We start from the raw sequence: 57,671 nt of genomic DNA, 5'->3' as shown, positions 1-57,671 counted from the left end.
CCCGCCCCGCCTAAGGAACCCATATGGACCGCGTGCGAAACCTTCTCGAGCAGATTCAGGGCCGTGTCGAAGAGCTGAATAAAGCCGAGCGCAAAGTGGCCGAGGCGATCCTGCGCAACCCCCAGCAGGCGACCCGTTTCAGCATCGCCACCCTGGCCCAGGCGGCCCAGGTCAGCGAGCCGACCGTCAACCGTTTCTGCCGCTCCTTTGGCGTCAATGGCTACCCCGAGCTGAAGATGCAGCTGGCCCAGAGCCTGGCCAGCGGCGCGGCCTATGTCAGCCGCGCGGTGGAGGCCGACGACGGACCGGAGGCCTACACCCAGAAAATTTTCGGCAGTGCCATCGCCTCCTTGGACAGCGCCTGCAAACTGCTGGATCCGCAACTGATCAGCCGCGCGGTGGACCTGCTGATTCAGGCCCGCCAGATCCATTTCTTCGGCCTGGGCGCCTCGGCCTCGGTGGCCCTGGACGCCCAGCATAAATTCTTTCGCTTCAACCTGGCGGTCTCCGCCCACGCCGACGTGCTGATGCAGCGCATGCTGGCGTCGGTGGCGCACACCGGCGAGCTGTTCGTGATCATTTCCTACACCGGCCGCACCCGCGAGCTGGTGGATGTGGCGCGCATCGCTCGGGACAACGGCGCCTCCGTACTGGGGCTGACCGCGGCGGGCTCGCCGCTGGCCAAACTCTGCACCCTGAGCCTGGACATTCCGCTGCCCGAGGACACCGACATCTACATGCCGATGACCTCGCGCATCATCCAGCTCACCGTGCTCGACGTACTGGCCACCGGGGTGACCCTGCGCCGCGGGGTGGACTTCCAGCCGCACCTGCGCAAGATCAAGGAAAGCCTGGTGGACAGCCGTTACCCGATGGACGAGCCGGACTGACGCCAGGACATCCCGTCCCTGGCCGCGGACAAGGCTACTTCCACCAGTACTCGACCTGCACACCGAAGTTGGAGCCATGCCGGCTGGTTTCGAACGCCCCGGTGTCGGACAGCGCCGAACCGGCGTCCAGCAGGTTGGCCGCATCCTGCGCCGCCTGGTTCCAGTTGGCATAGGTGTAGTACAGCCGCACTTCCGGGCGGGTCCAGAAGCCCGGACCGGCCGGCGACCAGGTCGGCGCCACGGTGAACTTGGACAAACGGCGGGTACCGCCGGAGGCCTGCACCTGGTCATAGCCCAGTTCGGTGACCAGCTTGATCTGGTCGGTGAAGGCGTAGGTCGGACGCACGCCCAGGGACAGCCAGTTCTGGTCGGAGGCATTATCACGCACGTCTTTCTGGTACACCGCCTCGACCTGGCCGCCGAACTGGGGAGTCACCTGCCAATCGAAGAACTCCACCAGGCGGTAGCTCTTGGCGCTGTCGTCCAGGCCGACGTCGCCGGTGTAACCCAGGCCCGTGCCCGGTCCCTGGCCATACTGCACGGCGAGCTTGTTGGTGCCGCCGAGGAACTCGTCCTGCACATGCTGCAACGTCACCGCCCAACCGCTGTTGGCATCCTCGACGCTGCTGGGCTTGTCGATAAAACTCAGGCCCAGCTCCAGCTCGCCGCCCGGGTTGGTCTTGAAGCCGCCGATGTTGAAGTCGTGGCGGTTGATATATTCCTTCTGGAACACGCTGTCCTTGCGCGAGAAGGCGTAGCTGTACTTGAGGTCACCGATCAGCACATCCTCGAAGCCGGCGCCGGTGGCGCTCTGGTTCCAGTAGTAGAAGTCGGAGATATGGATGTCGTTCCGTTTGTAGAAACGCCGACCGGCCCAGAAGGAGCCGCCGTTGAGCGCCGGCATATTGCTCCACTCACCGTACATCTGGGCCATGCGCGCATTGCCGAAATCGCCGGTGAACTTGGGCGTATGGTCGTATTCGTTAAACAACGCGACCATGCCCTCGACGCTCAGGACCGAGCCGTCGTCCAGGGTCGCCAGGTCCTGACGCAGGTCCAACTCGCCGTACTGCTCGCACTCGTTGCCCAGGCGGTACTTCGATTGCGCGCCCGGCAATTTGAAACAGGCCTGGGAGCCACCGTCGACGGAGCCGCCAACGCCGCTGCGCACGTAGCCGCTGAACTCCAGCGCATGCACCGGCAGCGCCAGGCTGCCGAGGGTCAGGGCCAAACCGAGTTTGTTCTTCATATCCACTCCTGTTGTTTTTTTATTGTTGTAACGGGATCGCGCCTGCTGCCGAACTGAGCGTCCTTGCCGGGGTGCGCGACGCGCTAACGGCAGTCATCGCGCCCCCCTCCCCTGGATACCGCGCCTGCTCCCCAGGGGCCTCACCGCGCCGCGCCAATGGCGCGACGCCCTTGCTTATCGCCCCTTGAGCTGGGTCACTTTGGCACCGCGCTCCTGGCTCGCCGGCGCCGCCAGGCGCCCCAGGCGCTCGCCGCTGTGCGCATCGAACAGCAGCACCCGGCTCGGCTCGAACTGCAGCGCCAGGCTCTCGCCCACCCGTGGTGCGGCATCCGGCGCCAGACGGCAACAGACCTTGGTCTGGTTCAGCTCGACGAACACCAGGGTGTCCGGACCGGTCGGCTCGGTGACCTGCACCTCGGCACGGATGCTCGGCAGCGCCTCGCCCTGGGCCAGCAGGATCTGTTCGGGGCGAATGCCGAGGATCACCTCGCGACCTTCGAGCTGGCCGTCGGCCAGACCCAGCGGGATCTCGCAGCGCGCCTGGCCGCTGTCCAAGACCGCCAGCAGCTGCCCCTCACGGCGCTGCAGGCGCAGCGGAATGAAGTTCATCGGCGGCGAACCGATAAAGCTGGCGACGAACAGGTTGGCCGGGTCGTTGTAGATTTCTTGCGGGGTGCCGAACTGCTGAATTACCCCGTCCTTCATCACCGCGACCTTGTCGCCCAGGGTCATGGCCTCGATCTGGTCGTGGGTGACATAGACCGTGGTGGTCTTCAGGCGCTGGTGCATCAGCTTGATTTCGGTGCGCATCTCGACCCGCAGCTTGGCGTCGAGGTTGGACAGCGGCTCGTCGAACAGGTAGATCTTCGGCCGCCGCGCCAGGGCCCGGCCCATGGCCACCCGCTGCTGCTGGCCGCCGGACAGCTGCCCGGGCTTGCGCCCCAGCAGGTGCTCGATCTGCAGCAGCTTGGCCACCCGCGCCACTTCTTCCTCGATGGCGGCCGGCGCCATCTTGCGCATCTTCAGGCCGAAGGCGATGTTGTCGCGCACCGTCATGGTCGGGTACAGCGCATAGGACTGGAACACCATGGCGATGTCGCGATCCTTGGGGCTCATGCCGCTGATGTCGGCATCGTCCACCAGGATCGCCCCACCGCTGATGTCTTCCAGACCGGCGATGCAGTTCATCAGGGTCGACTTGCCGCAACCGGACGGCCCGACCAGGATCAGGAACTCACCCGAATCGATCTTGATCTCGATGTTCTTCAGGGTGTCGGCCAGGCCGCTGCCATAGGACTTATTGACGTTACGCAGTTCGAGGGTTGCCATTTCATTTCTCCAAAATCGGTGAAGCATCGCGGCGGCCGATCGGGCGCGGCGCACTGGCGCCACCCCGTCTCAGCGGGCGCCGCCGCTCAACCCTTGACGGCGCCGGCGGTGAGGCCGCGCAGGAAGTACTTGCCGGCCAGCACATAGACCACCAGCGTGGGCAGCCCGGCGATCATCGCCGCGGCCATGTCGACGTTGTATTCCTTGGCGCCGGTGCTGGTGTTCACCAGGTTGTTCAACGCCACGGTGACCGGCTGGGTGTCGCCGCTGGCGAACACCACGCCGAACAGGAAGTCGTTCCAGATCTGGGTGAACTGCCAGATCAGGCAGACCATGACGATGGGGATCGACATGGGCAGCAGGATCCGTCCGAAGATGGTGAAAAAGCCGGCACCGTCCAGGCGCGCCGCGCGCACCAGGGCATCGGGAATGCTCACGTAGTAGTTGCGAAAGAACAGCGTGGTGAACGCCAGCCCGTAGACCACGTGCACCAGCACCAGGCCGCCGGTGGTGTTGGCCAGTCCCAACTGCCCGAGGGTGAAGGACGCCGGCAGCAGCACCACCTGGAACGGCAGGAAGCAGCCGAACAGCAGCAGGCCGAAGAACAGCTGCGAGCCGCGAAAGCGCCACATGGCCAGCACGTAGCCGTTGAGTGCGCCGAGCAGGGTCGAGATCAGCACGGCCGGCACGGTGATCTTCACCGAGTTCCAGAAGTAGCCGCCGATGCCGTCCCAGGCCTTGAGCCAACCGATGGCGCTGAACAGCTCGGGCCAGGACAGCAGATTGCCGGTGCGAATGTCCTCCGGGGTCTTGAAGCTGGTCAGCAGCATCACCACCAGCGGCACCAGGTAGACCGCACAGGCCAGCAGCAGGGTGGCGTAGATGGCCAACCGCGAGAAGGTCAGCACAGGTTTGCGCGCCGGGCTATGCATGCCGTTTGCTCCTCAGTTCGGAATACAGGTAAGGCACCAGGATCGCCAGCACCGCGCCCAGCATCAGGATCGCGCTGGCGGCGCCCAGGCCCATCTGGCCGCGGGTGAAGGTGTGGGCGTACATAAACATCGCCGGCAGGTCCGAGGCGTAGCCCGGGCCGCCGGCCGTCATCGAGGCGACCAGGTCGAAACTCTTGATGGCGATATGCGCAAGAATCATCAGCGCGCTGAAGAACACCGGCCCCAGGCTCGGCAGGACGATGCGCAGATAGATGTTCGGCAGGCTGGCGCCATCGACCTGGGCGGCGCGGATGATCGACTGGTCGACCCCGCGCAGCCCGGCCAGGAACAGCGCCATGACAAAACCGGAGGACTGCCAGACCGCGGCGATCACCAGGCAGTAGACGACCCGATCGGGGTCCACCAGCCAGTCGAAACGCAAGCCCTCCCAGCCCCAGTCGCGCAGCAGCTTGTCCAGGCCCAGGCCCGGGTTGAGCAGCCATTTCCAGGCGGTGCCGGTGACGATCATCGACAGGGCCATGGGGTAGAGGAAAATCGTGCGGATAAAGCCTTCGCGGCGGATCCGCTGGTCCAGCAGCACCGCCAGCAACACTCCGAGTACCAGGCTGATGCCGATAAACAGCCCGCCGAACACCAGCAGGTTCTTGCTCGCCACCCACCAGCGGTCGTTCTCCATCAGCCGTGCGTATTGCTGCAGGCCGACCCAGTTGTAGCTGGGCATAAAACGCGAACCGGTGAACGACAGGACAAAGGTCCAGAGGATGTAGCCGTAAAAGCCGACCAGCACGATCAGCATGCTCGGCGCCAGCACCAGCTTCGGCAGCCAGCGCTGTAAGGCGTCCAGCGGCGAAGCCTTGGCGAAAACGGCGGTTGAGCTCATGGGACACTCCATTGAAGCGACGATAAAGACCGTTACCGCGTCGCGGCACTCCGACCCCAACAGGGGTCGACGAGCCCAGACACAAAAAAATGGGCGCGAACGCTTCCCAGGCGCGGGCCAGCGGGCCCGCACCGGGCGTTAACAGCGTTGAATCGGGCGGATCAGGGCCGCCGGAGCAGCCCCGGGCGCTGGGCTATTGCACCGCCTGGATGGCGGCGGCCAGTTGCTGCGCGGCCTTCTTCGGATCGGCATCCGGATCGTTGAAGAAGTTGGTCACCACGTCGAACACCGCCCCCTGCACGTAGCTGGACGCGGCCATGCCGTGGGCCAGGCTCGGCTGCAGGCCGTTACCCTTGGCGGCTTCCTTGAAGTCGCGCATCGACTGCTGGGCGCAGCTGTCGAACTGGCTCATGTCCTGGTCCTGGCGGACCGGGATGGAGCCCTTGTTCTGGTTGAAGAACTGCTGGAACTCCGGCTCCAGCACGGTGCGCGCCAGGTCTTCCTGAGCCTTGCGGTTCTCCGCGTCGGCCAGCTTGAACATGGCCAGCGAGTCGATGTTGTAGGCGAAGCTGCCCTGGGTCCCGGGGAACGGCAGGCACTGGTAATCCTGGCCCGCCACCTTGTTGGCGGCGCTCCACTCGCTTTTCGCCCAGTCACCCATGATCTGCATGCCAGCCTTGCCATTGATCAACAAGGCGGTGGCGCTGTTCCAGTCACGCCCAGCGGCGTCGGCATCGATATAGCCATGGAGTTTTTTCAGGGTGGCGAAGACTTCGACCATCTTGTCGCCGGTCAGGGTCGCCTTGTCCTGCTCGACAAAGGCCTTGTGGTAGCCGTCCGCGCCGAGAATGGCGAAGACCAGGTCCTCGAACACGGTGCCGTCCTGCCATGGCTGACCGCCATGGGCCAGGGGAATGAAACCGGCGGCCTTGAGCTTGTCGGCGGCGGCGAAGAATTCCTCGAGGGTGGTCGGCGGCGTGGCGCCGGCCTTCTTGAACACCTCGGGGTTGATCCACAACCAGTTGACCCGGTGCACGTTGATCGGCACCGCCACATAGGAGCCGTCGTACTTCATGATGTCGGCGACCTGCTTGGGCAACAACTTGTCCCACTCGGCGGCCTTGGCCACGTCATCGAGGTCGGCCAGCAGGCCCAGCTCGCCCCACTCCTGGATATCCGGGCCCTTGATCTGCGCAGCGGCAGGCGGATTTCCGGATACCGCGCGGGTTTTCAGCACGGTCATGGCGGCTTCGCCACCGCCGCCGGCCACGGCAAAGTCCTTCCAGGTATGACCCTTGGCTTCGACCAGTTTCTGCAGGGTGTCGGCGGCGCGCTTTTCACCGCCCGAGGTCCACCAGTGCAACACTTCGACCTGACCGGCCAGGGCGCTGAGGGGCAGTAACGAAGCAATGGAGATAGCAGCGGTGAGGCGAGAAATCGCTTTCATGAAGAGGTCCTTGTTTCTTGTTGTTATGCGGGAGCAAGTCTGGTGCCTGCCCTGCACAGGAGTCTAACCAAGGCCAACAGGCCGGCGGGTAACGAAGGGACGCGCAAAGGTCACGGGGTGGTTACATAAGGTCATGCATTGATTGCAACCGCGCAAAAGTGCGCTCGGTGACGCTCGTAGGCTGGGTAGCGCGGTTGTCCGGCGAAACCCAGCGGTCATTAGCGCTTCAGCGAAACTCGCATCCCGGGATTGCGCCGAGGCTTATCCGGGCTACGAAACTGTTCGATGGATATCGCTGCGCTCGACCTAGGCGGTCCCACCTAGGCGGCCCCACCTAGGCGGCCCCACCCATCCTACGCAAAACGCGGCAGCACCAGGGTCACGCGCAGGCCGCCTTCGCGCAGGTTGCGCAGGCTCACTTCGCCACCATGGCTGTGGGCGATATTGCGCGCGATGCCCAGCCCCAGGCCGTAGCCCTGCTGCTGCCCGGCGAGGCGAAAATGCGGCTGGAACACCTGTTCCAGACGTTGCTCGGGCACGCCGGGCCCCTCGTCGTCGACATGCAGGACAAAGGCTTCGGCATCGTCCTCGATCAGCAGGTGGGCGTTCTGGCCATACTTGAGCGCATTGTCGATCAGGTTGCCGATGCAGCGCTTGAGCGCCAGGGGCTTGCCCGGGTAAGCCTGCAGCGCCTCGCCCAGCTGCGTGATGCGGCCATTGCCGGCTGGCGCCAGATAGGGCTCGACCACGCACAACAGCAGCTGGTTAAGATCGACCGGCTCGATATTCTCGTGGATATCGGTGTCCTTGACACACTGCAGTGCACCCTTGACCAGCAATTCCAGCTCATCCAGGTCACGGCCGAACTTGCCCTGCACCGCCTCGTCCTCCAGCAGTTCGACGCGCAGGCGCAAGCGGGTGATGGGCGTACGCAGGTCGTGGGAGATGGCGCTGAACAACTGACTGCGTTCGTTCAGGTAACGGCCGATGCGTTCGCGCATGGCATTGAAGGCGCGACTGACCTCCACCACTTCGCTGCCGCCGGCTTCCGCCAGCGGCTCGACCTCGGCGCCCAGGGACATCTCCCGCGCCGCCACCGCCAGGCGCTTGAGCGGACGGCTCTGCCAGTGCACCAGCAAACCGATAAACAGCAGCAGAAAACTGCTGGTCAGCAGGATAAACCACAGCTGCTGCAGCGGCAGGCCCTGGGGTTCCAGGCTGACATAGGGCTCGGGCATCAGCGAGGCGATATACAGCCACTCGTCCGGGGCGATCTGGATCTGCGTCACCAGCACCGGCGGGTCCACCGGCTCCAGGCTCAGGGCATAGTGGGCCCAGGAGCGCGGCAACTCCTCCAGCTTGAGCTCGCCGTTGAAGATCCGCAGGTCGTCCGGGCCGACGAACTGCACCGACAGGTCCAATTGGCGGCCCAGGCGCTCGCGCAACACCTGGTCGACCTCGGCCAGCACCGCGCTTTTGCGCGGGGTGGCCGGCAGCACCTGCATCACCAGGGGCTTATCGTTGAGCGAAACGAAAAACCGCGTGCCGCCCATGTTGCGCAGCTGATCCAGCACCAGCGGCCGGTACCCCAGGGGCAACGAGCGAAAATAACTGACGCTGGCCGCCATGGAATGGGCCAGGCTGCGGGCACTGGTCAACAGTCCTTCCATCTGGCTGGCGCGCAGTTGCGACAACCAGATCAGGCTCGACAAGGCCTGCGCCAGCAGCACCACCAGCAGGGTCAGCAGCAGCATGCGCCCCAGCAGCGAACGCGGCAGCAACCGCCTCAACGGGCCTCACCGGCGTGGGCGCTGACAGTGGCCGCCAGCAGGTAGCCGCTGCCGCGGACGGTGCGGATCAGCCGCGGCGCCTTGCCGGTGTCACGCAGGCGCTGCCGCAGGCGGCTGACCGCCATGTCGACGATGCGCTCCAGGGGCATCAGCTCGCGGCCACGGGTGGCATTGCCGATGGTGTCCCGGTCGAGGATCTGCTGGGGATGGTCGAGGAACAGCTTGAGCAGGGCAAAATCGGCCCCCGACAGCAGCACTTCCTCGCCATCGAGGTTGAACAGCCGATGGCTGACCATGTCCAGCCGCCACTCGTCGAAGGCCAGGACCTCGCCTCGGCCGCGCTCCTGGCCGAACTGCGCCCGGCGCAGCAGGGCCTTGATGCGCGCTTGCAGCTCGCGGGGACTGAAGGGCTTGCCCAGGTAGTCGTCGGCGCCCAGCTCCAGGCCGATCACCCGGTCGGCCTCGTCGGAACTGGCGGTCAGCATGATGATCGGTACCTGGGCCAGGCGCGGGTGCTGGCGTACCCAGCGGCACAGGCTGAAGCCGTCCTCGTCGGGCAGCATCACGTCGAGGATCGCCAGGTCGGCGGGCTCGTCGCTCAGCGCCTGACGAAACCCGGCGCCGTCGGCCACGGTGCGCACCTGGAAACCGGCGCGACTGAGGTAGGCCTGCAGCAGCTCGCGGATCTCCTGGTCGTCGTCCACCAATAGAATCGATTTGCCCGTTTGGCTCACAACCGCCGTCCTTAATTGCCTGTCAGGGGTGATAGGCGGCCCGGTCTGGCCGGCCCGTACTGGACAGGGAGCTTACCGCGTCGCGCGGCGATGCGCCCAGGACCGGCGCACAGCCCGCGCTCATGCCAGCTGTTGCTGCAGTGCCACGCCCGCCCCCTCCAGCCCCGGGTACGGCGCCGTCACCAGCCACACTGGCACGCGGTGCAGGTAATCGCTCATGCAGCCCTTGTCGGCGAAACAGCGGGCAAAACCGCTGACTCGAAAGAACTCGGCGAAGCGCGGCACCACGCCGCCGACGATGTAGACGCCACCCCGCGCGCCCAGGGTCAGCACATTGTTGCCGGCCACCCGGCCGAGCCAGCAGCAGAACTGATCGAGCACCGCCACCGCGTCCGCTTCTCCGGCCAGCGCCGCGGCGGTGACCTGGGCCGGCGAATCCCAGCGCGCCGGCCGGCCGTCCAGGGCGCAGCTGGCCCGGTACAGCAGCAGCAGGCCGCTGCCACTGAGCACATCCTCGGCACGCACATGACCGAGCTGCATCAGCAGGTATTTCCACAGGGATTCTTCGCGCAGGGTGCCGATCGGCAAGTCGACATGCCCGCCCTCCCCAGGCAGCGCCGTCCAGCGACCTCCGCCGAGGTCGAGCAGGGTGCCCACCCCCAAGCCGGTGCCCGGCCCGACCACCACCACCGGGCGCAGGGGCTCGGCCTCGCCCGGACAGACCAGCAGGCGCTCGTGCTCCTGCAGGCGGGTCATGCCCAGGGCCATGGCGGAAAAATCGTTGACCAGCAGCAGGGTCTCGACCTGCAGCGCCCGGCAGAAGGCCTGGCGGCTCAGGCGCCAATGGTTGTTGGTAAAACGAAACTCGTCGCCGCTGACCGGGCCGGCGCACGCCAGGCACACGGCCGTCACCGCCCCCAGGGGCAGCCCGAGGGCGCCCAGGTAGGCCAGCACCGCCTGCTCCGGATCGGCGTACTCGGCCACGCTGAGGACCTGGACCGCCTCTAGGCCGTTGTCGCGCCACAGGGCGAAGCGGGCATTGGTGCCGCCGATGTCGCCGACCAGCGCCAACTTCATTTCAGGGCCTCCAGGCTCTGGGTAAAGGCGCTGGCACCCTGATCGGCCGAGCTGAAGGCCAGGCGCATAAAGGAAAACAGCTCGCGGCCACAGCCTTCACCGCTGTCGATCAGCGACTCGGCAGGCGTGCGGGCGGCCCATTCGGCCTCGTCCACCAGCACCTGCAACTCGCCGTTGACGCCGTCCACGCGGATGATGTCGCCGTCGCGCACCCGGGCCAGCGGACCGCCGTCGAAGGCCTCGGGGCAGACGTGGATGGCCGCGGGAATCTTGCCCGATGCCCCGGACATGCGCCCGTCGGTGACCAGCGCGACCTTGAAACCACGGTCCTGCAGCACCCCGAGAAAGGGCGTCATCTTGTGCAACTCCGGCATGCCGTTGCAGCGCGGGCCCTGAAAACGCATCACCGCCACCATGTCGCATTCCAGTTCACCGGCTTTGAAGGCCTCGGCCAACGCCTGCTGGTCCTGAAAGACCCGGGCAGGCGCTTCGACCACCTGGTGCTCGGGGGCCACCGCGGACACCTTCATCACCCCACGGCCAAGGTTGCCGGTCATCACCCGCAGGCCGCCTTCGGCGGAAAATGGCCGCGCCAGGGGCCGCAGGACTTTTTCATCGAGGCTGCTGGTCGGTCCGTCGCGCCAGACCAGACGACCCTCGGCGAGGAAAGGCTCCTGGGTATAGCGGCGCAGGCCCGGGCCGGCCACGGTATTGACGTTGTCGTGCAACAGCCCGCCATCGAGCAGTTCGCGGATCAAAAAGGCCATGCCGCCGGCAGCCTGGAAGTGGTTGATGTCGTCCTTGCCGTTGGGGTAGACGTGGGCCAGGGTCGGCACCACGGCGGAAAGGTCGGCCATGTCCTGCCAGGTCAGCTGGATCCCGGCCGCGCGGGCGATCGCCGGCATATGCAGGGTGTGGTTGGTCGAGCCGCCAGTGGCATGCAGGGCGACGATGGAATTGACCAGGCAACGTTCGTCGACGATCTCGCCCAGCGGCGTGAACTGCCCGCCGGCGCGGGTCAGGCGCGTCACCTGCTGCGCCGCCTCGTGGGTCAGGGCGTCGCGCAGCGGCGTGTAGGGGTTGACGAAGGAGGCGCCCGGCAGGTGCAGGCCCATCACTTCCATCAGCAATTGATTGGTGTTGGCGGTGCCGTAGAAGGTGCAGGTGCCGGGGCTGTGGTAGGCCCCCATCTCGGCTTCCAGCAATTCCTCGCGGCTGGCCTTGCCCTCGGCGTAGCGCTGACGCACGTCGGCCTTGGCCTTGTTCGACAGCCCGGACGGCATCGGCCCACCGGGCACGAACAGGGTCGGCAGGTGACCGAAACGCAAGGCGCCCATCAGCAGCCCAGGGACGATCTTGTCGCAGATGCCCAGGCACAAGGTCGCATCGAACATGTTATGCGACAGCGCCACCGCGGTGGACAGGGCGATCACCTCGCGGCTGGCGATGCCCAGCTCCATGCCCGGCTCGCCCTGGGTCACCCCGTCGCACATGGCCGGCACGCCACCGGCGAACTGGCCGACCGAACCGATTTCGCGCAGGGCCCGTTTGATCTGCTCGGGGTAGTGCTCATAGGGCTGGTGGGCCGAAAGCATGTCGTTATAGGACGAGACGATCGCCACGTTGGCGGCCTGCATCAGGCGCAGGGTCTGCTTGTCGTCGCTGCCACAACCAGCCACGCCATGGGCAAAATTGGCGCACTGCAACTTGCCGCGTTGCGGCCCGTCGCTGGCGGCACCGCGGATCAGCGCCAAGTAGCGTTCGCGGGTCGCACGGCTGCGGGCGATCAGGCGGTCAGTGACCTCAAGTACGCGGGGATGCATGTCAGGAACTCCAGGCGAACGAATGGATTAGTTTGTAGCTTTAACAAAATTCTGCCACTTAAAACGCTTGATTTCTAGAACAACGAGAATAATCTTGTAATTCAAACAACAAAAATGAGAACTCACCATGACACTGCGCATCGCCATCAACGGTTTCGGCCGCATCGGTCGCAACGTGCTCCGCGCGCTTTACAGTCAAGCCTACCGCCAGCGCCTACAGGTGGTGGCGATCAACGACCTGGGCGACTGCGCCATCAATGCCCACCTCTTCAAGTACGACAGTGTGCACGGCATTTTTGACGGCAGCGTCGAGCACGATCAGGAACACCTGCTGATCAACGGCGACCGGATCGCCGTCAGCGCCATTCGCAACCCCGCCGAGCTGCCCTGGAAGGCCCAGCGGGTGGACGTGGTCTTCGAGTGCACCGGGCTGTTCACCGAGCGCGAGCGCGCCGCCGCGCACCTCGAGGCCGGCGCCGGCCGGGTGATCATTTCCGCGCCGGCCAAAGGCGCCGACCTGACCGTGGTCTACGGCGTCAATCATGACCTGCTGCGCCAGTCCCATCGCATTATCTCCAATGCCTCCTGCACCACCAACTGCCTGGCACCGGTGGCCCAGGTGCTGCACCGCGAGCTGGGCATCGAACACGGCCTGATGACCACCATCCATGCCTACACCAATGACCAGAACCTCTCCGATGTCTATCACAGCGATCCTTACCGCGCGCGCTCGGCCACCCAGTCGATGATTCCGACCAAGACCGGCGCCGCCGAGGCGGTCGGCCTGGTGCTGCCGGAGCTGGCCGGCAAACTCACCGGCATGGCCGTGCGCGTACCGGTGATCAATGTCTCGCTGATCGACCTGACCCTGCAGCTGCGCCGCGAAACCAGCGCCGAGCAGGTCAACGCCCTGCTGCACGGCGCCAGCCAGCATTCCAGCGTGCTGGGCTACAACAGCCTGCCGCTGGTGTCGTGCGACTTCAACCACAACCCGCTGTCGTCGATCTTCGACGCCAACCACACCAAGACCAGCGGCAAGCTGCTCAAGGTCATGGCCTGGTACGACAACGAGTGGGGTTTCTCCAACCGCATGCTCGATACTTGCATGGCGCTGTGCGACGCGCCCTGACAGCGACCAGGCGCCCGGCCGTGCGTAGGAGGGACCCACGGCCGCGAAAAACCAAGATCGTCCGCCACACCGCCTCCCCCCGGCCTCGTTATCACTCGTCACCTCGGAGAACCGCCCCATGAAGCCGCTGTCGTTCACCACCGCGCAGCTGCCGGCGCAAAAACGCATCGCGCTGGTGGCCCACGACCACTGTAAGGAATTCCTGCTGGACTGGAGCGAATGCCAACGCGAACGGCTGGCGAGACACCAGTTGCTCGCCACCGGCACCACCGGCCTGCTGCTGAGCCGGCGCCTGGATCTGCCGGTGGAATGCATGCTCAGCGGCCCGTTAGGCGGCGACCAGCAACTCGGCGCGCGCATCGCCGAGCGCCGCGTGGACCTGCTGGTGTTCTTCTGGGACCCGTTCGAACAACAGCCCCACGACCCGGACATCAAGGCCTTGCTGCGGGTCGCGGCGGTCTGGAATATCCCGGTGGCCTGCAACGAAAGTAGCGCCGACTACCTGCTCAGCAGCCCGCTGCTGGACGTCGCCCATGCCTGCCGGATTCCCGACTATCAGCAGTACCTGGAGGCGCGCAGTTAGGCGTCGCTGGCCATGGCGCGCGCAGCGCCTTGCGCAGAAGGAGCCGTCCACCCCACCCGCTGAAGCGCCGGCACCCAGGCGGAAGGTCGCTTATTGGTCATTCCCGCGAAGGCGGCAATCCTGTCTGGCACGATTCAGCGGCGTGCACCGCAGGCGCGTACGGGCGGGAACCTGGTCGACGCACCTGGATACTCGCTTGCGCGGGTATGACGAGGTCGGGGTGAAGAATTCAACGGGCTGACCAGGGCCGTGGCGGGACACAAAAACGGCGGCACCTCCGCATCGTAAGGGCGGGCCATGCCCGCGAAGGCCCTGACTCAGCACGCCCGCGGGTGTATCCCCTAGCGCTCCTCCGCCTGGGCCAGCCGTTCCTCGGCCATGGCCCGCTCCAGCTCGGCCGCCTCGTCGAATGCCTCGTCCGCCGCCGCTACCCCGGTTGCGCCCACCGCTGCGGGCTCGACGGGGTCGCTCAGGTCCGGCGGCTCTGCGGCCTGTCCGGGGGGCTGTTCGGGTGACTCGCCTGCAGGTAACGCCGGCACCCCGATCGCTCCGCCCAGCGTCTCGAAGGCCTCCTCGGGCAGGTCCTGGAAATCGATCTTCAGGCCCTGCTCCATATCGTCGAGTTCGGCCAGCAGGCTGCGGAAACTGGTTTCCTCCCTCGGTTCGCTCGCGTCCCCCTCACCCTCGCCTGCAGCGGCATCGGCCCGGGCCTGCAGACCGGCAGGCACCGGCAGGTCTTCATCGAAGGCCAGCATGGGTTCAGGCTCCAGCTCGCGCAAGGCGGCCAGGGGTGGCAGCTCGTCCAAGCTCTTGAGGTTGAAATGATCGAGAAACTGCCGGGTAGTGGCGAACATCGCCGGCTTGCCAGGTACGTCGCGGTAGCCCACCACCCTGACCCACTCCCGCTCGAGCAAGGTCTTGACGATATGGCTGTTGACCGCCACACCGCGGATCTCCTCGATCTCGCCGCGGGTGATCGGTTGCCGGTAGGCGATCAGCGCCAGGGTCTCCAGCATCGCCCGCGAGTAACGCTGCGGCCGCTCCTCCCACAGCCGCCCGACCCAGGGCGCGTATTTTTCCCGCACCTGCAGGCGGTATCCGGAGGCTACCTCCTTCAGTTCGAAGGCCCGCCCCTCGCAAGACTTGCCGAGCAACACCAAGGCTTTTTTGAACACCGGCAGATCCGGCCGCTCGGTTTCGTCGAACAACTCGACCAGGCGCTCCAGCGAGTGGGGTTTGCCCGAGGCGAGCAGAAAGGCTTCCAGCAGCGAGGCCAGCTCGCGGGGATCGGTCAGGTTCATCGCGCGCTACTCGGCTCGTGCACGTACATGGATAGGGCCAAAGACCTCGTTCTGCACCAACTCGACCAGGGATTCCTTGATCAGCTCGAGCACGGCCATAAAAGTGACCACCACTCCGAGGCGCCCCTCCTGCGCGGTAAACAGGGCGACAAAGGGTACAAAGGCGCCGCCCTTGAGCCGCTCCAGCACTTCGCTCATGCGCTCGCGGGTCGACAGCGCCTCGCGGGTCACCTGGTGGCTTTCGAACATGTCGGCGCGGCGCAGGACCTCGGCCATGGATACCAGCAGCTCTTCCAGGCTGACCGTCGGCAACAGTTGCCGGGCCCGCGCCTGAGGGGCGTCCAGCTGCGGCACCCGGGAATCACGGCCGACCCGTGGCAAGCCGTCGATACCTTCGGCCGCCGCCTTGTAGCGCTCGTATTCCTGCAGGCGACGGATCAGCTCGGCACGTGGGTCGTCCTCTTCGTCCTCGACCTCCGCCGAGCGCGGGAGCAGCATGCGCGACTTGATCTCCGCCAGCATCGCCGCCATCACCAGGTACTCGGCGGCGAGCTCCAGGCGCACGCTGTGCATCAGTTCCACGTATCCCATGTACTGGCGAGTGATCTCGGCCACCGGGATATCGAGGATATCGATGTTCTGCTTGCGGATCAGGTACAGCAGCAGGTCCAGCGGCCCTTCGAAGGCCTCGAGAAAGACTTCCAGGGCATCCGGCGGGATATACAGGTCCAGTGGCAGTTCGGTCACCGCCTGGCCATAGACCAGGGCGAAGGGCAATTCCTGCTGGGCACTGGCCTGCGGATCGGGCGGGGCGGACGACATGGATGGAATCGGTCTCTCGGTCGATGCGGCAGAACCGCGAAAGTAGCAGGCCGCTGAACACGCGGCCCGCTCGAGTTGGCGCAATGGCCAAAGGCCGACCGCGCAAAAAAGCCAGTTTACACCCACTGCTACCCCGTCAGCGGTAACTCAGGCCCATGGCCTGGCGCACCTCGACCAGGGTCTCGCGGGCCTGGTCCCGGGCCCGTTCGGCGCCTTCGGCGAGAATGCCACGCACCAGGTCTGGGCTGCTCTGGTACTCCTCGGCGCGCTGCTGCAGGGGAATCAGTTCGGCCTGAATCGCCGCCGCCAACGGCGCCTTGCACTCCAGGCAGCCGATACTGGCGCTGCGGCAACCCTGCTGCACCCACTGGCCAGTGGCTTCGCCGGAGTAAACCCCGTGCAGCGCCCAGACCGGGCAACGCTGCGGCTCGCCGGGATCACTGCGGTGCACCCGCGCCGGGTCGGTAGGCATGCGGCGGATCTTCTCCTCCACCTCGGCCGGCGCGTCGCGCAGGAAAATCGCGTTGTCATTGGACTTGGCCATTTTCTGGCCATCCAGGCCAGTCAGCCGCGGGGCCGCGCCAAGCAGCGCCTGCGGCTCGGGCAGCAGCACCCGACCGCCGCCATCCAGGTAGCCGAACAACCGCTCGCGGTCGCCCAGGGTCAGGTTCTGCACCTCCTTGAGCAGCGCCCGGGCGGTCTCCAGGGCCTCGACATCACCCTGCTCCTGGAACGCCTTGCGCAAGCCGTTATAGAGTTTGGCGGTTTTCTTGCCCAGTTTGAGGATGGCCGCCTCGGCCTTGACGGCAAAACCCGGCTCACGCCCGTACAAATGGTTGAAGCGTCGCGCCACGTCCCGGGCGAACTCGATGTGCGGCAACTGGTCCGCGCCCACCGGCACCAGCCCCGCGCGGTACAGCAGGATGTCAGCCGCCTGCAGCAAGGGATAACCGAGAAAACCATAGGTGCCCAGGTCCTTGGTGTGCAACTGCTCCTGCTGTTCCTTGTAGGACGGCACCCGTTCCAACCAACTGAGCGGGCAGATCATTGACAGCAACAGCTGCAATTCCGCGTGTTCCGGCACCTGGGACTGGATAAACAGGGTGGCCGAGCTGGGGCTGACCCCGGCGGCCAGCCAGTCCACTGCCATGGCCATGACCTGCTGGGAAATCTGCCCGACGTCGTCGTAGTCGGTGGTCAGTGCGTGCCAATCGACGATGCAGAAAAAACAGTCGTATTCGTGCTGCAGCCGCACCCAGTTTTTCAATACCCCCTGGTAGTGCCCCAGGTGCAGGTAACCGCTGGGCCGCATGCCGGACAACACCCGGCGCTGGGAATCGACCAGGCTCATAAGCCCGCCCTCAGGGGTTCCATGCCTATGGCCGAAGGCGAAATGCCAAGTGCCGGCATGCCTCAAGCACCCTCGGCAAAGGGCGACGGATCGCCACAGCCGACCCGAATCACCTCGGGCTCGCCGTCGGACAGGTTGACCACGGTGGAGGCCGCCAGGCCGCCGAAGCCGCCGTCGATGATCAGGTCCACATGATGCTCCAGCAACTGGCGCATCTCGTAGGGATCGCTCAATGGAAGGACCTCGCCGGGCATGATCAGGCTGACGCTCATCAGTGGCTCGCCCAGCTGTTCGAGCAGCGCCTGGGTGATCGGGTGGCGCGGGACGCGCAGGCCAATGGTACGGCGCTTGGCGTGCAGCAACATGCGCGGCACTTCGCGGGTGGCACTGAGGATAAAGGTGTAAGGCCCCGGCGTATGCGCTTTGAGCAGACGAAAGGCGCCGGTGTCGACCTTGGCGAACAGGCCGAGCTGCGACAGGTCGCTGCAGATCAGGGTGAAATTGTGCTTGTCGTCCAACTGGCGCAGACGGCGAATGCGCTCGATGGCGTTCTTGTCACCGATATGGCAGCCCACCGCGTAGGACGAATCCGTGGGAAACACCACGACACCGCCCGCCCGGATGATCTCGACCGCCTGCTTGATCAGGCGCGCCTGAGGATTGTCCGGATGGACCTGGAAAAATTGACTCACGGGAACTCCCTGTTCAAAGGGCTGCGGGCTGCTGGTCATGATCGAAACGCGCCCATAGCGGCGGCAGGTCAAGGGGTAAGGGACGGTACAGGCCCAGCTCCGACCAGTCGCTGGGCGCATGAAAATCGCTGCCAACGCTGGCCAGCATACCGAACTCGCGCACCAGGGTGGCCAGGCTGCCCACCTGTTCGGCCGGTTGCAGGCCGTTGACCACCTCAAGCGCATGACCGCCGGCCTGGATAAAGGCGGCGATCAGCTTGCGCCGCTTGCTGCGGGTAAAGTCATATTGCATCGGATGGGCCAGGCTGATCCAGGCACCCGCCTCGGTCAAGGTCTCCAGGGTCTGCTCCAGGCTCGGCCAATGCTGCTTGACGTCACCCAGCTTGCCCGAACCCAGCCATTTGCGGAACGCCTCGGCGCGGTCCTTGACATAGCCCTGCTGGACCAGGAAATCGGCGAAATGCGGTCGGGCTGGCGCGTTACCACGGTCGCCCAGGGCCTGCTGGATGGCGCGCGCGCCCTCCAGCGCCCCGGGCATGCCCTTGGCGGCCAGACGCCGATCGATTTCCTCGGCGCGCAACCAGCGCCCGCCATGCAGCTCGGCGATGGCGCGCTGCAGCGCAGGCGCCTGGCTGGCGAAGGCATAGCCCAGCACATGGATGGTTGCGCCACCCCACAGGCAGGACAGCTCGATGCCGTTGATCAACTGCAGCCCCAGCTCGCGGGCCGCGGCGTGAGCCTCCTCAAGGCCTTCCAGGGTGTCATGGTCGGTCAGGGCCAGCAGACGCACGCCGCGCTCGTGGGCACGCGCCACCACCAGGGCGGGGGCGAGCGCACCATCGGAGGCGGTGCTGTGGCAATGTAGATCGACGGTCATCGGGCGTTTCCTTGGTTCCCGGCACGGGTGCTAGCGCGTCCCGGGCCTGGCGTTAACACAGCGTAGCGGCTGCTCGGCAGGGCAGCATCTGGTGGCTGGCGCAAACTCTGAGTCGATCAGCGTTTCGTGCCGGGTCTGGTTTGTTATTATGCCGGGACATCCTGCTGCTGGCTGCCACCGTGAAACAATTCATCGACTTCATACCGCTGCTGCTGTTCTTTATCGTGTTCAAGCTCGACCCCCGGGCCGTGGAGCTGTTTGGTCAGACCTATCAGTTCGGCGGCATCTTCAGCGCCACCGCGGTGCTGATCGCCAGCTCGGTGCTCGTTTACGGCGGCTTGCTTATTCAACAGCGCAAGCTGGAGAAGAGCCAGTGGCTGACCCTGGTCGCCTGCCTCGTCTTCGGCAGCCTGACCCTGGCCTTCCACAGCGAAACCTTCCTGAAATGGAAAGCGCCGGTGGTGAACTGGCTGTTCGCCCTGGCCTTTATCGGCAGCCATTTTATCGGCGACAAGCCCCTGATCCAGCGCATGATGGGCCACGCCATCACGTTGCCCGACGCCATCTGGGTGCGCCTGAACCTGGCCTGGATCGTATTTTTCATCTTCAGCGGCGCCGCCAATCTGTTTGTCGCCTTCACCTTCCAAAGCATCTGGGTCGACTTCAAGGTCTTCGGCAGCCTGGGCATGACCTTGCTCTTTATGGTCGGCCAGGGCCTGTACCTGGCCAGACACCTGCACGACACCGACGCAGCTTCTCCCCCCAGCGAGAACAAGGACTGACATGCTCTACGCGATCATTGCCACCGATGCAGCCGACTCCCTGCCCCAGCGCCTGGCGGCTCGACCGCAACACCTGGCCCGTCTCCAGCAGCTGCAGGATGCCGGCCGCCTGGTATTGGCCGGGCCGCACCCGGCGGTGGACAGCCTGGACCCCGGCGCGGCCGGTTTTAGCGGCAGCCTGATCGTCGCCGAGTTCGACGCCCTCGCCAGCGCCCAAGCCTGGGCCGACAGCGACCCCTATGTTGCCGCGGGCGTCTACGCCCAGGTGTTGGTCAAACCTTTCAAGCAGGTCTTCCCCTAACCCCGGTCGATCGCCGACCGCTGGCAGTCCAGAGGAGTTCCGATGCACTCAGGTCCGCTGCGTCATCTGCTGTTGCTGTGCTGCCTGGCCTCGCCGCTGCGCGCCGAGCCGGCCCTTGAATCCGAGCCGGGCAGTGCCGCACCGCCCACCAGCGACGCCTTGGTCCAACAACTGGCCGAAAGCGAACGGCAACGGGCCGAACTGGCGTTGCAGCTGCAGGCGGCGCTGGCGCAGAGCGGACGCGACACCCCTCAGCTGGTCCGCCTGCGCCAGGACAACCAGCGCCTCAAGCTGCAACTGCGCGAAGCCCAAGCGGGGCAACCGCCGCGCCTGCTTACCGAACAACAGCTGTGGTTCGCCCTCGGCGCGGCAGTCACCCTGACTGCGACCCTGCTCGGCGCCTTGCTGCGCGGCCGACGCAAATCGCGCCGCGAATGGAGTAATTGAGTCCCCTATGAACGACCTTCTGCTGATCGACGACGACCGCGAGCTGTGCGAACTGTTGGCCAGCTGGCTCAGTCAGGAGGGCTTCGTCGTCAGCGCCTGCCATGACGGTGGCAGCGCCCGCCAGGCGTTGCTGAACCAGGCGCCGGCGGCGGTGGTACTGGACGTGATGCTGCCCGACGGCAGCGGCCTTGAATTGCTCAAGCAACTGCGCAGTGACCACCCCGACCTGCCGGTGCTGATGTTGTCCGCCCGCGGCGAGCCGCTGGACCGTATCCTCGGCCTGGAGCTGGGCGCGGACGATTACCTGGCCAAACCCTGCGACCCGCGGGAACTGACCGCACGCTTGCGCGCCGTTCTGCGCCGCAGCGCGGCACCTACACCTTCAAGCCAGGTGGCGCTGGGCGACCTGAGTTTCAGCCAGGCCCGTGGTGTGGTCAGCATCGGCGATCAGGAGGTGCTGTTGACCCTGTCCGAGAGCCGCTTGCTCGAGGCCTTGCTGCAGCAGCCTGGCGAACCGGTGGATAAACAGGCGCTGGCGCAACTGGCCCTGGGCCGCAAGTTGACCCTCTACGATCGCAGCCTGGACATGCATGTCAGCAACCTGCGCAAGAAGATTGGCCCGCACCCGGACGGCCGTCCGCGCATCCTGGCGCTGCGCAGCCGGGGCTATTACTACAGCGTCTGATCCGCACAGCTTTACCCAGGCTTTACCCTTGCCTGACCGCCCTTGACCTAGGCCTCCCTAGACTGGGTACATCCGGCAATCAACCGGACCCCAGCCAAGGAGCCTCACCATGCGCAAGATCCTGATCGCCCTGTTGTTCACCGCTACCCTGCCCGCCATCGCCCTGGCGATGCCCGCCGACGGCCATCGCCCGGACGGCCAGCACCAGGGCCGTCACCTGTTCAAGGAACTGGACCTGAGCCAGGAGCAGCGCCAGCAGGTCGGCAAGTTGATGGGCGGGCAAATGCACACGCGCCAGGAAATTACCCAGCGTTACCTGGACAAGCTGCCCGCCGCCGAACAACAGGCGCTGCAAGCCGACCTGAAGGCCGCCGAGACCAAGACCCAGGGCGAGATTCGTGCGCTGCTCAAACCCGAACAACAGAAGGCGTTCGACGAGCAGCTGCAGAAAATGGCCGAACGCCGGGCCGAACGGGCCGAGTTCAAGGCCTGGAAAGCCCAGCAAGCCAATCAAAGTCAGTAAGCTCACCCCTGGCCCCCAGGCCTTCGTTTCGCCCCGCCGGCGCTACGCCGGCGGGTCCGCTCGTTCAAGGAGCCGTCGTGCGATCATTATTCTGGCGCATCTTCGCCAGTTTCTGGCTGGCCATCGCGCTGGTAGCCGGGCTCTTCCTGCTACTGGGGCGGGCACTGAACCAGGACGCCTGGATCATTAATCATCACCCGGCGCTGGACCAGTTGGCCCAGCGCTGGACGCAAATCTACGAAACCCAGGGCGCGCCCGCTGCGCAACAAGCCCTGGAGCAGCTCAGGCAAGCCTCCCATATCAATGTGCAGGTGCTCGACGACGATGGCCAGGCACTGGTACCCGGGACCTTTCCGCCGCGCGCGGCTGCCTTCGAGGCGCGCCAGAGCCCACGACGCCTGCCCTGGCGACGCCTGGCCGAGGAGTACAGCAGCCCGGTCAGCGGCCAGAGCTACCTGCTGATCTACCGCATCCCCCACGCGGAGCTGGACGCCTGGCACCGCGACAGCCGGCTCTGGCCACTAAGCGCGCTGGGCATCGCCCTGGTGGTACTGACCGTACTCAGCCTGCTGCTGACCCTGTCGATCACCCGCCCATTGGCGCGACTGCGCGGCGCCGTCCATGACCTTGGACAAACCAGCTATCAACAGAACAGCCTGGCGCGGCTGGCCAACCGACGCGACGAATTCGGCGTGTTGGCCAAGGACTTCAACCGCATGGGCGCGCGCCTGCAGGGCCTGATCGGTAGCCAGCGCCAGCTGCTGCGGGACGTCTCCCACGAGCTGCGCTCACCGCTGACCCGCCTGCGCATTGCCCTGGCCCTGGCCGAGCGCGCCAATGCCGAGGAGCGCGAACGGCTATGGCCACGCCTGGTGCGCGAGTGCGACCGCCTGGAGGCCCTGATCAGCGAGATTCTGGCCCTCGCCCGCCTGGATGCCGACCCGGGTCCCGCGCGTACCCTGGAACTGGCTACCCTGCTGGCACAACTGCGGGACACGGCCCTGCTGAGCGCGTCGCAACAGCGTATCCAGATCGACTGCCCGGCCGGGCTGACGTTGCAGGGCTGGCCCGAGATGCTCGAACGCGCCGTGGACAACCTGCTGCGCAATGCCGTGCGCTTCAACGGCGGCGAGCGGCCGATCGAGCTGTCCGCGCAACGCCAGGGCGACCAGGTGGTGTTGAGCGTGCGCGACCATGGTCCCGGGGTCGAGCCGGAGCATCTGGCGCGCCTGGGCGAACCTTTTTTTCGCGCACCTGGGCAGGACAGCGAAGGCCATGGCCTGGGCCTGGCGATTGCCCGCCGCGCGGTCGAACGCCATGGCGGCCGGCTGGACCTGGACAATCACCCGCAAGGTGGTTTTACCGCCCGCCTCAGCTTGCCGTTGATTCCGTCGCCGCCGAGCTGAACTAGCTCAGCGTCGGAGCGGACCAGGCGCTGACGAAATCCGCCGGATCCAGTGCGGGCGCGACCCGCAATTCGCGCTCCGGCGTCCCCAGGTAGAGAAAGGCGATGACCTGCTCGCCGTCCGCCAGGCCCAGGCCAGCTGCGACCCGGGGACTGTAGCTCAACTCGCCGGTGCGCCAGACCGCACCTATGCCCTGGGCATAGGCCGCCAGCAGGATGGCATGGGCGGCGCACGCCGCGGCCAGGACCTGCTCCTGCTGCGGTACCTTGGGGTGCGCCTGGGGGCGGGCGATCACCACCACCAGCAAGGGCGCCCGCAGGGGCATGCCGCGGGCCTTGCTCAAGGCCTCGGCAGGCGCCGCCGGGTTGTCCGCCAATACGGCTTCAACCAGCAGTTCACCCAGGCGTTCACGGGCCTCGCCTTCTACGGTGAGAAAACGCCAAGGGCGCAACTGGCCGTGGTCCGGCGCACGCAACGCGGCGCGAAACAACAGCTCGCGCTGCCCGTGATCCGGTGCGGGCTCGCACAGGCGCGGGGCCGATACGCGATTGAGCAGGGCGTCGAGAGCTTCCATTGACCACCTCCAGGAAAAGAAGCAGGCATTCTAGCCGATCCCGCCGGCGAGCCGCCGAACACAACGCAACCGGAGCACTGACCGCCCCGGAAAAATCGCTCCGTGTCTGTCGGGGCTGCGGGTAGAATGCGCGCTCCGTTCCTGCCGAGCCGGCTTAATGGCCCTGTCGACGCTGCGTATCATCGGATTTATCCTCGGCATCTTTCTGATCACGCTGGCGCTGAGCATGGTCATTCCCATGCTGACCCTGCTGGCGTTCGACCGTACCGACGACCTCCTGGCCTTCCTCTGGTCGAGCCTGATCACCCTGGCTGCCGGCGTGGTCCTGATGCTGCCTGGACGCCCTGAGCACGCGCAGTTGCGCCCCCGCGACATGTACCTGCTGACCACCGCCAGCTGGGTGGTGGTGTGCTGCTTCGCCGCGTTGCCCATGGTGCTGATCCAGCACATCAGCTACACCGATTCGTTTTTCGAGACCATGTCCGGCATCACTACCACGGGCGCGACCATCCTGACCGGGCTGGACTCAGCCTCCCCCGGGTTGCTGATCTGGCGCTCCATGCTGCATTGGCTGGGCGGCATCGGCTTTATCGGCATGGCGGTGGCGATTCTGCCGCTGCTGCGGGTCGGCGGCATGCGCCTGTTCCAGACCGAGTCCTCGGATTGGGGCCAGAAGGTGATGCCGCGTTCGCACATGGCGGCCAAGTACATATTGCTGGTCTATGTCGGCCTGAGTGCCCTGGGTACCCTGTGTTTCTGGCTGGCCGGCATGACCCCTTTCGAGGCGGTCAACCACTCGATGTCGATGATCTCCACCGGCGGCTTTTCCACCTCCGATGCGTCCCTGGCGCACTGGCCGCAGCCGGCGGTGCACTGGGTGGCGGTGCTGTTTATGATGCTCGGCGCGCTGCCCTTCACCCTTTACGTGGCCATGCTGCGCGGGCACCGCCGCGCGCTGATCAAGGATCACCAGGTCCGCGGCTTTGTCGGTTTCCTGCTGGCGACCTGGCTGGTGTTCGCCACCTGGCTGTGGCAAAACTCCGAACATGCCTGGCTAGATGCCCTGCGCATCGTCGCGGTCAATGTCACCTCGGTTGTCACCACCACCGGCGTCGCCCTGGGCGATTACACCCAATGGGGCAGTTTTGCCATCCTGCTGTTTTTCTACCTGACCTTTGTCGGGGGCTGTTCCGGCTCCACCGCTGGCGGCCTGAAGATCTTTCGTTTCCAGGTCGCCTATGTACTGCTCAAGGCCAACCTGCAACAGCTGGTACACCCGCGTGCGGTGATCAAGCAACAGTACAACGGCCATAACCTGGACGAGGATATCGTCCGCTCGCTGGTGACCTTTTCGTTTTTTTTCACCGTCACCATCGGCTTTATTGCCCTGGGACTGGCCCTGCTCGGCCTGGATTGGGTCACCGCGCTGACCGGTGCCGCCACCGCGGTCTGTAACGTGGGCCCTGGCCTGGGTCCGATCATTGGCCCAGCCGGTAATTTTTCCAGCTTGCCGGATGCGGCAAAATGGTTGCTGACCCTCGGTATGCTGCTGGGCCGTCTGGAAATCCTCACGGTACTGGTGTTGTTCACCAAGGCCTTCTGGAAACACTGAATGACGCGCCCTCGGCCGCTCCACGGCGCCCGGCCCCCGTACTGCGGCCACTAAAGACCACTAGACTGACGACTACCTCCCAGAGCCCACATTCATGGCGTCGCCGACTCTACGCATCATCGGTTTTATCAACGGCATCTTCCTGATCACCCTGGCCATCGCCATGGTGGTGCCGATGCTGACGCAACTGCTGTTCGCGCGCACCGAGGGCATTCAGGCCTTTCTCTGGTCGAGCCTGATCACCTTATTGACCGGTCTGGCACTGGTCATTCCGGGCCTGCCGGGCAGCAGCCAGCTGCGGCCACGGGACATGTACCTGCTGACCGTGTCCAGCTGGGTGCTGGTGGCCATCTTCGCCGCGCTGCCCTTTCTGTTCAGCCAGGACATGGACTACACCGATGCGTTCTTCGAAAGCATGTCGGGCATCACCGCCACCGGAGCGACCGTACTCAGCGGCCTGGATGGCATGTCACCGGGCATCCTGATCTGGCGCTCACTGCTGCACTGGCTGGGGGGCATCGGTTTTATCGCCATGGCGGTGGCCATCCTGCCGATGCTGCGTATCGGCGGCATGCGCCTGTTCCAGACCGAGTCATCGGACCGCTCGGACAAGGTCATGCCGCGTTCGCACATGGTCGCCAAGTACATGGTGGTGGCGTACCTGGGTCTCAGCCTGTTGGGTTTCCTGGGGTTCTGGGCGGCGGGCATGGGCCTGTTCGACGCGATCAACCACGCCATGTCAGCCATCTCCACCGGCGGCTTCTCCACCTCGGACCGCTCCCTGGGCAACTGGACACAACCGGCGGTGCATTGGGTGGCGGTGGTGGTGATGATCCTCGGCAGCCTACCGTTCGTCCTCTATGTGTCGATGCTGCGGGGGAACTACCGCGCCCTGTGGCACGACCAGCAGGTACGGGGTTTTTTTGGCCTGCTGTTGAGCAGCTGGCTGGTGCTGGGCACCTGGTACTGGCTGACCACCGAGTTGCACTGGCTGGAAGCGGTCCGCCATGTGGCGGTCAACACCACCTCGATCATGACCACCACCGGCTTGGCCCTTGGCGACTACAGCCTCTGGGGCGGCTTTGCCGCCATGTTGTTTTTCTACCTGGGGTTTATCGGCGGATGCTCGGGCTCGACCGCCGGCGGACTGAAGATCTTCCGTTTCCAGGTGGCCTATATCCTGCTCAAGGCCAACCTGCAGCAGCTGGTGCATCCCCGCGCGGTGATCAAGCAGCAATACAACCGCCACCGCCTGGACGAGGACATCGTACGGTCGATCCTGACCTTTTCGTTCTTTTTCACCATCACCATCGCGGTGCTCGCCCTGGGCTTGACCCTGTGCGGCCTGGACTGGATCACCGCCCTGAGCGGCGCCGCCAGCACGGTGTCGGGTGTGGGCCCGGGCATGGGACCGATCATCGGCCCGGCCGGCACCTTCGCCAGCCTGCCCGACAGCGCCAAATGGTTGCTGTCACTCGGCATGCTGCTCGGGCGCCTGGAAATCATTACCGTGCTGGTGCTGTGCATGCCGGCGTTCTGGCGACACTGAGATGGGCGCACACCCGACCAGCTGGCAGGGGATGAGAGCCCAGGTGGGCTGGCGCTAAACCACGCGCCGAGGCCACCCTCCATCCTCCTGCGCCCCTGGCTTATCCCCCCGTCGACCGCCAATGAAGCCGTAGGATGGGTTGAGCGCAGCGATACCCATGCCGAACTACCCCACAGCACGTTAGCCCGTAGGATGGGTCGAGCGCAGCGATACCCATGCCGAACTACCCCACAGCACGTCAGCCCGTAGGATGGGTCGAGCGCAGCGATACCCATGCCGAACTACCCCACAGCACGTTAACCCGTAGGATACGGTCGAGCGCAGCGATACCCATGCTGACGACCCAACGGCACGTTAACCCGTAGGATACGGTCGAGCGCAGCGATACCCATGCTGCAACCGCCACTGCCCGCCCCCATCGCCGGTCAGGGCGAGGTAAGTCCCTGCAGATGCCGCAGGCGGTACTCACCCGGGGTGGCGGCGAACCAGCGGCGGAAGGCCCGAAAGAAGTTGCTCGGGTCAGCGAAGCCCAGCAGGTAGGCGGCCTCCAGCAGGGTCAGGTTGGGCTGCGCCAGGTACTGCTGGGCCAGTTCGCGACGCGTGTCGTCAAGCAACTGCTGGAAACTGGTGCCCTCCTCCTGCAGGCGGCGCTGCAAGGTGCGCTGGGACAGGTGCAGCGCCTGGGCCACCGCATCACGCTTGGGCTCGCCTTGTGGCAACAGCCGGCACAGCACCTGGCGGGCCTGGTGCGTCACCCGGCTCTCGGAAAAACGCGCCAGGTACTCGCCGGCGAAGCGATCATGCAACTGCGCCAATGCCGCATTGGCGGTGGGCAGTGGCGCGTCCATGTCGGCCCGCTCGAACAGCAGGCTGTAGTGCGGCGCATTGAACTGGATGGGCGCCTGGAAGACCTCCTGGTAAGGCAGCAGGTCGGCGGGCGGCGGCCCCTGGAAACAGACTCGCACAGGGCGTATGGTTTTACCGGTCATCCAGCGGCAAAACGCCAAGGCGTAAGCCAGTGACGCCTCGGCACTCTGCCGGGCCGGCGCCAGACGGTCACCGTGGATCGCCAGCGTCAGCGCATAACCTTCGGGCAGCGGGCGGAAACTCAGGTCGGCGCCTTCGCCGATGATCCGCTGGTAACGCACCAGGCGGGCAAAGCCTTCGGTCAGCGTGCGGCTGGACATCAGCGCATAACCCACCACGTGGAACGACGCGGGACGCACGACCTTGGCCATGTTCAACCCGATGGCCGGGTTACCGGACAGCTCCACCGCGCGTTCCCACAAGCGGGTCATGCGATCCTGGGGGAATCGGGCATCCGGGTCCTGCAAGGCCTGGTAATCCAACGCCAGTTCGACGAACAGGCTGCGGCAATCGACGCCGCCCATTTCCAGGCCCTGGACGATACCCAGGGCCCAGCTCGAGGAGGTGGTACGTTCGCTCATGGCGCCTTCTTGTTTGAGTGGGATCGGCCAGCGGGCCCGGGAGGGGCTGGCGGACAAGGATACTAAAGTGGCGCCCAATGTCACTGGCCCAGCAGGACAGTCGCCCTACACTGTGATGACCCACAGACAGGAGGGGGAAGCATGAAACCGCACGGTGTCGAGCGTTATACCCGGTTTGCCGATTTTTACCCGTTTTACCTGGAGCAGCACAGCAACATGGTCTGCCGCCGTCTGCACTATGCCGGCAGCCTGCTGATCCTGGGCCTTATCGGCTATGTCCTGTTTAGCCAGCGTTGGGCCTTGCTGCTGTTTATCCCGCTGCTGGGCTACGGCTTCGCCTGGGTCGGCCATTTCATCTTTGAAAAGAACCGACCAGCCACGTTCCAGTACCCGCTCTACAGCCTGCTGGGCGATTGGGTGATGCTCAAGGACGCCTTGACCGGCCGCATTCGCTTCTGAAGTCGGTAATCGCGACGACAACGGTTGAGTCATCGCGGATATAGCGCCTTTCGGCGGTCGTAGTTGGCTGCCCGGCAACCGCTTGGTTATGATCCCGCACCGGATGCCTGCATGGCTCAGCTATTGCAGTGGATCTGGACGCCCAGTCGAGGCGTCAAAAAACCCTGCAGGGATTGTAAGCATTTGATGAAGTCAGCCTCTTCCGACCGCCTTCAAGGTCTGCCCACCCCGCCGCTGCGCGAGTATTACTCGCGGGTGCTGGCCTACATTGCCACGGCCGCCAGCATCGCCGCCGGCACTTATGTGCAGTACTTCAGCTACGACATTCTCTGGATCGTGCCCTACGCCCTGCTCTACCCGCACCTGGCCCACCAGCTGAGCCGGGGTTTCAAACGCGATCACCCCCACCAGACCAACCTGGCCCTGCTGTTCATCGACTCGATGCATGCCGGTGGCGCGGCGGTGCTGCTCGGGTTCTGCGTGGTTCCCAGCCTGATGTTCCTGCTGATCCTCAGTTTCAGCGCATTGATCATCGGCGGGTTACGCCACCTGGGCCTGTCGCTGCTGGTGGCGGTCAGCAGCATGGTGCTGACCAGCGTCATCATTCGACCGGAATTGAAGGCTGCCACGCCGACGCTGGTGGCGCTGGTCAGTGTCCTGTTCACCACGCTGTACATCTGCATCACCGCCTACTTCGTTCACCAGCAGGGCCTGCGCCTCGGCTTGGCCAGGGTGGAGGTCAAACGCGAGCAGGAAAAGGCCGCCCGCCTGGCGCGCAACCTGGCGAAGTACCTGTCTCCCCAGGTCTGGGAGTCGATCTTCAGCGGCAAGAAGAGTGTGCGCCTGGAGACCCAGCGCAAAAAACTCACGGTGTTCTTTTCTGATATCAAGGGCTTTACCGAGCTGGCTGAGGAGCTGGAAGCCGAAGCCCTCACCGATCTGCTCAATACTTACCTGAACGAGATGTCGAAAATCACCCTCAAGTATGGCGGCACGATCGACAAATTCATCGGCGACTGCGTGATGGTGTTCTTCGGCGACCCGGCCAGTCACGGCGCCAAACGCGATGCCGTGGCCGCCGTGTCGATGGCCATTACCATGCGCAAGCACATGAAAGTGCTGCGTCAGCAGTGGCGCGCCCAGGGCATTACCAAGCCGCTGGAAATCCGCATGGGGCTGAACACCGGCTATTGCACCGTAGGCAACTTCGGCGCTGACACACGCATGGACTACACCATCATCGGCCGGGACGTTAATCTCGCCAGCCGTCTGGAGAGCGCCGCCGAATCCGGTGAGATCCTGATCTCCCACGAGACCTACTCCCTGGTCAAGGACGTGATCATGTGCCGCGACAAGGGTCAGATCACCGTCAAGGGCTTCTCCCGCCCGGTGCAGATCTATCAGGTGGTGGATTTCCGCCGCGACCTGGGCGCGTCCTCCAGTTACTTCGAACATGAATTGCCGGGCTTTTCCATGTACCTGGATACCAACGGCATCCAGAATTTCGACAAGGAAAAGGTCATCCAGGCGCTTAACCAGGCCGCCGAGAAGCTGCGCGACAAGGTCATTCTCTAACCGGAGCGTCCAGCGGCGCCGCTGCGTTGGCGCCGCGGGCGCCGTCGAGCAGGGTCTGGCGAGCCAGGAACTGCAAGGCGCTGGCCCGCCATCCCTGCTGCAGGGCCGATGCGGCGCACGCTGCGCGGTCCAGATGCAGTGCCGCGCGGCACGCCCGACCCAGATCCTCGTCCAGGATCCCGGTCACGCCCTGCTCCAGCAGATCCAGCGGCCCGCTCACCGCAAAGGCGGCCACAGGCGTGCCGCAGGCCAGGGCTTCGAGCATGACCAGGCCCAGGGTATCGGTCCGTGACGGAAAGACCAGCACGCTAGCCGCTCGATAGGCCGCGGCCAGCGCCTGCCCGTGCAAAGACCCGAAGAAGCGCGCTTCGGGGTAGCGCGCCTGCAGCGTCTCGCGCGCCGGGCCGTCCCCAACCAACCATTTTTCACCGGGCAGATCGAGGCGCAAAAACGCTTCCAGGTTTTTTTCCGGGGCCAGCCGTCCGACGCAGAGAAACACCGGCCTGGCCTGTGCAGCAGGCTCCCAGCCGGGCTGGAACAACCCGGTGTCGACCCCTTTGGACCAGACCACCAGATTGCGCAGACCCTCCGCGCCCAGCGCGTCGATCATCCGCGGGGTGCTCACCAAGACGGCGCGACTGGGCCGGTGGAAGGCCCGCAGATAGGCGTAGCCCCAGGCCAAGGGGAAGCCGCGCCAGCGACTGTTCAGGTATTCGGGAAAGCGCGTGTGCACCGCGCTGCTGAAGGCCAGGTCGCGCTTGAGCAACCAGCGCCGGGCGGCCCAGCCAAGCGGCCCCTCGGTCGCCAGGTGCACGCAGTCGGGGGCGAAGTCGCCAATCATCCGGCCCACCTGCCATAGGTCCCAGGCCAGGGGGATCTGCGGATAAGTGGGACAGGGGCAGGTGCGAAAGTCCTGGGGCGACAGCAGACGCACCTTGTGCCCAAGCGCCTGCAACTCCACCATCAGTGCCTGCAGGCAGGTCACCACACCGTTGACCTGGGGCAGCCAGGCGTCGCTGACCAGCAGTATCCTCACAACACCGGCTCCACTGCGGCCTCGCGCTGGGCGGCCTGCGCGGCCTGTCGCTGCTGATCGTCGGCCAGTCGATACAATTCGATGCTGCCGTCGAGATGCTCGATCAGCGCCGTGCAGGATTCGACCCAATCGCCGCAGTTCATATACTCCACCTCCCCCATGGCGCGGATCTCGGCGTGGTGGATATGGCCGCAGATCACCCCGTTGAAACCCCGTTTCTGACATTCGTGAGCGATCGCCTGCTCAAAGTCGCTGATGAAGTTCACCGCGCTTTTGACCTTGTGCTTGAGGTACGCCGACAGCGACCAGTAGCCGTAGCCCCAGCGGCTGCGCCAGTGGTTGAGCCAGCGATTGAGGGTCAGGGTGAACTCGTAGGCCGAATCGCCCAGAAAGGCCAACCAGCGGTGGTAGCGGGTGATCACATCGAACTGGTCACCATGGATCACCAACAGCCGACGGCCATCGGCTGTCGTATGCTCGGCCTCGTCGACCAGGCGGATATTGCCCAGCACCAGGCTGGAATAGCGCCGCAGAAACTCGTCGTGATTGCCGGTGACGTAGATCACCTCAGTACCCCGCTTGCTTAGCGTCAGCAGTCGGCGCAGCACATTGGTATGGGCCTGCGGCCAATAGATGCCGCTGCGCAGCTTCCAGCCATCGATGATATCGCCCACCAGATACAGTTGATCGGCCTGGTAGCGCTTGAGAAACCGCGCCAGGTGTTCGGCCTGACAGTCCCGGGTGCCCAGGTGGACATCCGATATCCACAGGGTGCGCACCCGTTGTTTGCGGCTGGGCATGGCGAGCTGAGCGCTACTCATCGAGGGAGGCCTCCGGCGGGTTTGGCCCGAGCTTGCACCGGCCCCATGACCGCGCCGTGACAGTCCCGCAGCAGGCCTGTGACAGGCAGGCGCAGCAATCGCCGTGGACTGCCCGGTATTTTTGCCCGGCGGCGCAATCGGCGGGCATTCCACGGGTAGACTGGGGACCTGCACCGAGGAACCCCTGATGCATTCGATACTTTCCCTGCGCCGCTACCGTCATGACCGCATCGCCCACCGCCACGACCACGCCCAGTTGGTGTTTGGCCTGCGCGGCCAGTTGGACTTCGAAGTCGCCGGTTTCGGTAGCCAGGTGACCTGCCAGACCCTGGCCGTGGTGCCTTGCGATACCCAGCATGCGTGCGGCAGCACCGGCGGCAGTGAATGCCTGGTACTGGATGTACCCTCGGCCGAATGGCTGCAACAACGCCTGGGCGACCATGCCTCGGCCAGCCAGCGCCTGCTGGAACGCCCCAGCGCGTTCAGCCTGAACCCACGCCAGGGGCAACTGGTCAATTGGCTCGCCGCCAGCCAGCTGCAGGACGGGGTGATTGCCCAACAAGGAGCCGCGCTGTTGCTCGCCAGCCTGGTGGGTGAGCGCGAGGCGCCGCCTTGCGGCTTGCCGCTGGCGGCGCTGGACGCCTATGTCGACCAGCATGTTGGCCACCCGTTGCAGGTCGCCGACCTGGCGCGCCTGAGCGGGCTTTCGGTGGCGCGCTTTCATATCCGTTTTCTCGAGGAAACCGGACAGACGCCCATGGACTATGTTCGCCAGCGCCGCCTGCAGCGGGCCCGGCAATTACTCTGCGCAAGCCGCCTGCCGCTCGGCGAGGTGGCCGCCCAGGTCGGCTACGCGTCGCAAAGCGCGTTTAGCGCCGCCCTGCTGCGCGCCTTCGGCCAGACCCCCAGTGCGCTGCGCCGCGAGTCCCGCGACAAAACCCATTAGCCGTGCGACAGACTCGGGACAGCGGGCACCCTAGACTCTGTTTCGTCCTTCGAGGGGTGGAAAAGCATGCAGACCATAAATTGGCAGGATTTCGAGCGGGTGGAGTTGCGCGTTGGCACCCTCCTCAGCGCGGCGCTCAATCCACGCGCGAAAAAACCGGCGCTGGTGCTGGAGATCGATCTCGGCCCCTTGGGTATCAAGACCTCCAGCGCACAGCTGACCGCCCTGTACAGCGCCGCCGAGCTGCCGGGTCGGCAGGTGCTCTGCGTCTGCAATTTTGCACCGAAATCCATCGCGGGTGTGCGCTCGGAGGTGCTGGTCACCGGCGTCTACGACGAGCAGGGTCAGGTGGTCCTGGCCGGCTTCGACCACCCGCTGCCCAATGGCAGCCGCCTGGCTTGAGCAGGCGGTTCCTTTCAATCTTCCCTTGAGCGTTCTATGACCCCTCGCTCCGCCCTGACCGCCCTGCACTGCGGCGCCCTGTTGTTTGGCCTCACCGGTGTACTGGGCAAACTGGCGACCACCACCCCCAACGTGATCGTGTTCGGCCGCGCCGCCTTTGCCGTAATGGCTCTGGCGGTGTTCGCCCGGCTGGTGACCCGCTCGCCCTGGCAGCCCCTTCAGGGTCGCGACTGGCTACGCCTGAGCGTTGGCGGCGTGCTGCTGGCCGGTCACTGGGTGAGCTTTTTCATCGCCGTGAAGGTGGCCGGCGTGGCCATTGCCACCCTGGGATTCACCAGTTTTCCCGCCCTTACGGTGCTGCTCGAGGGCCTTCTGTACCGTGAGCGGATTCGTCGCCAGGAATGGTTGATGGTGGTCCTGGTCACGATCGGCCTGGTGCTGGTCACCCCGCACTTCGACCTGAGCAGCGGCGCCACCAGCGGCTTGCTCTGGGGTGTGCTATCGGGGCTGTTGTTCGCCCTGCTGTCGCTGGTCAATCGCGCCGGTTCCGGCAAACTCGGCGCGGTCCAGGCCGCGCTGTGCCAGAACCTGGTGGTTGCCGTTTGCCTGCTGCCCTTCGCCGCCCCGCTGCTGGGCCAGGTGAGCGCCATGGACTGGCTGTGGCTGGCGCTGCTGGGAATTTTCTGTACCGGCGTGGCGCACAGCCTGTTCGTCGCCAGCCTGGACGTGCTCAAGGCGCGCACCGCCGCCGTGGTCTTCGCCCTGGAGCCGGTCTATGGCATCGGTTTCGCCTGGTTGATCTTTGCCGAAACGCCGACACTGCGCATGGCCGCGGGCGGCGCCTTGATCCTTTTCGCCATCGTCCTCAGCGCCCGCATGGGCGAGGCAAGCCACCCGCCGCTGCCGCTGGCCGACGTCGACCCGGCCAGGCCCTGAGCGGGATTGCCTAAACAGCAGGCGCCCATTACCGTGTCTGCCAGTTCGCACTCGCCATCAGGGCGCTGCGACGGCTGCCGTTACAGCGCCCACAAGGCCCACTATCTATCGATCCGCGCCACCGCGCAGGTCGTTTCAGGAGCTTCCATGATCAGCATTTCCAGCGCCTTCGATTCCGGCGCCATCGAGGTGGTCAGCCTCGCGGATCACCGCGACATTCAACTTAGGATCAAGGCCGATAACGCCAGTGAATTCGCCCAGTGGTTCCATTTCCGCCTGCAAGGTGCCGAAGGCCTGCCGGTCACCCTGCGCTTTCTGAACGCCGGCAACAGCGCTTATCCCGAGGGCTGGACCGACTATCAGGTGGTGGCCAGCTACGACCGCCAGCACTGGTTCCGCATCCCGAGTGAGTACGATGGACAAGTGCTCAGTACCCAGCTGACGCCCGCCGGCAACAGCCTCTACTTCGCCTATTTCGAACCGTACTCGGACGAGCGTCATCTGGACCTGATCGGTTTTGCCAGTGTCTCCGACAAGGTCAAGCTTGAGCCCCTGGGCCAGACTCTGGATGGGCGCGACATGACCTTGTTGCGCATCACCGACAGCGACAGCAAGACGTCACTGGCGCAGAAAAAGAACATCTGGCTGACCGCCCGGCAACACCCGGGCGAGACCATGGCCGAATGGTTTATGGAGGGCTTTCTCGAACGCCTGCTGGACGGCGACGATCCGGTCAGCCGTGTGCTGCTCGAACGTTGCCAGTTCTATGTGGTGCCGAATATGAACCCGGACGGCGCCGCACGGGGCAATCTGCGCACCAACAGCGTCGGTGCCAACCTCAATCGCGAATGGCAGGCCCCCAGCCTGGAACGCTCGCCCGAGGTGTTCCTGGTGCGTCAACGCATGCTGGAAACCGGTATTGACCTGTTTCTCGACGTGCACGGTGACGAAGCACTGCCCTACAATTTCGTCGCCGGCTGCGAGGGCAACCCGTCCTACAGCCCCCGTCTTGAAACCCTCGAAAACGCCTTCAAGGCTGCCTGGATCGCGGCCTCACCGGACTTCCAGGACCGCTTCGGCTACGGCCGTGACGAGCCAGGCCAGGCGAACCTGACGTTGGCGACCAACTGGGTCGGCGAGCACTTCGACTGCCTGGCCTACACCATCGAGATGCCGTTCAAGGACAACGCCGACTTGCCCGACCCCGTGTACGGCTGGAACGGCGAACGCTCGAAAAAACTCGGCGAAAGCGTCATGCAGCCGATCCTCGCGGTACTCCACCAGCTGCGCTGATGCGATGACCAGGGCCGGCACCCGGCGCCGGCCTCAGTCGCGGGCTTCGTTATGGCCCAGGTCCCGCTGCGGATCGATCAGGTCGCGAACCCGCTGCTTGAGCACCTTGGCCTCGGGGAAACCGCCATCGGCCTTACGCTCCCACAGTTGCACCCCGTCGCACTCGATGCGAAACACGCCGCCGCTGGCCGGCGCCAGGCAGACGCGCGCCAGGTCGTCGGTAAAGGTGCTGAGCAGTTCCTGAGCGAGCCAGGCGGCCCGTAGCAGCCACTGGCATTGGGTGCAGTAGGTGATAACGATCTCGGGTTTATGAGCACTCATGATCCGCTCTCGGTGACTGGACGAGTCGCCAGTCTAACCCTGCGCGTGATCGCCAGCGCCAGGCTGGGCTCGACCAGCGGCGGCGCAGCATGCTGGTGCAGCGCCACTTCAGGCAATCCGCGCCAGCAACTCCCGGGCCTCCTGCTTCTGCTGGTCGTCGCCTTCGTTAAGCACCTGATTGAGAATATTGCAGGCACTCTCGATATCACTTTGCGAGATATACGCCAGCGCCAGATTGAGCTTGCTCAAATGCTCGCGGTCGGCCGCCAGATGATCGAGGTCGCTGTCCAGGCTCGAACCGGGCGCCAGGGATTCGGCTGCCAGCGCACTGAACGCATCGCTGAACTCTTCAGCCAGCAGCTCCTGTGGCGGAGGCTCCGCGGCGGCGGACGGAAAATGCGCCAGGGAATCCTGTTCGCTCAGCTCGAAGACTTCCGGCAATACGCTGAGATTGGACAGGAAGGTCGGATCGTCCATCATCGGCGTCGGCACATCGGCGGGTTTCTTCCGGCCGACATGACCCTGCTGAAAGGGACTGATCTTGTCCCAGTCGGCATCCAGCGACAGGTCATCCAGATTCAGCTGGAAGTCATCCAGCAGCTCGTTACTGGCCGGCGCTGCCGCGGCAACGGCCTGAGTGGCTGGCAGCGCCGGCGCCAAAGGCGCCGCCATGGCCAGACGCGGGTAACGCGACTGCAGGTCCTGCAATTGGACCTCGCTGAAACCGGCTTCGCGCAAGATCGCCTGCTGCTCCAAATAACCCGCAGGATCGCCCAATTCCGCCAGCACCTCCAGCAATCGAAAGCGCAGATCTGTCCGCTCGGGCTCCTTGTCCAGGGCGGCGCGCAATGCACCAACCGCCTCGCTGAAACGCCCGTAGGCGATATAGATATTGGCTCCGTCCAGCGCATCGGTGCTGACCGCTGGCGGACGAGGGGCCAAGGATGGCGGGGCGCGCGGGACCCGGACCGGCGCCAGCGGTTCCACGGGTAGCACCGGTAGGGGTACCGGGGCCGTCACCCCAGCAGGCGTCGCCAGCGCCTGACGATCACGTCGCAGCCGGTTCAGCACCACCAGCAGCGCGATGGCCAGGGCCAGGATAAGCAACCCGGCCACCAGTACCAACCCCATCAGCCAGGGCGCCACCCTTGCCTGGGAAGGAAGCGGAGCTTGCCGACTGCCAGTCTCGGGCTGTGCGTTCGCGGGGGGCAGCGCCGGCGCGGCAGGCTGCTGGCGCTCGGTCAATTGCGCCTGAAGAGCGGCCAGTTGCTGGTCTTTGTTCAGCATCTGCGCCTGCAGCGCCTGCAACTGGGCCTGCAGATCGGCCAAGGTCTGCTGCAATTGCTCACGCTGCGCAATACCCTCGGCCAGCGCCTGCTCGGTTTCGGCTTGGGCCGCCGCCATCTCGGCCGAACCGGCGCCTGCCGGCGACGGGACCGGCTGCGCCGCAGTCGCCGGCGCAGCAGCAACAGTTGTTTCAATTGTTTCAGTGCGCGGTTCCCGTGGAGTCGGCGATTGAACGCTGTCCGGCAACAGCAGGTCAGCGTCCAGTTGCAGGCGGTCGATATTGCCGCCGGCAAAGGCCTGCGGGTTGAGCGCATGGATGCCGCGCATCAGCTCGGCCACACCAGCCTGACTACGGTCCGCCTGCAAGCGTTGAGCGATGGACCAGAGGCTGTCACCTCGCACCACCCGGTAACGCTGGCCCTGCAACGCAGGGGGCGGGGCTACCGGCAACGCCGCAGCGGCACGGCGCGGCGCCACTTCAGCCATTGGCGCAGCCGGTGCGCCAAGGCGGTCGGCCAATTGGTCGGGGCGAGTGGTCAAGGGTGGATCCAGCAGCACCGTGTATTCGCGCAATAACCGCCCAACGGGACGCTCAAGCTCCACCAAGAAGTTGAGATAGGGTTCACGGACGGGCTTGCCGGAGACCACCCGGATATAACTTTCGCGGCCGCGCATCACGGGAGTAAAACGCAGGTCGTTGAGGAAGAAAAATCGCTCGACCCCGGAGCGCTGGAAAGCCTCGGCAGGCGCCAGGCGGACCAGCACCTCGTCCGAGCTCAGCTCACCCACCTCGAGCAGTTCGATTCGCGCTTCCAGCGGCTGATTGAGCGCCGAGTGCAGGGTGATTTCACCCAGGCCCAAAGCAGTCGCAAGGCTGGAATAACAAGCGGTACTCGCCAGCCAGCAGAGCACCAGGCTACGCACAAACGCCATGTGGACCTCCCCGGTATGCCCGGCTCACACGCCACTGCTTGGCACGGCCCTCCTACCCCACGCAGGCGTTTAAGGACGGCGTTGCAACAGCTTACAGGTCAGGTCGAGCTCCGTGCGAACCTGCCCCCCAAAATCCAGTATGGTTGGTATTGGCCAGAATGCCCTGCCCCGCCAGAACCCATACCTGGAGCATACGCAAAAATCTGCCAACTCGATCAAGATTTTACCTTTCAATGTATAGGCGTTCTTTTGCTGCGAAGTCGACTCGCCGGGATCAGGGCCAGTAAAAACAGAAATCCCACCAACCAGAAACTCTGCCGGAACGCCAGGGCCTCAGCCACCACATCGGCGCCCCCGGCCTGGTATCGCCACTCGATAAAGCCGGTCAACAGGTTGACCCCGAACGCGCCACCCAGTTGCCGTACAAAGGTAATGGCGCCGGCCCCCAGTGCCAGTTCTTCCGCGGGCAGCTGCTCCAGAGAGGAAGTACTCAGGGCCGGCAATAGCAGCCCCAGGCCCATGCGCCCGACGCAGGCCCAGCCGCAAAGCAATACAAATGAAGTCCCGGCACCGGTCATCCCCAGCGCGACGCATGACAACGCGAACAGCAGCAGCCCGGCCACCAGCAAACCCGCCGTGGCCCAGCGGTCGCTCAGCCAGCCCCCGGCGAAGGAGGCGATGCCCATCAGCACCCCGGTCGGCAGCAGCAACAGGCCGGCCTGGCCGGCGCTGTACCCGGCCACAGTCTGCAGAAACAGCGGGATCTGGTAGATCGAGCCATACAGGCCCAGGCCAAGCGCCAGGGCCACCCAGCTGCTGTGGCGAAACGCCGAATGGCGCCACAGCTGCAGCGGCACCAGGCAATCACCGGCCAGGCGGCTGCGCGCGATAAACCCGAGCGTGCCGAGCACAGCCAACACCGCGCACCCCCAAGCACTGGACGCCTGCCAACCCAGGCGCTGGGCCTCGGCCAGGGCACCCAGGGAGGCGAACAAGGCCAGACACAGCAACCCGAAGGCCAGCAGGTCGAAACGTGGCGGGTTTTCCTCTCGGCTGTCGGGCATCAGCCACTGTGCGCCGACCAGCACCAGCAGGCACAACGGCAGCGGCAACCAGAACACCGCGACCCAGCCGAAATGATCGACCAGGTACCCCCCGATGCTAGGGCCCAGCGTCGGCGCCACCATGACCCCGAGCCCATACAACCCCAACGCCATGCCGCGGCCGCCGCCGCTGGTGTAGACGCGAAACAGCAGCACCATGGCCAGGGGTTGCACCAGACCGGCACAGAGGCCTTGAACGATACGGATAAGGATCAGCTGCCAGGCGTGATCGGCCAGCAAGGCCAGTGCCGACACCAGCACGAACACCCCCAGCCCCGTCTGCAGGGTGCGTTTGGGACCCCAGCGTGCCTGAACCGGAGCAGCCAGCAGCAGTCCGGCGGTCATGGCCGCGAGAAAACCGGTGGACAGCCACTGCACCAGCGGACGACCGATGGAAAATGCCTGCATGATGGCCGGCAAGGCGACATTGATACTGGTGGACGCCAGGACCATGGCCATGCTGCCCAGCATCAGCAACGCCAGCAGCCAGCGCGGGTAGCCTGCCCCGAAACGCCGTTGCAGCGCTTCGAGGCTGTGGGCCATCAGGGTTTTTCCAGATTGGCCAGGATCCGCGCGTGCACCCGCTGGCAGCAGCGCAACTCCTCTTCGTCCAGGCCGGCGAACAGCTCCAGGCGCAGCTGAGTGGAAATGGCCTCGATCTGCTCGATCAGCGGCCGGGCTTCGGCACTCAGGGAGATCTTCTTGGCGCGCCGGTCTTCCGCCACCGCCTGACGGCGGACCAACCCCTGGGCCTCCAGGCTGTCCAGCAAACGGGCCAGGGTCGGCCCTTCAACCCCCACGCTCTGGGCCAGCTCACGCTGGGTCGGCAGCTCTTGGAAACGCGCCAGGTGCAGCAAGACCAGCCAACGGGCCTGGGACAGGCCGAGACCGGCCAGGCGCCGATCGAGCTCGGCACGCCAGCCGCGCGACAGCTGGGCCAGCTGCATTGCAAAACGATGTTGCTCGGAATACGACATGGAAACTGACTCGAAAAACTAATTATTAGTCAGCTAATCATAGCCTTGTAGCGCGGATCAAGGGCTGCGTCATATCCGCTCACCATTTGGCGTATTGATCCTCAACGAAGCCCCAGAGGTTGTCGATCACCACCGCCGGGCGTCCCGCCGGACGCAGGGTGCCGCTGAACCGACCGAATATCTGTTTGAAGTTGCTGGCGATGACACCCAGGTTCAGGCGCTCCTGGTGCATACCCTGGGCCTCGAAGCTCAGTTCCACCCGGCCGTCATGGGAGCCGATCCGCCAGGGCAACAGCGGATGGTCACGGTCGAACTGGAATCGCACCGTGTCGACCTTGTGCAGCACGCCCTCCAGCCAGAAGCAGTTTTCGGTGAAACTGGTCTCATTGACCCCGCAGGACAGATTGAGCCCAACCCGCTCCCCCCCGGCCAGGCCTGACAGGCAGGCCCAGTTCCAGGTGGTTTCCCGGCGCATATAGCCGGCCGACCAGTCATGGTGGGCAAAGGCGTCCAACGCCGCCAGGTCGAACTCACCCAGCGCGCTGCGCACAGTGCCGGTACAACGCACGCCGGCGACCTTCTGCGCGTAGACCCAACCGTTCACCGCCGTGGGCGTGCAAATGCACATGGGCTCGAACGCCGGCTGGCGCTCGGTGAAACAAGCCTCGATCGAAGTACCATCGTCCAACGACACCAACAGGCGCTTTTCGCCGCTGGCGGCCTGGTTCTCCAGGCGCAGCAGGTTGCCGCCACTGCGCAGTTCGCACACGCCGTCGTTGGGCTGCTGGGAAAAACGCGTTCCCCACCCCAGCGGCAACTTGAACCGACGCTCGATCATCCGCCCTGTAGGCGGATGGAACAGGTACACGAAACCGATGCCGACCAGGCTCAGGTCAGCCAGCGCACAGCCGCCGATCAGCTGGTCGCTGATCAGGCCGAAGTACTGGAACTGATGGAAGGTCCGGCGTTTACTCCAGGCGCCCAGGGGTCGCCCCATGGGCGAGCGAAAGTCGAAATCACGGTAATTGACCAGGCCCGGGGCCTCGGGAAACAGGCCATAGTGCGGCTGGCCGTCGGCCTTGATCAACTTGTGCATGGACGCGGCTCGTCATTCGGGGTTGGCCGATGCTAGCACCCGCTCCGCCCGGCCACAGTCACTCAAGGCGCCATCGCGAGGGACCGAAAACGCCAGCGCAGCGGCCGCACCCTCAGCTGACCACCTGGTTACGACCAAAGGCCTTGGCCTCGTAGAGGGCACGGTCCGCGTGTTCGTACAGTTGGCTGAGCACGCCCTGCTCGTCAGGCGCGATGCAGGCGACGCCAATGGAGAGGGTTACCCTTGGCGCCGTGTCCGAGCCCTCATGGAGGATGTTCAAGGCTTCCAGGCCCGTGCGCAGGATCTCGGCGCGCTGGCGCGCCTCCTCCGGGCCGATGTCGTACAGCAACACCGCGAACTCTTCGCCCCCCAGCCGCACGGACATATCCAGCGGCCGACGCGCGGCCTCCTCTAGCAATTGGGCGACCCGTTGCAGCACGTTATCGCCGGCCTGGTGACCGTAACGGTCGTTGTAGGCCTTGAAATGATCGATATCGCAAATCAACAGTGCCAGGCGGCGCTGCTCGCGCATGCCCTGACGCCAGAGCCGCTCGAAATGGTGATTGAAACTGCGGCGATTGTGCAGCCCGGTCAGGCTGTCATGGTCGGCCAGCACCCGCATCAGGCGGCTGATCAGAAAATGCTCGCGGGACTTGAACTCCAGCAGGTAGCAACCCAGTGCGCCCATCAGGTTACCGAACGACAGAAACAGCACGTTGTTGATCAGCCGCGCCGTCGGCAACCTGGCCAACAGCTCGACAGCCACATACACCACCAGCACCGCCAAGGCACACATCAAGGCTTGGTTCAGGCGCAGGCCGACCAGAAAATAGGCGGCCATGCTCACCAGCAGCAAGCCTTCATAGGGATAGGCCGGATCGACCCGGTGGGCGATCCCGACCACCAGCGCCGAGCCGACCCCCAGGGCCAGGATGCACACCATACTCAGGGGCAGCAGCAGATGCGTGAGGTCGCGCCGCAGGATCAGCCAGGCACAGGAGAGCAGCAGGGCGAGTACCAGTACGCGCACAGCGAGCATCCCGCCGAGCGACGCGCCGCTGACCAGGCTGATATCCAACGCCGCGAAAACCATCCAGATCAGCATGCCCACGCTCAAGGCGATGCGCTTGAGCTCGAAGCTGTCCTCCAGGCTGTAGGCCCGGTACTCCAGCTCCAGCACCCGGGAAAACCGCAGCAGGCGAAACCCCACTGCCAGCTGATCGGCATACGGATTAGGACGCACATCGTCCAGCCACACCTGATGATCGCGCACCCTGACCTCATCCATGGAAGACCCGAGCCCACCTTAGCCGCTTGACCGACGCGTCACAAGTTTGTCGCTTATTGACGCCATTTACCTGACGCAAGCAGGCTTTACGCCTCGAGCTCCGCCTGCAGTGCCGCCCGCACGCAATAGAGCACACCCTCAGCGACACGCCCGGTGAAACGCGGCGCAAGGCTGGCGACAGAGGGCAGCTCAGCTTCACCGTCCAAGAATGCGTCCTGCACCTCTTCCAGGACCGCCTCGGGCAGGTCCAGCGCCTGCTCCAGGGACAATTGCTGGGCGCCAATGGCCTCGGCCAACAGGGTATAGACGTTCTTTTCACTGCACTTGAGCTGCCCGGCGATCTGCGCGGGAGTCATCCCGGCGCGGGCCAGGCTGATCAGCTCGTGACGGATATCCGCCACCGCAACAGGTGCCGCGGCAGCGCCCCCCAGCACCTCGAGAAAGGCTTGGCCATAACGTTCCAACTTACGCGCGCCCACGCCACTGACACGGCCCATCGCGGCCAACGAATCCGGCTGGCTACGCAGCATTTCCAACAGCGTGGAGTCCGGAAAAATCACATAAGGCGGCACCCCATGTTCCTCCGCCAACTTGCGCCGCAACGCCCGCAGCGCCTCCCAGCGCTCGCGCTCTTCGTGGCGAACCAGTTGGCTGGCGGCGCTGGTCGAGGATTTGCCCGCCTGCTGGGGTTTGAGGTCACGACGCAGTTGCAAGGCCACCTCGCCACGCAGCAGCGGCCGGCAACTCGCCGACAGACGCAGCCCGCCGTAGCCCTCCAGGTCGACATCCACCAGCCCGCGCGCCACCAGCTGCCGAAACAACGAACGCCATTCGCCTTCGCCAAGCGGCTTGCCCAGGCCGAACACGGACAGGTGTTGATGGCCGAGACCACGGACTTTTTCGTTGTCGCGGCCCAGCAGGATATCCACCAGATGACCCACGCCGTAGCGCTGACCGCTGCGGTGAATCGCCGACAGCGCCTGCCGGGCCGGCTCGGTCGCATCCCAGGTCTGCACCCCATCGACACAGTTGTCGCAGTGCCCGCACGGTTGCGCCAGGGTCTCGTCAAAATAGGCCAGCAGCGCCTGGCGCCGGCAGCGAATCTGTTCGCACAACGCCAACATCGCATCGAGCTTGTGTTGCTCGACGCGCTTGTGCCGCTCATCGCCGTCGGAGTTCTGCAACATCTGTTTGAGCAGCAGCACGTCCTGCAACCCGTACGCCATCCAGGCATCGGCGGGTAACCCGTCACGCCCGGCGCGGCCGGTCTCCTGGTAATAGGCCTCGAGGGACTTAGGCAGGTCCAGGTGCGCGACAAAACGTACGTTCGGCTTGTCGATGCCCATGCCGAAGGCGATGGTGGCCACCATGATCAAGCCTTCCTCGTTGAGAAAGCGCTTCTGATGATAGGCGCGCAGCTCATGGGGCAGGCCGGCATGGTACGGCAGCGCCGGATGCCCTTCACTGGCGAGGAAGGCCGCTACCTCTTCGACCTTTTTGCGCGACAGGCAGTAGACGATACCGGCATCGCCCTTGCGCTCGCTGAGGAAGCTCAGCAGTTGCTTGCGCGGCTGTTCCTTGGGCACGATGCGGTAAAAGATGTTCGGCCGATCGAAGCTGGAGAGAAAACGTTCGGCGTCCTGCAGGTGCAGCCGAGTGACGATTTCTTCACGGGTGCGCATGTCCGCCGTGGCCGTCAGCGCAATGCGCGGCACCTGGGGAAACAGCTCGGCGAGCTGGCCCAGCTGCAGGTACTCGGGGCGGAAATCATGCCCCCATTGCGAGACGCAGTGCGCCTCGTCGATGGCGAACAGCGCAATCTGCAGCCCCTGCAGGAAATTCAGCATGCGCGGCTGCACCAGGCGCTCGGGCGCCAGATACAGCATCTTGATTTCGCCGCGACGGATGCGCTCGGCAATCTCACGCTGCGCCTCGGCGCTCAGCGTGGAATTCAACGCCACGGCCGCCACCCCCAGCTCCTCGAGCGTAGCGACCTGATCGTCCATCAGGGCGATCAGCGGCGACACCACCACTGCCAAGCCCTCGCGCAGCAGGGCGGGCACCTGGAAACACAGCGACTTGCCCCCCCCGGTGGGCATCAGCACCAACGCGTCGCCACCCTGGGCCACGCGCTCGATGATCGCTTCCTGGCGACCCCGAAAACTGTCGTAGCCGAAGATATCCTTAAGGATGCGCAGCGCCGGTTCGAGCATAAACACTCCAAGCTGTTGCCAAATTAAGAGCCGTGCACCCGCAGATGCGAGCGGCTCCCCACCGGCCCTGCTGTCAAGCCTGGCCGATCAGTAACGTTCCAGTATACCCGACCACCCTGCCGGACCGCTCTACGCCTGTCCGGCGAGCGGCACCCGAGGCCCTGTAAGTCACCGCCGACAGCCTCGACAGCTGGACACCGCGACGTTCCGGATGTGACCAGGCGGGGCCTGGCCGTTGATCCAGGCGGTAAAAAAAAACCCCGGACAATCGGGTCCTGAGCGGCTATCCAGGCTAAAATCCCTCCTCGTTTAGTCCCTCAAGGTAGTGCCACGATGTCTTTCGCCGAGCAATTGTCCCGCCTGCAAGCCTTCCTCGACGCCGACGAACTGCACGACGAGGCCCTGGACTCCGTGGCTGCCCATGGGTATCTGACCGCCCTGTCGATCTGCCCCGAGCAGGTACCTGACCGCGAGTGGATCGATGCCTTGTTCGCCGAACCCCCGCACTATCGCAGCGACGCCGAGCGCGATGAGATCGAGGCAACGCTGATTCACCTCAAGGCTCATATCACCCGCCAGCTGGCCGCCGACGAGGACCTGGAGCTGCCGTGCGACCTCGACCTGGGCGAGGTACCGGACGAATCGGACATTCGCGGCTGGTGCATCGGCTTTATGGAAGGGGTGTTTTTGCGCGAAGCGGTGTGGTTCGAAGAGGCCGAAGACGAGGTCAGCGAACTGCTGCTGCCGATCATGGTGGGCTCGGGCCTGTTCGACGAGCAACCGGAGTTCGTCGAGATCGCGGCAGACCCGGACCTGATGGCCGACATGGTCGAGCAAATTCCCGAATTGCTCACCGCACTGTTTCTGCTGTGCAATGCCCCGGATGAAAAGCCGGCCCTGCTCAAACCCCGCCATCACTAAGCCCAACCCAGCGGACGGCACACCGCGCCACAGACCTCTCAGCAGCCACCCGGCCGTGCGTTACGGCTTACTGAGCCTGGGCTGGCTGAGCGTCGGGCTAGGGGTGGTCGGCATTTTTCTGCCGGTGTTGCCGACCACCCCCTTTCTGCTGCTGGCGGCCGCCTGCTTCGCCCGCAGCTCACCGCGATTCTACCAATGGCTGGTCGGCCATCCCCGCCTGGGCCCCTGGATCCGCGATTACCTCGACGGCCAAGGTATTCCGTTGCGAGGTAAAGTCTGGGCCATGGGCCTGATGTGGACCAGTATTGCGCTGTCCTGCTACCTGGTCGCCCAACCCTGGGCCCGCGGTTTTATGCTGACCAGCGCGGTGCTGGTCAGCGGCTATATCCTCAAACAAAAAACCCTGCCACCGCGCTAGCGGCGCCCCCACATGGCAGGATAACTGCGCCTAGACTGAACCCATCTTCGCTGGAGACGTGGCGCATGCAGTCACCCCACGGCAGTCCCGGATGGGCCAGGCGCTGGCAACGCGTTGCGGTGGCAGTGCTGGCCGGGTTTGGCCTGGGGCTGGCATTGGCTTCCTGGGATTTCGCGCAAGTGCTGCGCATCGCCGAGCAGCGCTACGGCGACCTGGGCCCGGCCAAAGGGCGACTACAGGCCTGGCAGGACCTGTTGCTGGAGACCCGCACCCTGGCGGAGCCGGACCAGTTGGCCGCGGTCAACCGCTTTATCAATCGCCAACTGCGCTTCGTCGACGACCGTACCATCTGGAAGCAGCAGGACTATTGGGCTTCGCCTGTGGAAGCCCTGATCCAGGGTGCCGGGGACTGCGAGGACTATTCCATCGCCAAGTACTTCACCCTGCGCGAGCTGGGCGTCGCCAGCGACAAACTGCGCATCACCTACGTCAAGGCACTGAATTACAACCAGGCGCACATGGTGCTGACCTACTACCCCAGCCTCACCGCCGAACCGCTGGTGCTGGACAACCTGATCAACGATATCCGCCCCGCCTCGCAACGCAACGATCTGCTGCCGGTGTACTCCTTTAATGCCGAAGGGGTCTACCTGCCGGGCGCCGGCGGCGGTAAACGCAGCGGCGACAGCAAACAGTTGTCGCGCTGGCAGGACCTGTTGAAAAAAATGCGCGCCGAAGGCTTCGCCATTGCCGAGGGTTAGTCGATGTCCCTGCTCAAACAGCTGTTTCTCGCCATTTGCCTGTTTCTGCTGGTGGCCTTCACCGGCAGTTTTATCGCCGGCGTGGAGTCTTCGCGCGAACAATTGATCAGCCAGTTGCGCTCCCATGCCCAGGACGCGGCCACCGCCCTGGGCCTGTCCATGACCCCCCATGTGGATGACGCGGCGATGGTCGAGCTGATGGTCAGCTCGATATTCGACAGCGGTTATTTCGCCAGCATCCGGGTGATCCGCATTGCCGATGGCCAGGTACTGGTGGAGCGCAGTGCACCACCGGGCAGCGATAACGTCCCCGCCTGGTTCGCCCGCCTGGTCGACCTGCGCCCCCAGGGCGGCGACGCCCTGATCATGCGCGGCTGGGAACAGGCGGCGCGGGTCGAGGTGCTGAGCCATCCGCAATTCGCCCTGGCGCGCCTCTGGGACGGCGCGCTGGGCAGTCTGTTCTGGCTGCTGCTGTGCGGCCTGACCAGCGCTATCCTCGGCGGATGGTTGCTGCGCAGCCAGCTGCGCCCGCTGGACAGCATGGTGCAGCAGGCACATGCGATCACCCAACGCGAGTTTCTGACCCTGCCACGGGTGCCCCGCACCCCGGAATTGAGACGGGTGGTGGTCGCCATGAACCTGATGGTGGAAAAACTCAAGGCCCTGTTCGCCGAGGAGGCCGCGCGCAGTGAAAAACTGCGCAACGAGGCTTATCAGGACAGCCTGACCGGCCTGGCCAACCGGCGGCTGTTCGACATTCAACTGGGCAATCAACTGGCGCTGACCGAACAGAGCAGCGAAGGCTATCTGCTGCTGCTGCGGGTCAATGACCTGGGTGGCCTCAACCAGCGTCTGGGCGGGCAACGGACCGACGCGCTGATCGTGGCGATCGGCGAGCAATTCAAACGCCTGCTGCATCGCCGTGGTACCCCGGATTGGCTGGCCTCACGCAGTCGCGGCGGAGAATTCAGCCTGTTGGTGCCCGGCTTGACGGCGGAGGATGCCGATCTGCTGGCGACAGAGCTGTGCGAAGGCTTGGATAGCCTTTACCAGACCGGCGCCAGTGATTGCACTCCAGTGGCTCACCTGGGCATAGGCGCCTATCGGCCCGGCGAAGACATGGCCACGGTGATCAGCCGCGCCGACCAGGCGCTGGCCCAGGCCCAACACCACCCCAGCCAAGCCTGGCAGCGCCTGGACGATTTCAGCGTTCAGCCCAGCGAGGGCCTGCACCATTGGCGCGCCTGGCTGGAGGACGCCCTCAGTCATGGCAAGCTGCAGCTGTATTTCCAACCCGTGGCGCGCTGCGACGACACCCTGCACCTGATTCAACACAAGGTATTGGCGCGCCTGCTCGACCCCCAGGGCGAGACCGTTGCAGCCGGGCGCTTTCTGCCCTGGATCGAACGCCTGGGCTGGGCCAGTCGACTCGATCTGATCATGCTTGAGCACTGCCTGAATCACCTGGCGCAGTACCCACAGGCCATGGCCCTGAGCCTCTCCGCGGCCACCTTACGCGACCCCGCCAGCCTGAAGCGGCTGCTCGAACTGCTGGCCGCTTACCCGGAATACGCGGCCTTGCTGACCCTGGAAGTCGACGAGCGCTATCTGCCTCCCACCGATGAACTGGAACGGCTCAGCCAGGGTGTTCGCTCAGCCGGCTTCCGGCTGGGCCTGCAACACTTTGGCGGCCGCTTCAGCCTGATCGGCAACCTCACGCACCTGGGCCTGGCCTACCTGAAAATCGATGGCAGCTATATCCGCAACATTGACCTGGAAAGCGACAAGCGCCTGTTTATCGAGGCGATTCAGCGCGCCGCCCACAGCATCGACCTGCCGCTGATTGCGGAGATGGTCGAAACTGCAGGGGAGCTGCAGGTGCTGGGCGAGTTGGGCATCCAGGGGGCGATGGGGCGTCTGATCGGCGCCCCGGCGCCGTGGAGCCCCGGCGCCCAAGGCGCGCGATAACGGCTGGCGCGCTACAGGAGTCGATGTTCGTCCTCGCCGAGCAAACCGCTCAGTTCCCCCAGGTGCGCGCGGGTCTCGGCGCGCTGATGCAGTTTCAGCCGCGCGGCCTCGGGCAAGTCGGTGTAGCGGATCACGCCTCGCTTGACCAGCACCCCCACCAGATCCTCGATCACCCGCACCAGTTCAAGGTCCGAATGCTGCAGGGAGGCCAGCCGGTTGTGCAGCAGAAAGGCCTGCAGTTCCGGATCCTCTGCCGCGAGCTGCTCACTCATGCCCTCGAACGGCTCCGAGGCCGCCCGTACGATCTGCTGTCGCTCGTCACGTTGTATGTAGCGCATGGCTTCCCTCTCCCGCCGGAAGAAAAAAGCCCGCCACCCATCGGGTGGCGGGCTTGCTTACCCTTGCAAGGTTAGACGGTGTCCACATGCAAGGCGCCGTCGCCGAGCAGCCCCTGGATAATGGTCGCCTCGTTGGCGTCGGCGACCAGACCACCGGCCTCGGTACCCACACCGTAATGACTGGCCAGGTCGATCCCCTGCAACTCGACCCCCTGGGACACCGCGCCATCGCCCAGCGGGCTGATACCAATGCTGGTCGAGGTCGCGCTGACCGAAAAGGACAGGTACTGGCTCAGCACATTGACGTCATCGGTTTCGCCGACCAGCAGCGACGCCAAATCCAGGTAGACGTCGGCGATACTCTCCACATGGACCTGGGTATAACCCGCCGCAGCGCCCTGATCGTCCGCGGCCATCAGCAGGTCGCTGTCCAGTGTCGGATCCGCGGAGTCATCCTGCGGCTCGAGCAGGCTGGCCAGTTCGGCTGCCAGGGGCAGAGTGTCTCCAGCGGGCCCCTCGAGCGAAGGATCGGGGTCATCGGGCTGGCTGCCATCCACCAGCAACTGGCTTTGCTCATCCGGTGTCGGGGCGTCGGTCAGCGACCCCGCATCGGCGAGTTCGCTCTCGGGTGCCGGGCCGCTCACGCCCAGTGCCTGCATACCGGCGCCCTCATCGTCATCGCCATCCATCAGCAACCCATCCGGCTCCTCGGTAAAGGCGAAGCTGCTGGTCGCGGCCAATGGTGCCGGGGCCAGTGGCGCGATATCCACCGTCAGGGTCGCGCTGGAGGTCGACCCGTCGGCATCGCGAATCACATAGGTGACGCTGACATCGGCACCGCTGGCCCCCGCGCTGGGTGGCGTATAGGTGTAGGTGCCGTTCTCGCGAATGATCAGGGTGCCCTGGGTGGCGCCCAGGGCAATGGTTACTTCGTTGTTGATCGCATCCCCGGCATTGAAGTTGTAGGTGGTGGCGCCGTAGGTCACCGACACCAGGCGGGCGGTCGCCCAACCGTCGGCTCCGGGCAGGTCGTTGCTGGTGACATTGCCGGTCGAGGAATCGGAGATCTGCGTCAGCGTACCGCTGAGCTGGCTGACCGAGCTGATGATAAAGACATTGCTGCCACCTGTGGACGACCAGGCCACCTGATTCAGCTGGGTGGTCAGGCTGCCGCTGCCAATACCCACCGAATACACCTCGTGGATACGTGGCACCGCCCCCCCGCTGTTGCTGGCGAAATTGACCCAGGCGGTACGCTCCGCCGCGCTGATGGAGTTGTCGTTGCTGCCATCGTTCCCGGTCGGCTCCCCATCGGAGAGAAAGTACATATAGGTTTTGTCGGCCAGCGGCGCACCGGCGAAGCTGCTCTGCACCGCGGCGATGGCCGAATCGTAATCGGTGCCGCCACCGTTGGTGATCGAGCTGGAGTTGATGATGCTGGTGGCCGCGGCACCGGTCAGCCAGGCACTGCCGCTGGAAGTGAAGACGGTCGCCGAGTCGTCGAAATCCACCAGCATCACCTTGACCAGCGCCGCGCCGTAAGTGCTGATCAGGTTGGTGACGGCGCCCTTGATCAGGGTCATCTGCGAATTGCTGATACTGCCCGAGGAATCCAGCACCAGGATCAGGTTGACCGATTCGGTACGAGTCGCCCCCGGAGTGGTGGTATCCGCCACGGCGGTGGGCAGCGCATCGGTGATAGTGACCGTTACGGTGGCCGTGTCGCCGCCACCCTGCCCGTCGCTGATGGTGTAGGTGAACTGGTCGGTCAAACCACCAGGACCGGGGTTGGTGGTCGGGGTATAGACGATCTGGCCATTGACGATGGCCGTGGTGCCGTACACCGGAGCGGAGTTGCTGACCGACACGATGTTCAGCGGATTACCATTGGCATCGCTGTCGTTGGCCAAGACGTCGATGGTGACCGGCACCCCCTGCAGGGTGGTGGCACTGTCGTTGAGCGCATCGGGTGCCAGGTTGGGGTCCGCGGTCACCACGATATCCACGACCAGCGTGGCCCCGTCCATGTCTCCATCACCGTCCTGGGCGACTATGTTGAAGGTCAGGTTCTGGTCCTCCGGCAGGATGCTGGTGGAGACCGTGGCCGACGAGAACCGCACACCCTGCCCACTGCCGCTGACGCCGCTGATTTCCAACTGATTGAAACTGATCGACGGATCGATATTGGTGGTCGAGCCCGACACCGCCACAGTGCCGGTTTGAACCACGCCAGTGGTGGTATTGGTGGCTGTCCATTGGATGGTCAGCGAGCCATTGACGCTATTGTTGGTCAGCAAAACGCTGTCGACCAGTTGCGGACTCGAGCCGGGAGCATCATTGCCAACCGCCCCGGGGTTGTGAAACTCCATGGTGAAACTCTCGCCGACCCCAAGGAACTGGTTGGCGACGCCAAAGCCCTGGGTCGACGAGTTGACACCGGTGCTGTTGCCGGTGAATTCGATACGTCCATCGGCGGTTTCCACCCAAGGCTGCGGCCCACCGGCGGTGAGGTTCAACAACGACACCGTTTCGGTGGTGGTCGCTTCAGGAGTGACCAGGTTGAAGCTGTAGGTTTCGTCGGCGTTTACCGTCAGGGTGAAGAGCGTGACGCTGCCCGGGCCGGTGGCGGTCAGAGTGGTGCTGACAAAGCCGCCCAGGCCATCGAAGTTATTGACCGAGCTGTAGGTCACGCCGCTCAAGGGCGGCCCGCTGATCTGGAACCCGGCCAGGCCGTCCGCGCCCGCTTCGAGAACGAAGACGCCATTGACCGTGCCAACCTCATTGGGCAGGCTCGCCGGGGTAAAGTCGCCCAAGGTCGGCACATCGTCGACTATGGTGACCAGGATGCTGCCCATGGCGCTGTTGCCATTGGCATCGGTGGCGCTGTAGGTAAAGGTTTCGGTGATGACCTGATCCGTGCCGTTATTGGCATTCGGCATGGTTTCCGCTGGCCCGGTCAGGGTATAGACATAGCTGCCGTCCGGGTTGATATGAATCACCCCAAAGGCACCGGTTGCACTCCCCACCAGGGCGTAGGTGATGGCCCCGACGCCACCGCTTACGGCACCCACCAACGTGTTGCTGCTGTCGGTCTCCAACGCGGAGCCGGGCAGGCTGCCAGTCACTGTTCCCGGGGCCAGATCGGCGCCGCCTTGCACCAGGTCCAAGGCATTCTCATGGACCAGGGCATCCAGGTCATTGGCCGCCAGCATCCCGCTGTCGGTCAAGGTCAACGTCAGGGTGGTGGTCGACAGGTCACCATCGGCATCGCTGATGGTGTAGGTGAACACTTCGGTCGCACCGCTGGGCGGTACCAGGTTGGGGGTGCCGGTGTAGGTGTAGGACCCATCGGCGTTGAGCTGGAGCGTGCCATAGGTACCGCTCAGCGAGGTACCGACCGCACCCGCGGCCGGGGTCGAGGTATCGCCGCCGGTCCGTACACCAACCACCGCGCCACCCGCCAGCGGACCATCGGCGCCCATCACATCGTTGCCCAGGACGTTGCCGCCCACCACGCCGCCCTCGGCCAGGCTGTTCGAATCACTGTACGCCACCGGCAGATCATCGATGATCTCGATCACAATCGATGCCGGTACCGAGGACGCCGTGCCATCGAACACGCTGAGGCTAAAGGTATCGGTCTCGATGCCCGGGCCGTCGGTCGTGGGGTTGGTCAGCTGATAGGTATAAGTGGCCACCCCGGTGGCCGGGTTGTACCCCGTGACGGTCAGGGTCCCATGGCCTCCGGCAAAGACCGAGCCGGCCAGGCTACCGATGCCCACCGTGACGCCATTGAGGGTCACGCTTTGCAGGTCGGCCAGGCCGTCAGCGTCGCTCAGGGTAAAGGTGCCGGTGGCGAATTCGCTGTTGGAGGGCGCGTTCGAGCCGCTGGCCAGACCGGCTTCGAAGACCTGGTCGTTGGCCCCCTGATTGCCCGGGTCGACCGTCACTTGCGGCACATCGTTGCTGCCGATGATGGTGATGGTCAGGACTGCGGTGTCCAGGTCGCCGTCGGCGTCGCGCATGCTGTAGGTAAAGGTTTCAGTCAGGGTCTGCCCGACCTCCAGGGCCTGCACGGCGACATTGGCATTGTTCAGGCTGTAGCTATAGGTGCCGTTACCGGTATCGGTAAAGGTGCCATAGGTGCCGATCACACTGCCCCATCCCATAAAGCTGGTCGGGGTATCCGCGCCCGGCTGGCCGTTAGGGTGCAGGTCGTTGCTCAGCACATTGCCGGTGATGGCGACCAGGCTGCCTTCCACCACGCTGTTGCCGTCATTCACCGCATTGGGCTGGTCATCGACGATCTCCAGCACGATAAAGGCCGTGGTCGACCAGGCACTGCCATCCGAGACGCTCAGGCTGAAGACATCGGTTTCGGTGCCGGGCGCGTCGATGGTCGGTGAGGTCAATTGATAGCTGTAGCTGGCCACTCCGGTGGCCGGGTTGTAGGCGGTGATGGTCAGGTTGCCATGGCCACCGGCGAACACGCTGCCCACCAGGCTACCCAGCACAACGATGGTGCCGTTGATACTGACGCTTTGCAGGTCGTCCAGGCCGTCCACATCCGTCAGGGTAAAGCTGCCGCTGGCGAATTCGCCGTTGCCGACCGCATTCGAGCCGGTGGCCAGGGCGGATTCGAACACCTGGTCGTTGGCCCCCTGATTGCCCGGGTCGACGGTGATCTGCGGCACATCGTTGCTGCCGGTGATGGTGATGATCAGGGTGGCGGTGTCCAGGTCGCCGTCGGCGTCACGCATGCTGTAGGTAAAGGTTTCGGTCAGGGTCTCGCCCATGTCCAGGGCCTGCACCGCGGCGCTGCCATTGTTCAGCAAGTAGCTGTAGGTGCCGCTGCCGGTGTCGCTAAAGCTGCCGTAGCTGGCGACCGTGCTGCTCCAGGCGACGAAACTGGTGGGCGTGTCGGCGCCCGGCTGGCCGTTAGGGTGCAGGTCGTTGCTCAGCACATTGCCGGTGATGGCCAGCGGGCTGTCCTCGACCTGGCTGTTGACGTCGTTTACGGCATTGGGCAGGTCATCGACGATCTCGATCACGATCGACGCGGGCACCGAGGAGGCCGTGCCGTCGGACACACTCAGGCTAAAGGTATCGCTTTCGACACCCGGGCCATCAGTGGTTGGGCTGGTCAGTTGATAGCTGTAACTGGCCACCCCGGTGGCCGGGTTGTAAGCCGTCACCGTGAGATTGCCATGGCTGCCGGCGAAAACCGATCCCACCAGGCTGCCAAGGGCCACGGTGACGCCGTTGATGGTCACGCTTTGCAGGTCATCCAGGCCGTCGGCGTCGCTCAAACTAAAGCTGCCGCTGGCGAATTCGCCAGTGCCCGCCGCGTTGGAGCCCGTGGCCAGGCCAGCCTCGAAGACCTGGTCATTGGCCCCCTGATTACCCGGGTCAACGGTGATCTGCGGCACATCGTTGCTGCCGGTGATGGTGAGGGTCAGGGTGGCGGTGTCCAAGTCGCCGTCGGCGTCACGCATGCTGTAGGTAAAGGTTTAGGTCAGGGTCTCGCCATCGTCCAGGGCCTGCACCGCGGTGCTGCCGTTGTTCAACAGGTAGCTGTAGGTGCCGCTGCCGGTGTCGCTAAAGCTGCCGTAGCTGGCGGCCGTGCTGCTCCAGGCGACGAAGCTGGTGGGCGTGTCGGCGCCCGGTTGGCCGTTAGGGTGCAGGTCGTTGCTCAGCACATTGCCGGTGATGGCCAACAGGCTGCCTTCAGCCACGCTGTTGCCGTCGTCCACCGCATTGGGCAGGTCATCGACGATCTCGATCACGATCGACGCGGGCACCGAGGAGGCGGTGCCATCGGACACACTCAGGCTAAAGGTATCGCTCTCGACACCCGGGCCATCGGTGGTCGGCGAGATCAACTCATAGGAGTAACTGGCCACTCCGGTGGCGGGGTTGTAGGCGGTGACGCTCAGGTTGCCGTTCGCACCGGCGAACACACTGCCCACCAGGCTGCCGAGGGCCACGGTGACGCCGTTGATGGTCACGCTCTGCAGGTCATCCAGGCCGTCGGCGTCGCTCAGGCTAAAGCTGCCGCTGGCGAATTCGCCAGTGCCCGCCGCGTTGGAGCCCGTGGCCAGCCCCGCCTCGAAGACCTGGTCATTGGCCCCTTGATTGCCCGGGTCAACGGTGATCTGCGGCACATCGTTGCTGCCGGTAATGGTAATGGTCAGGGTGGCGCTGGCCAGGTCGCCATCGGCGTCACGCATGCTGTAGGTAAAGGTCTCGGTCAGGCTCTCGCCATCGTCCAGGGCCTGCACCGCGGCGCTGGCGTTGTTCAGCAGGTAGCTGTAGGTGCCGCTGCCGGTGTCGCTAAAGCTGCCGTAGCTGGCGGCCGTGCCGTTCCAGGCGACGAAGCTGGTGGGCGTGTCGGCGCCCGGCTGGCCGTTAGCGTGCAGGTCGTTGCTCAGCACATTACCGGTGATGGCGACCAGGCTGCCTTCCACCACGCTGTTGCCGTCGTCCAGCGCATTGGGCTGGTCATCGATGATCTCGATCACCAGGTTGGCCGGTGCCGAGGAGGCGGTGCCATCGGACACACTCAGGCTAAAGGTATCGCTCTCGACACCCGGACCGTCGGTGGTCGGGCTGGTCAACTCATAGGAATAACTGGCCACCCCGGTGGCCGGGTTGTAGGCGGTGACAGTCAGGTTGCCGTTCGCACCGGCGAACACACTGCCGGCCAAGCTGCCGAGGGCCACGGTGACGCCATTGATGGTCACGCTTTGCAGGTCGTCCAGACCATCGGCGTCGCTCAGGCTAAAGCTGCCAGTGGCGAACTCGCCGTTGGACGCCGCATCCGAGCCGGCCGCCAGGGCGGCTTCGAAGACCTGGTCGTTAGCCCCCTGATTGCCCGGATCGACGGTAATCTGCGGCACATCGTTGCTGCCGGTGATGGTGATCGTCAGGGTGGCGCTGGCCAGGTCGCCATCGGCATCACGCATGCTGTAGGTAAAGGTTTCGGTCAGGGTCTCGCCACTGTCCAGGGCCTGCACCGCGGCGTTGCCGTTGTCCAGCAGGTAGCTGTAGGTACCGCTGCCGGTGTCGCTAAAGCTGCCATAGCTGGCGGCCGTGCCGCTCCAGGCAACGAAACTGGTGGGCGTGTCGGCGCCCGGCTGGCCGTTAGGGTGCAGGTCGTTGCCCAGCACATTGCCGGTGATGGCCACCAGGCTGCCTTCCACCACACCGTTGCCATCATCCACCGCATTGGGCTGGTCATCGATGATCTCGATCACCAGGTTGGCCGGTGCCGAGGAGGCGGTGCCATCGGACACACTCAGGCTAAAGGTATCGCTCTCGACACCCAGACCGTCGGTGGTCGGGCTGGTCAACTCATAGGAATAACTGGCCACCCCGGTGGCCGGGTTGTAGGCGGTGACAGTCAGGTTGCCGTTCGCACCAGCGAACACAGTGCCGGCCAGGCTGCCGAGGGCCACGGTGACGCCATTGATGGTCACGCTCTGCAGGTCATCCAGGCCGTCAGCGTCGCTCAGGGTGAAACTGCCGTTGGTGAACTCGCCGCTACCCGCCGCGTTGGAGCCCGTGGCCAGGCCCGCCTCGAAGACCCAGGCATTACCGCCTTCATTCTGCGGATCCCGGTTCAGCTCGAGCTCCGGCCCGTCATTGCTGCCGGTGATGGTGATGGTCAGGGTGGCAGTGTCCAGGTCGCCGTCGGCGTCACGCATGCTGTAGCTAAAGGTCTCGGTCAGGCTCTCGCCATCGTCCAGGGCCTGCACCGCGGCGTTGCCGTTGTCCAGCAGGTAGCTGTAGGTGCCGCTGCCGGTGTCGCTAAAGCTGCCGTAGCTGGCGGCCGTGCCGCTCCAGGCGACAAAGCTGGTGGGCGTGTCGGCGCCCGGTTGGCCGTTAGGGTGCAGGTCGTTGCTCAGCACATTGCCGGTGATGGCCAGCGGGCTGTCCTCGACCAGGCTGTTGCCGTCGTCCACCGCATTGGGCAGGTCGTCGATGATCTCGATCACGATCGACGCGGGCACCGAAGAGGCCGTGCCATCGGACACACTCAAGCTAAAGGTATCGCTCTCGACACCCGGGCCATCGGTGGTTGGGCTGGTCAGCTCATAGCTGTAACTGGCCACCCCGGTGGTGCTGTCGTAGGCAGTCACGGTCAGATTGCCATGGCTGCCGGCGAAGACCGACCCTACCAGGCTGCCGATGGCCACGGTGACACCGTTGATGGTCACGCTCTGCAGGTCGTCCAGGCCGTCGGCATCGCTCAAGCTAAAGCTGCCGCTGGCGAACTCACTGCTGGACGCCGCATCCGAGCCGGCCGCCAGACCGGCTTCGAAG

The 57,671-nt window shown here is 64.9% G+C and carries 49 protein-coding genes; 21 read left to right on the top strand and 28 right to left on the bottom strand.

The genetic code is table 11. The features are described from left to right. Positions 1-32: 32 nt before the first annotated feature. Entirely contained in the window at positions 33-890 is an 858-nt protein-coding gene (locus ABWY06_RS10715; RefSeq protein ID WP_353925563.1) for a MurR/RpiR family transcriptional regulator, read from the top strand. Between the two features lie 34 nt (positions 891-924). Here the strand turns inward: ABWY06_RS10715 and ABWY06_RS10710 are convergent, their stop codons facing one another. The 9 genes from ABWY06_RS10710 to edd form a co-directional block, all read right to left on the bottom strand. Next, entirely contained in the window at positions 925-2,139 is a 1,215-nt protein-coding gene (locus ABWY06_RS10710) for a maltoporin (protein WP_353925555.1), read from the bottom strand. A gap of 174 nt (positions 2,140-2,313) precedes the next feature. Further along, positions 2,314-3,468: an ABC transporter ATP-binding protein gene (locus tag ABWY06_RS10705; RefSeq protein WP_353925554.1), complete on the bottom strand. Its 1,155-nt coding sequence runs from the start codon at positions 3,466-3,468 to the stop codon at positions 2,314-2,316. Positions 3,469-3,554: 86 nt separating this feature from the next. Beyond that, positions 3,555-4,400, bottom strand: coding sequence for a carbohydrate ABC transporter permease (locus ABWY06_RS10700; protein WP_353925553.1), 846 nt, complete (start codon positions 4,398-4,400; stop codon positions 3,555-3,557). Beyond that, positions 4,393-5,301, bottom strand: coding sequence for a carbohydrate ABC transporter permease (locus tag ABWY06_RS10695; protein WP_353925552.1), 909 nt, complete (start codon positions 5,299-5,301; stop codon positions 4,393-4,395). Before ABWY06_RS10695 ends, ABWY06_RS10700 begins: the two co-directional genes overlap by 8 nt. Before the next feature lie 193 nt (positions 5,302-5,494). Next, on the bottom strand, positions 5,495-6,748 hold the full coding sequence (locus ABWY06_RS10690; protein ID WP_353925551.1) for an ABC transporter substrate-binding protein: 1,254 nt from the start codon (positions 6,746-6,748) through the stop codon (positions 5,495-5,497). Between the two features lie 353 nt (positions 6,749-7,101). Further along, positions 7,102-8,526, bottom strand: a complete 1,425-nt coding sequence (locus ABWY06_RS10685) for an ATP-binding protein (protein WP_353925562.1) — start codon at positions 8,524-8,526, stop codon at positions 7,102-7,104. 8 nt (positions 8,527-8,534) lie between these two features. Continuing rightward, positions 8,535-9,272 carry a response regulator gene (locus ABWY06_RS10680; RefSeq protein ID WP_353925550.1) on the bottom strand — a complete coding sequence of 246 codons (738 nt, stop codon included), beginning with the start codon at positions 9,270-9,272 and terminating at the stop codon, positions 8,535-8,537. Positions 9,273-9,392: 120 nt separating this feature from the next. Continuing rightward, positions 9,393-10,349: a glucokinase gene (locus tag ABWY06_RS10675; RefSeq protein ID WP_353925549.1), complete on the bottom strand. Its 957-nt coding sequence runs from the start codon at positions 10,347-10,349 to the stop codon at positions 9,393-9,395. Beyond that, on the bottom strand, positions 10,346-12,172 hold the full coding sequence (gene edd / locus ABWY06_RS10670; protein WP_353925548.1) for a phosphogluconate dehydratase: 1,827 nt from the start codon (positions 12,170-12,172) through the stop codon (positions 10,346-10,348). Before edd ends, ABWY06_RS10675 begins: the two co-directional genes overlap by 4 nt. A gap of 127 nt (positions 12,173-12,299) precedes the next feature. Between edd and gap the strand changes: the two genes are divergently transcribed. Further along, positions 12,300-13,301 (top strand): type I glyceraldehyde-3-phosphate dehydrogenase, encoded by a 1,002-nt coding sequence (gene gap, locus ABWY06_RS10665; protein ID WP_353925547.1) that lies wholly within the window; start codon positions 12,300-12,302, stop codon positions 13,299-13,301. A 118-nt stretch (positions 13,302-13,419) separates the two neighbouring features. After that, positions 13,420-13,884, top strand: a complete 465-nt coding sequence (locus ABWY06_RS10660; protein ID WP_353925546.1) for a methylglyoxal synthase — start codon at positions 13,420-13,422, stop codon at positions 13,882-13,884. 341 nt (positions 13,885-14,225) lie between these two features. On the opposite strand, the gene scpB is transcribed toward ABWY06_RS10660, so the two are convergent. The 5 genes from scpB to ABWY06_RS10635 form a co-directional block, all read right to left on the bottom strand. After that, a complete protein-coding gene (gene scpB / locus ABWY06_RS10655; RefSeq protein WP_353925545.1) occupies positions 14,226-15,185 on the bottom strand; it encodes an SMC-Scp complex subunit ScpB in 960 nt (319 codons plus the stop codon). Positions 15,186-15,191: 6 nt separating this feature from the next. Continuing rightward, complete coding sequence (locus ABWY06_RS10650; RefSeq protein WP_502948184.1) at positions 15,192-16,007, bottom strand: segregation and condensation protein A; 816 nt, start codon at positions 16,005-16,007, stop codon at positions 15,192-15,194. Between the two features lie 136 nt (positions 16,008-16,143). Next, a complete protein-coding gene (locus tag ABWY06_RS10645; protein ID WP_353925544.1) occupies positions 16,144-17,358 on the bottom strand; it encodes a tryptophan--tRNA ligase in 1,215 nt (404 codons plus the stop codon). 62 nt (positions 17,359-17,420) lie between these two features. Continuing rightward, entirely contained in the window at positions 17,421-18,050 is a 630-nt protein-coding gene (locus tag ABWY06_RS10640; RefSeq protein ID WP_353925543.1) for an L-threonylcarbamoyladenylate synthase, read from the bottom strand. Between the two features lie 13 nt (positions 18,051-18,063). Next, positions 18,064-18,927, bottom strand: coding sequence for a PHP domain-containing protein (locus ABWY06_RS10635; protein WP_353925542.1), 864 nt, complete (start codon positions 18,925-18,927; stop codon positions 18,064-18,066). 179 nt (positions 18,928-19,106) lie between these two features. On the opposite strand from ABWY06_RS10635, the gene ABWY06_RS10630 reads away from it, so the two are divergent. From ABWY06_RS10630 to ABWY06_RS10605, 6 genes are all read left to right on the top strand, one after another. Further along, positions 19,107-19,709 (top strand): septation protein A, encoded by a 603-nt coding sequence (locus ABWY06_RS10630; RefSeq protein WP_353925541.1) that lies wholly within the window; start codon positions 19,107-19,109, stop codon positions 19,707-19,709. Position 19,710: 1 nt separating this feature from the next. Continuing rightward, a complete protein-coding gene (locus ABWY06_RS10625) occupies positions 19,711-20,010 on the top strand; it encodes a YciI family protein (RefSeq protein ID WP_353925540.1) in 300 nt (99 codons plus the stop codon). A 42-nt stretch (positions 20,011-20,052) separates the two neighbouring features. Next, entirely contained in the window at positions 20,053-20,457 is a 405-nt protein-coding gene (locus tag ABWY06_RS10620; protein ID WP_353925539.1) for a translation initiation factor 2 (IF-2, GTPase), read from the top strand. 7 nt (positions 20,458-20,464) lie between these two features. Next, entirely contained in the window at positions 20,465-21,142 is a 678-nt protein-coding gene (locus ABWY06_RS10615) for a response regulator transcription factor (RefSeq protein WP_353925538.1), read from the top strand. A gap of 109 nt (positions 21,143-21,251) precedes the next feature. Then, complete coding sequence (locus tag ABWY06_RS10610; RefSeq protein ID WP_353925537.1) at positions 21,252-21,665, top strand: LTXXQ domain protein; 414 nt, start codon at positions 21,252-21,254, stop codon at positions 21,663-21,665. Between the two features lie 77 nt (positions 21,666-21,742). Next, positions 21,743-23,071, top strand: a complete 1,329-nt coding sequence (locus tag ABWY06_RS10605) for a sensor histidine kinase (protein WP_353925536.1) — start codon at positions 21,743-21,745, stop codon at positions 23,069-23,071. Between the two features lies 1 nt (position 23,072). Here the strand turns inward: ABWY06_RS10605 and ABWY06_RS10600 are convergent, their stop codons facing one another. Continuing rightward, positions 23,073-23,645: a nitroreductase family protein gene (locus ABWY06_RS10600; protein ID WP_353925535.1), complete on the bottom strand. Its 573-nt coding sequence runs from the start codon at positions 23,643-23,645 to the stop codon at positions 23,073-23,075. A 157-nt stretch (positions 23,646-23,802) separates the two neighbouring features. On the opposite strand from ABWY06_RS10600, the gene ABWY06_RS10595 reads away from it, so the two are divergent. Both ABWY06_RS10595 and ABWY06_RS10590 read left to right on the top strand, forming a co-directional pair. Next, positions 23,803-25,257, top strand: coding sequence for a TrkH family potassium uptake protein (locus ABWY06_RS10595; RefSeq protein WP_353925534.1), 1,455 nt, complete (start codon positions 23,803-23,805; stop codon positions 25,255-25,257). 94 nt (positions 25,258-25,351) lie between these two features. Next, positions 25,352-26,806: a TrkH family potassium uptake protein gene (locus ABWY06_RS10590; RefSeq protein WP_353925533.1), complete on the top strand. Its 1,455-nt coding sequence runs from the start codon at positions 25,352-25,354 to the stop codon at positions 26,804-26,806. Between the two features lie 425 nt (positions 26,807-27,231). On the opposite strand, the gene ABWY06_RS10585 is transcribed toward ABWY06_RS10590, so the two are convergent. Beyond that, positions 27,232-28,254, bottom strand: coding sequence for an AraC family transcriptional regulator (locus ABWY06_RS10585; protein WP_353925532.1), 1,023 nt, complete (start codon positions 28,252-28,254; stop codon positions 27,232-27,234). A 141-nt stretch (positions 28,255-28,395) separates the two neighbouring features. Between ABWY06_RS10585 and ABWY06_RS10580 the strand changes: the two genes are divergently transcribed. Together ABWY06_RS10580 and ABWY06_RS10575 are read left to right on the top strand one after the other, a co-directional pair. Continuing rightward, positions 28,396-28,713 carry an Mpo1-like protein gene (locus ABWY06_RS10580; protein WP_353925531.1) on the top strand — a complete coding sequence of 106 codons (318 nt, stop codon included), beginning with the start codon at positions 28,396-28,398 and terminating at the stop codon, positions 28,711-28,713. A gap of 186 nt (positions 28,714-28,899) precedes the next feature. Further along, complete coding sequence (locus ABWY06_RS10575; RefSeq protein WP_353925530.1) at positions 28,900-30,288, top strand: adenylate/guanylate cyclase domain-containing protein; 1,389 nt, start codon at positions 28,900-28,902, stop codon at positions 30,286-30,288. On the opposite strand, the gene ABWY06_RS10570 is transcribed toward ABWY06_RS10575, so the two are convergent. Beyond that, entirely contained in the window at positions 30,278-31,324 is a 1,047-nt protein-coding gene (locus ABWY06_RS10570) for a glycosyltransferase family 4 protein (protein WP_353925529.1), read from the bottom strand. The genes ABWY06_RS10575 and ABWY06_RS10570 overlap by 11 nt on opposite strands. Next, positions 31,321-32,145, bottom strand: a complete 825-nt coding sequence (locus ABWY06_RS10565; protein ID WP_353925528.1) for a UDP-2,3-diacylglucosamine diphosphatase — start codon at positions 32,143-32,145, stop codon at positions 31,321-31,323. Before ABWY06_RS10565 ends, ABWY06_RS10570 begins: the two co-directional genes overlap by 4 nt. 187 nt (positions 32,146-32,332) lie before the next feature. Here ABWY06_RS10565 and ABWY06_RS10560 point away from each other — a divergent pair, with 187 nt between their 5' ends. From ABWY06_RS10560 to ABWY06_RS10545, 4 genes are all read left to right on the top strand, one after another. Further along, the gene (locus ABWY06_RS10560) at positions 32,333-33,091 is read left to right on the top strand and encodes a helix-turn-helix domain-containing protein (protein ID WP_353925527.1); all 759 of its coding nucleotides are present in this window, start codon (positions 32,333-32,335) and stop codon (positions 33,089-33,091) included. A 66-nt stretch (positions 33,092-33,157) separates the two neighbouring features. After that, on the top strand, positions 33,158-33,493 hold the full coding sequence (locus ABWY06_RS10555) for a tRNA-binding protein (protein ID WP_353925526.1): 336 nt from the start codon (positions 33,158-33,160) through the stop codon (positions 33,491-33,493). A 36-nt stretch (positions 33,494-33,529) separates the two neighbouring features. After that, positions 33,530-34,429: a DMT family transporter gene (locus tag ABWY06_RS10550; protein ID WP_353925525.1), complete on the top strand. Its 900-nt coding sequence runs from the start codon at positions 33,530-33,532 to the stop codon at positions 34,427-34,429. 150 nt (positions 34,430-34,579) lie between these two features. Next, positions 34,580-35,722, top strand: a complete 1,143-nt coding sequence (locus ABWY06_RS10545; protein WP_353925560.1) for a M14 family metallopeptidase — start codon at positions 34,580-34,582, stop codon at positions 35,720-35,722. A 33-nt stretch (positions 35,723-35,755) separates the two neighbouring features. Here ABWY06_RS10545 and ABWY06_RS10540 read toward each other — a convergent pair whose 3' ends face one another. The 7 genes from ABWY06_RS10540 to recQ all read right to left on the bottom strand — a co-directional run bounded on the left by ABWY06_RS10540 (position 35,756) and on the right by recQ (position 44,940). Then, positions 35,756-36,043, bottom strand: coding sequence for an Rdx family protein (locus ABWY06_RS10540; protein ID WP_353925524.1), 288 nt, complete (start codon positions 36,041-36,043; stop codon positions 35,756-35,758). A 108-nt stretch (positions 36,044-36,151) separates the two neighbouring features. After that, positions 36,152-38,263, bottom strand: coding sequence for a motility hub landmark protein FimV (locus tag ABWY06_RS10535; RefSeq protein ID WP_353925523.1), 2,112 nt, complete (start codon positions 38,261-38,263; stop codon positions 36,152-36,154). Positions 38,264-38,493: 230 nt separating this feature from the next. Next, a complete protein-coding gene (locus ABWY06_RS10530) occupies positions 38,494-39,909 on the bottom strand; it encodes a DHA2 family efflux MFS transporter permease subunit (protein WP_353925522.1) in 1,416 nt (471 codons plus the stop codon). Then, complete coding sequence (locus tag ABWY06_RS10525) at positions 39,909-40,343, bottom strand: MarR family transcriptional regulator (protein WP_353925521.1); 435 nt, start codon at positions 40,341-40,343, stop codon at positions 39,909-39,911. The genes ABWY06_RS10530 and ABWY06_RS10525 overlap by 1 nt, the downstream gene beginning before the upstream one ends. A gap of 79 nt (positions 40,344-40,422) precedes the next feature. Then, positions 40,423-41,439, bottom strand: coding sequence for a DUF2804 domain-containing protein (locus ABWY06_RS10520; RefSeq protein ID WP_353925520.1), 1,017 nt, complete (start codon positions 41,437-41,439; stop codon positions 40,423-40,425). Positions 41,440-41,551: 112 nt separating this feature from the next. Continuing rightward, positions 41,552-42,727 carry a GGDEF domain-containing protein gene (locus ABWY06_RS10515; protein WP_353925519.1) on the bottom strand — a complete coding sequence of 392 codons (1,176 nt, stop codon included), beginning with the start codon at positions 42,725-42,727 and terminating at the stop codon, positions 41,552-41,554. Between the two features lie 86 nt (positions 42,728-42,813). Continuing rightward, a complete protein-coding gene (gene recQ, locus ABWY06_RS10510; protein ID WP_353925518.1) occupies positions 42,814-44,940 on the bottom strand; it encodes a DNA helicase RecQ in 2,127 nt (708 codons plus the stop codon). Between the two features lie 333 nt (positions 44,941-45,273). On the opposite strand from recQ, the gene ABWY06_RS10505 reads away from it, so the two are divergent. The 4 genes from ABWY06_RS10505 (at position 45,274) to lapD (ending at position 49,008) form a co-directional block, all read left to right on the top strand. Continuing rightward, positions 45,274-45,861, top strand: a complete 588-nt coding sequence (locus ABWY06_RS10505) for a UPF0149 family protein (RefSeq protein WP_353925517.1) — start codon at positions 45,274-45,276, stop codon at positions 45,859-45,861. After that, entirely contained in the window at positions 45,854-46,279 is a 426-nt protein-coding gene (locus ABWY06_RS10500; protein WP_502948185.1) for a YbaN family protein, read from the top strand. Before ABWY06_RS10505 ends, ABWY06_RS10500 begins: the two co-directional genes overlap by 8 nt. 65 nt (positions 46,280-46,344) lie before the next feature. Beyond that, a complete protein-coding gene (gene lapG / locus ABWY06_RS10495; protein WP_353925515.1) occupies positions 46,345-47,040 on the top strand; it encodes a cysteine protease LapG in 696 nt (231 codons plus the stop codon). Positions 47,041-47,043: 3 nt separating this feature from the next. Continuing rightward, positions 47,044-49,008, top strand: coding sequence for a cyclic di-GMP receptor LapD (gene lapD / locus ABWY06_RS10490; protein WP_353925514.1), 1,965 nt, complete (start codon positions 47,044-47,046; stop codon positions 49,006-49,008). A gap of 11 nt (positions 49,009-49,019) precedes the next feature. On the opposite strand, the gene ABWY06_RS10485 is transcribed toward lapD, so the two are convergent. From ABWY06_RS10485 to ABWY06_RS10475, 3 genes are all read right to left on the bottom strand, one after another. Next, on the bottom strand, positions 49,020-49,346 hold the full coding sequence (locus tag ABWY06_RS10485; RefSeq protein ID WP_353925513.1) for a tryptophan synthase subunit beta: 327 nt from the start codon (positions 49,344-49,346) through the stop codon (positions 49,020-49,022). Between the two features lie 71 nt (positions 49,347-49,417). Next, a complete protein-coding gene (locus tag ABWY06_RS10480) occupies positions 49,418-54,841 on the bottom strand; it encodes a cadherin-like domain-containing protein (RefSeq protein WP_353925512.1) in 5,424 nt (1,807 codons plus the stop codon). A 15-nt stretch (positions 54,842-54,856) separates the two neighbouring features. Then, positions 54,857-57,671 (bottom strand): beta strand repeat-containing protein (locus ABWY06_RS10475; protein WP_353925511.1); only part of this gene is annotated, 2,815 nt, incomplete at its 5' end.

It is taken from the genome of Pseudomonas sp. (genome assembly GCF_040514055.1).
Taxonomy (GTDB): domain Bacteria; phylum Pseudomonadota; class Gammaproteobacteria; order Pseudomonadales; family Pseudomonadaceae; genus Aquipseudomonas.
This window is presented reverse-complemented; position numbering and strand designations above follow the sequence as displayed.

Coding starts and splice junctions, on each gene's coding strand:
- lapD (WP_353925514.1), top strand. CDS start 47,044: ATGTCCCTGCTCAAACAGCTGTTTCTCGCCATTTGCCTGTTTCTGCTG.
- ABWY06_RS10485 (WP_353925513.1), bottom strand. CDS start 49,346: ATGCGCTACATACAACGTGACGAGCGACAGCAGATCGTACGGGCGGCC.
- ABWY06_RS10575 (WP_353925530.1), top strand. CDS start 28,900: ATGAAGTCAGCCTCTTCCGACCGCCTTCAAGGTCTGCCCACCCCGCCG.
- ABWY06_RS10625 (WP_353925540.1), top strand. CDS start 19,711: ATGCTCTACGCGATCATTGCCACCGATGCAGCCGACTCCCTGCCCCAG.
- ABWY06_RS10650 (WP_502948184.1), bottom strand. CDS start 16,007: ATGTCGTCCGCCCCGCCCGATCCGCAGGCCAGTGCCCAGCAGGAATTG.
- ABWY06_RS10540 (WP_353925524.1), bottom strand. CDS start 36,043: ATGAGTGCTCATAAACCCGAGATCGTTATCACCTACTGCACCCAATGC.
- ABWY06_RS10520 (WP_353925520.1), bottom strand. CDS start 41,439: ATGCACAAGTTGATCAAGGCCGACGGCCAGCCGCACTATGGCCTGTTT.
- gap (WP_353925547.1), top strand. CDS start 12,300: ATGACACTGCGCATCGCCATCAACGGTTTCGGCCGCATCGGTCGCAAC.
- ABWY06_RS10550 (WP_353925525.1), top strand. CDS start 33,530: ATGACCCCTCGCTCCGCCCTGACCGCCCTGCACTGCGGCGCCCTGTTG.
- ABWY06_RS10710 (WP_353925555.1), bottom strand. CDS start 2,139: ATGAAGAACAAACTCGGTTTGGCCCTGACCCTCGGCAGCCTGGCGCTG.
- recQ (WP_353925518.1), bottom strand. CDS start 44,940: ATGCTCGAACCGGCGCTGCGCATCCTTAAGGATATCTTCGGCTACGAC.
- ABWY06_RS10690 (WP_353925551.1), bottom strand. CDS start 6,748: ATGAAAGCGATTTCTCGCCTCACCGCTGCTATCTCCATTGCTTCGTTA.
- ABWY06_RS10595 (WP_353925534.1), top strand. CDS start 23,803: ATGGCCCTGTCGACGCTGCGTATCATCGGATTTATCCTCGGCATCTTT.
- ABWY06_RS10615 (WP_353925538.1), top strand. CDS start 20,465: ATGAACGACCTTCTGCTGATCGACGACGACCGCGAGCTGTGCGAACTG.
- ABWY06_RS10585 (WP_353925532.1), bottom strand. CDS start 28,254: ATGAGCGAACGTACCACCTCCTCGAGCTGGGCCCTGGGTATCGTCCAG.
- ABWY06_RS10565 (WP_353925528.1), bottom strand. CDS start 32,145: ATGAGTAGCGCTCAGCTCGCCATGCCCAGCCGCAAACAACGGGTGCGC.
- ABWY06_RS10480 (WP_353925512.1), bottom strand. CDS start 54,841: ATGCGTGACGCCGACGGCGACTTGGACACCGCCACCCTGACCCTCACC.
- ABWY06_RS10530 (WP_353925522.1), bottom strand. CDS start 39,909: ATGGCCCACAGCCTCGAAGCGCTGCAACGGCGTTTCGGGGCAGGCTAC.
- ABWY06_RS10515 (WP_353925519.1), bottom strand. CDS start 42,727: ATGGATGAGGTCAGGGTGCGCGATCATCAGGTGTGGCTGGACGATGTG.
- edd (WP_353925548.1), bottom strand. CDS start 12,172: ATGCATCCCCGCGTACTTGAGGTCACTGACCGCCTGATCGCCCGCAGC.
- ABWY06_RS10555 (WP_353925526.1), top strand. CDS start 33,158: ATGCAGACCATAAATTGGCAGGATTTCGAGCGGGTGGAGTTGCGCGTT.
- ABWY06_RS10560 (WP_353925527.1), top strand. CDS start 32,333: ATGCATTCGATACTTTCCCTGCGCCGCTACCGTCATGACCGCATCGCC.
- ABWY06_RS10660 (WP_353925546.1), top strand. CDS start 13,420: ATGAAGCCGCTGTCGTTCACCACCGCGCAGCTGCCGGCGCAAAAACGC.
- ABWY06_RS10695 (WP_353925552.1), bottom strand. CDS start 5,301: ATGAGCTCAACCGCCGTTTTCGCCAAGGCTTCGCCGCTGGACGCCTTA.
- ABWY06_RS10675 (WP_353925549.1), bottom strand. CDS start 10,349: ATGAAGTTGGCGCTGGTCGGCGACATCGGCGGCACCAATGCCCGCTTC.
- ABWY06_RS10620 (WP_353925539.1), top strand. CDS start 20,053: ATGCACTCAGGTCCGCTGCGTCATCTGCTGTTGCTGTGCTGCCTGGCC.
- ABWY06_RS10700 (WP_353925553.1), bottom strand. CDS start 4,400: ATGCATAGCCCGGCGCGCAAACCTGTGCTGACCTTCTCGCGGTTGGCC.
- ABWY06_RS10535 (WP_353925523.1), bottom strand. CDS start 38,263: ATGGCGTTTGTGCGTAGCCTGGTGCTCTGCTGGCTGGCGAGTACCGCT.
- ABWY06_RS10705 (WP_353925554.1), bottom strand. CDS start 3,468: ATGGCAACCCTCGAACTGCGTAACGTCAATAAGTCCTATGGCAGCGGC.
- ABWY06_RS10600 (WP_353925535.1), bottom strand. CDS start 23,645: ATGGAAGCTCTCGACGCCCTGCTCAATCGCGTATCGGCCCCGCGCCTG.
- ABWY06_RS10505 (WP_353925517.1), top strand. CDS start 45,274: ATGTCTTTCGCCGAGCAATTGTCCCGCCTGCAAGCCTTCCTCGACGCC.
- ABWY06_RS10645 (WP_353925544.1), bottom strand. CDS start 17,358: ATGAGCCTGGTCGATTCCCAGCGCCGGGTGTTGTCCGGCATGCGGCCC.
- scpB (WP_353925545.1), bottom strand. CDS start 15,185: ATGAACCTGACCGATCCCCGCGAGCTGGCCTCGCTGCTGGAAGCCTTT.
- ABWY06_RS10525 (WP_353925521.1), bottom strand. CDS start 40,343: ATGTCGTATTCCGAGCAACATCGTTTTGCAATGCAGCTGGCCCAGCTG.
- ABWY06_RS10590 (WP_353925533.1), top strand. CDS start 25,352: ATGGCGTCGCCGACTCTACGCATCATCGGTTTTATCAACGGCATCTTC.
- ABWY06_RS10635 (WP_353925542.1), bottom strand. CDS start 18,927: ATGACCGTCGATCTACATTGCCACAGCACCGCCTCCGATGGTGCGCTC.
- ABWY06_RS10580 (WP_353925531.1), top strand. CDS start 28,396: ATGAAACCGCACGGTGTCGAGCGTTATACCCGGTTTGCCGATTTTTAC.
- lapG (WP_353925515.1), top strand. CDS start 46,345: ATGCAGTCACCCCACGGCAGTCCCGGATGGGCCAGGCGCTGGCAACGC.
- ABWY06_RS10610 (WP_353925537.1), top strand. CDS start 21,252: ATGCGCAAGATCCTGATCGCCCTGTTGTTCACCGCTACCCTGCCCGCC.